General features: G+C 41.2%; 51 protein-coding genes, 3 tRNA genes and 1 pseudogene (2 of these 55 cut by a window edge). 53 read left to right on the top strand and 2 right to left on the bottom strand.

The features are described 5' to 3' along the window. The 15 genes from parC to ACUW6H_RS03260 all read left to right on the top strand — a co-directional run. Nucleotides 1-553, top strand: the 3' end of a protein-coding gene (parC, locus tag ACUW6H_RS03330) for a DNA topoisomerase IV subunit A (protein WP_454361111.1). It extends 1928 nt beyond the left edge of the window; only the last 553 of its 2481 coding nucleotides appear in the window; its start codon lies off the left edge, out of view; it ends in the stop codon at nucleotides 551-553. Nucleotides 554-666: 113 nt separating this feature from the next. Beyond that, a complete protein-coding gene (locus ACUW6H_RS03325; RefSeq protein WP_454361284.1) occupies nucleotides 667-1704 on the top strand; it encodes a branched-chain amino acid aminotransferase in 1038 nt (345 codons plus the stop codon). A 112-nt stretch (nucleotides 1705-1816) separates the two neighbouring features. After that, nucleotides 1817-2047, top strand: a complete 231-nt coding sequence (locus ACUW6H_RS03320) for a DUF2969 domain-containing protein (protein ID WP_000037107.1) — start codon at nucleotides 1817-1819, stop codon at nucleotides 2045-2047. Nucleotides 2048-2096: 49 nt separating this feature from the next. Continuing rightward, nucleotides 2097-2177 (top strand) — tRNA-Tyr (locus tag ACUW6H_RS03315). Between the two features lie 8 nt (nucleotides 2178-2185). Next, nucleotides 2186-2257: transfer RNA gene (locus tag ACUW6H_RS03310), tRNA-Gln, on the top strand. A 162-nt stretch (nucleotides 2258-2419) separates the two neighbouring features. Next, nucleotides 2420-3622, top strand: a complete 1203-nt coding sequence (gene rpsA, locus ACUW6H_RS03305) for a 30S ribosomal protein S1 (protein WP_001001616.1) — start codon at nucleotides 2420-2422, stop codon at nucleotides 3620-3622. 82 nt (nucleotides 3623-3704) lie between these two features. Then, complete coding sequence (locus tag ACUW6H_RS03300) at nucleotides 3705-4202, top strand: GAF domain-containing protein (protein WP_049478146.1); 498 nt, start codon at nucleotides 3705-3707, stop codon at nucleotides 4200-4202. Beyond that, nucleotides 4202-5860 carry a DNA polymerase III subunit gamma/tau gene (gene dnaX / locus ACUW6H_RS03295; protein ID WP_454361108.1) on the top strand — a complete coding sequence of 553 codons (1659 nt, stop codon included), beginning with the start codon at nucleotides 4202-4204 and terminating at the stop codon, nucleotides 5858-5860. The genes ACUW6H_RS03300 and dnaX overlap by 1 nt, the downstream gene beginning before the upstream one ends. A gap of 27 nt (nucleotides 5861-5887) precedes the next feature. Then, on the top strand, nucleotides 5888-6082 hold the full coding sequence (locus ACUW6H_RS03290) for a DUF3272 family protein (RefSeq protein ID WP_001081604.1): 195 nt from the start codon (nucleotides 5888-5890) through the stop codon (nucleotides 6080-6082). A gap of 149 nt (nucleotides 6083-6231) precedes the next feature. Then, nucleotides 6232-7002 carry a Fe-S cluster assembly ATPase SufC gene (gene sufC, locus ACUW6H_RS03285; protein ID WP_000114489.1) on the top strand — a complete coding sequence of 257 codons (771 nt, stop codon included), beginning with the start codon at nucleotides 6232-6234 and terminating at the stop codon, nucleotides 7000-7002. A 27-nt stretch (nucleotides 7003-7029) separates the two neighbouring features. Then, entirely contained in the window at nucleotides 7030-8292 is a 1263-nt protein-coding gene (gene sufD, locus ACUW6H_RS03280; protein WP_454361048.1) for a Fe-S cluster assembly protein SufD, read from the top strand. Between the two features lie 10 nt (nucleotides 8293-8302). Beyond that, the gene (locus tag ACUW6H_RS03275) at nucleotides 8303-9529 is read left to right on the top strand and encodes a cysteine desulfurase (RefSeq protein WP_454361047.1); all 1227 of its coding nucleotides are present in this window, start codon (nucleotides 8303-8305) and stop codon (nucleotides 9527-9529) included. Continuing rightward, on the top strand, nucleotides 9516-9956 hold the full coding sequence (gene sufU / locus ACUW6H_RS03270) for a Fe-S cluster assembly sulfur transfer protein SufU (protein ID WP_454361045.1): 441 nt from the start codon (nucleotides 9516-9518) through the stop codon (nucleotides 9954-9956). The genes ACUW6H_RS03275 and sufU overlap by 14 nt, the downstream gene beginning before the upstream one ends. Before the next feature lie 57 nt (nucleotides 9957-10013). Beyond that, nucleotides 10014-11426, top strand: a complete 1413-nt coding sequence (gene sufB, locus ACUW6H_RS03265) for a Fe-S cluster assembly protein SufB (RefSeq protein ID WP_000797046.1) — start codon at nucleotides 10014-10016, stop codon at nucleotides 11424-11426. 126 nt (nucleotides 11427-11552) lie between these two features. Continuing rightward, nucleotides 11553-12950, top strand: a complete 1398-nt coding sequence (locus ACUW6H_RS03260; protein ID WP_454361042.1) for an APC family permease — start codon at nucleotides 11553-11555, stop codon at nucleotides 12948-12950. Nucleotides 12951-12977: 27 nt separating this feature from the next. Here the strand turns inward: ACUW6H_RS03260 and ACUW6H_RS03255 are convergent, their stop codons facing one another. Then, entirely contained in the window at nucleotides 12978-13826 is an 849-nt protein-coding gene (locus tag ACUW6H_RS03255) for a YitT family protein (RefSeq protein ID WP_096406913.1), read from the bottom strand. A 144-nt stretch (nucleotides 13827-13970) separates the two neighbouring features. Here ACUW6H_RS03255 and ACUW6H_RS03250 point away from each other — a divergent pair, with 144 nt between their 5' ends. Together ACUW6H_RS03250 and ACUW6H_RS03245 are read left to right on the top strand one after the other, a co-directional pair. Continuing rightward, nucleotides 13971-14807, top strand: coding sequence for a DegV family protein (locus tag ACUW6H_RS03250; protein WP_454361040.1), 837 nt, complete (start codon nucleotides 13971-13973; stop codon nucleotides 14805-14807). Between the two features lie 107 nt (nucleotides 14808-14914). Continuing rightward, a complete protein-coding gene (locus tag ACUW6H_RS03245) occupies nucleotides 14915-15190 on the top strand; it encodes an HU family DNA-binding protein (RefSeq protein WP_001284636.1) in 276 nt (91 codons plus the stop codon). Between the two features lie 129 nt (nucleotides 15191-15319). Here the strand turns inward: ACUW6H_RS03245 and ACUW6H_RS03240 are convergent, their stop codons facing one another. Then, nucleotides 15320-16306 carry an L-lactate dehydrogenase gene (locus ACUW6H_RS03240; RefSeq protein ID WP_454361037.1) on the bottom strand — a complete coding sequence of 329 codons (987 nt, stop codon included), beginning with the start codon at nucleotides 16304-16306 and terminating at the stop codon, nucleotides 15320-15322. A gap of 193 nt (nucleotides 16307-16499) precedes the next feature. Here ACUW6H_RS03240 and gyrA point away from each other — a divergent pair, with 193 nt between their 5' ends. The 36 genes and pseudogenes from gyrA to ACUW6H_RS03060 form a co-directional block, all read left to right on the top strand. Continuing rightward, nucleotides 16500-18968, top strand: coding sequence for a DNA gyrase subunit A (gene gyrA, locus ACUW6H_RS03235; RefSeq protein ID WP_454361282.1), 2469 nt, complete (start codon nucleotides 16500-16502; stop codon nucleotides 18966-18968). Then, nucleotides 18968-19723, top strand: a complete 756-nt coding sequence (locus ACUW6H_RS03230; RefSeq protein ID WP_454361035.1) for a class A sortase — start codon at nucleotides 18968-18970, stop codon at nucleotides 19721-19723. Before gyrA ends, ACUW6H_RS03230 begins: the two co-directional genes overlap by 1 nt. 183 nt (nucleotides 19724-19906) lie before the next feature. Then, complete coding sequence (locus ACUW6H_RS03225) at nucleotides 19907-20704, top strand: formate/nitrite transporter family protein (protein WP_049478154.1); 798 nt, start codon at nucleotides 19907-19909, stop codon at nucleotides 20702-20704. Between the two features lie 150 nt (nucleotides 20705-20854). Continuing rightward, complete coding sequence (locus tag ACUW6H_RS03220) at nucleotides 20855-22135, top strand: O-acetylhomoserine aminocarboxypropyltransferase/cysteine synthase family protein (protein WP_454361280.1); 1281 nt, start codon at nucleotides 20855-20857, stop codon at nucleotides 22133-22135. A gap of 94 nt (nucleotides 22136-22229) precedes the next feature. Continuing rightward, nucleotides 22230-23504 carry a DUF2130 domain-containing protein gene (locus tag ACUW6H_RS03215; RefSeq protein ID WP_454361032.1) on the top strand — a complete coding sequence of 425 codons (1275 nt, stop codon included), beginning with the start codon at nucleotides 22230-22232 and terminating at the stop codon, nucleotides 23502-23504. 10 nt (nucleotides 23505-23514) lie between these two features. Then, nucleotides 23515-24393 carry a tRNA pseudouridine(55) synthase TruB gene (truB, locus tag ACUW6H_RS03210; protein WP_454361030.1) on the top strand — a complete coding sequence of 293 codons (879 nt, stop codon included), beginning with the start codon at nucleotides 23515-23517 and terminating at the stop codon, nucleotides 24391-24393. A 111-nt stretch (nucleotides 24394-24504) separates the two neighbouring features. After that, complete coding sequence (udk, locus tag ACUW6H_RS03205; RefSeq protein ID WP_454361028.1) at nucleotides 24505-25143, top strand: uridine kinase; 639 nt, start codon at nucleotides 24505-24507, stop codon at nucleotides 25141-25143. A 128-nt stretch (nucleotides 25144-25271) separates the two neighbouring features. Next, entirely contained in the window at nucleotides 25272-26612 is a 1341-nt protein-coding gene (xseA, locus tag ACUW6H_RS03200) for an exodeoxyribonuclease VII large subunit (RefSeq protein ID WP_454361026.1), read from the top strand. Beyond that, nucleotides 26590-26802, top strand: coding sequence for an exodeoxyribonuclease VII small subunit (locus tag ACUW6H_RS03195; RefSeq protein WP_000043226.1), 213 nt, complete (start codon nucleotides 26590-26592; stop codon nucleotides 26800-26802). The genes xseA and ACUW6H_RS03195 overlap by 23 nt, the downstream gene beginning before the upstream one ends. Beyond that, complete coding sequence (locus ACUW6H_RS03190; RefSeq protein WP_454361022.1) at nucleotides 26799-27674, top strand: polyprenyl synthetase family protein; 876 nt, start codon at nucleotides 26799-26801, stop codon at nucleotides 27672-27674. Before ACUW6H_RS03195 ends, ACUW6H_RS03190 begins: the two co-directional genes overlap by 4 nt. Then, nucleotides 27667-28482 carry a TlyA family RNA methyltransferase gene (locus ACUW6H_RS03185; protein WP_454361019.1) on the top strand — a complete coding sequence of 272 codons (816 nt, stop codon included), beginning with the start codon at nucleotides 27667-27669 and terminating at the stop codon, nucleotides 28480-28482. The genes ACUW6H_RS03190 and ACUW6H_RS03185 overlap by 8 nt, the downstream gene beginning before the upstream one ends. Then, nucleotides 28475-28906 (top strand): arginine repressor, encoded by a 432-nt coding sequence (locus ACUW6H_RS03180; RefSeq protein ID WP_454361017.1) that lies wholly within the window; start codon nucleotides 28475-28477, stop codon nucleotides 28904-28906. Before ACUW6H_RS03185 ends, ACUW6H_RS03180 begins: the two co-directional genes overlap by 8 nt. Before the next feature lie 6 nt (nucleotides 28907-28912). After that, nucleotides 28913-30580, top strand: coding sequence for a DNA repair protein RecN (gene recN / locus ACUW6H_RS03175; protein WP_454361015.1), 1668 nt, complete (start codon nucleotides 28913-28915; stop codon nucleotides 30578-30580). After that, nucleotides 30581-31309, top strand: coding sequence for a metallophosphoesterase family protein (locus ACUW6H_RS03170; protein WP_454361014.1), 729 nt, complete (start codon nucleotides 30581-30583; stop codon nucleotides 31307-31309). It begins immediately after the preceding gene. A gap of 78 nt (nucleotides 31310-31387) precedes the next feature. Beyond that, nucleotides 31388-33211, top strand: coding sequence for a translation elongation factor 4 (gene lepA, locus ACUW6H_RS03165; protein WP_001047195.1), 1824 nt, complete (start codon nucleotides 31388-31390; stop codon nucleotides 33209-33211). A gap of 167 nt (nucleotides 33212-33378) precedes the next feature. After that, nucleotides 33379-34227 carry a DNA-processing protein DprA gene (dprA, locus tag ACUW6H_RS03160; RefSeq protein ID WP_454361011.1) on the top strand — a complete coding sequence of 283 codons (849 nt, stop codon included), beginning with the start codon at nucleotides 33379-33381 and terminating at the stop codon, nucleotides 34225-34227. A gap of 116 nt (nucleotides 34228-34343) precedes the next feature. Beyond that, nucleotides 34344-36431 (top strand): type I DNA topoisomerase, encoded by a 2088-nt coding sequence (topA, locus tag ACUW6H_RS03155; protein WP_096406936.1) that lies wholly within the window; start codon nucleotides 34344-34346, stop codon nucleotides 36429-36431. 106 nt (nucleotides 36432-36537) lie between these two features. Continuing rightward, the gene (locus ACUW6H_RS03150) at nucleotides 36538-36897 is read left to right on the top strand and encodes a YbaN family protein (protein WP_096406939.1); all 360 of its coding nucleotides are present in this window, start codon (nucleotides 36538-36540) and stop codon (nucleotides 36895-36897) included. Nucleotides 36898-36990: 93 nt separating this feature from the next. Then, a complete protein-coding gene (locus tag ACUW6H_RS03145) occupies nucleotides 36991-37623 on the top strand; it encodes a copper homeostasis protein CutC (protein ID WP_454361009.1) in 633 nt (210 codons plus the stop codon). A 43-nt stretch (nucleotides 37624-37666) separates the two neighbouring features. Next, on the top strand, nucleotides 37667-38323 hold the full coding sequence (locus tag ACUW6H_RS03140) for an MmcQ/YjbR family DNA-binding protein (protein WP_454361007.1): 657 nt from the start codon (nucleotides 37667-37669) through the stop codon (nucleotides 38321-38323). A 314-nt stretch (nucleotides 38324-38637) separates the two neighbouring features. After that, on the top strand, nucleotides 38638-40200 hold the full coding sequence (locus tag ACUW6H_RS03135) for a 2-isopropylmalate synthase (protein WP_454361005.1): 1563 nt from the start codon (nucleotides 38638-38640) through the stop codon (nucleotides 40198-40200). An 11-nt stretch (nucleotides 40201-40211) separates the two neighbouring features. Then, nucleotides 40212-41249 carry a 3-isopropylmalate dehydrogenase gene (leuB, locus tag ACUW6H_RS03130; protein ID WP_454361003.1) on the top strand — a complete coding sequence of 346 codons (1038 nt, stop codon included), beginning with the start codon at nucleotides 40212-40214 and terminating at the stop codon, nucleotides 41247-41249. Then, entirely contained in the window at nucleotides 41246-41515 is a 270-nt protein-coding gene (locus ACUW6H_RS03125; RefSeq protein ID WP_454361001.1) for a DUF1294 domain-containing protein, read from the top strand. Before leuB ends, ACUW6H_RS03125 begins: the two co-directional genes overlap by 4 nt. 3 nt (nucleotides 41516-41518) lie before the next feature. After that, complete coding sequence (leuC, locus tag ACUW6H_RS03120) at nucleotides 41519-42901, top strand: 3-isopropylmalate dehydratase large subunit (RefSeq protein WP_454360999.1); 1383 nt, start codon at nucleotides 41519-41521, stop codon at nucleotides 42899-42901. 9 nt (nucleotides 42902-42910) lie between these two features. After that, the gene (gene leuD, locus ACUW6H_RS03115) at nucleotides 42911-43504 is read left to right on the top strand and encodes a 3-isopropylmalate dehydratase small subunit (protein ID WP_096406957.1); all 594 of its coding nucleotides are present in this window, start codon (nucleotides 42911-42913) and stop codon (nucleotides 43502-43504) included. 29 nt (nucleotides 43505-43533) lie between these two features. Next, a complete protein-coding gene (locus tag ACUW6H_RS03110; protein ID WP_084849756.1) occupies nucleotides 43534-44313 on the top strand; it encodes an L-threonylcarbamoyladenylate synthase in 780 nt (259 codons plus the stop codon). Nucleotides 44314-44464: 151 nt separating this feature from the next. Continuing rightward, on the top strand, nucleotides 44465-46375 hold the full coding sequence (locus tag ACUW6H_RS03105) for an McrB family protein (RefSeq protein ID WP_454360996.1): 1911 nt from the start codon (nucleotides 44465-44467) through the stop codon (nucleotides 46373-46375). After that, nucleotides 46362-47678, top strand: a complete 1317-nt coding sequence (locus tag ACUW6H_RS03100) for an McrC family protein (protein WP_454360994.1) — start codon at nucleotides 46362-46364, stop codon at nucleotides 47676-47678. Before ACUW6H_RS03105 ends, ACUW6H_RS03100 begins: the two co-directional genes overlap by 14 nt. Before the next feature lie 169 nt (nucleotides 47679-47847). After that, entirely contained in the window at nucleotides 47848-48834 is a 987-nt protein-coding gene (locus tag ACUW6H_RS03095) for a GMP reductase (protein WP_096406965.1), read from the top strand. Between the two features lie 66 nt (nucleotides 48835-48900). Further along, nucleotides 48901-48972 (top strand) — tRNA-Arg (locus ACUW6H_RS03090). A 173-nt stretch (nucleotides 48973-49145) separates the two neighbouring features. Further along, nucleotides 49146-49844, top strand: a complete 699-nt coding sequence (gene rnc, locus ACUW6H_RS03085; protein ID WP_000661464.1) for a ribonuclease III — start codon at nucleotides 49146-49148, stop codon at nucleotides 49842-49844. After that, complete coding sequence (gene smc, locus ACUW6H_RS03080; RefSeq protein ID WP_454360991.1) at nucleotides 49835-53374, top strand: chromosome segregation protein SMC; 3540 nt, start codon at nucleotides 49835-49837, stop codon at nucleotides 53372-53374. Before rnc ends, smc begins: the two co-directional genes overlap by 10 nt. 142 nt (nucleotides 53375-53516) lie before the next feature. Further along, a complete protein-coding gene (locus ACUW6H_RS03075) occupies nucleotides 53517-54443 on the top strand; it encodes a bifunctional riboflavin kinase/FAD synthetase (protein WP_000633642.1) in 927 nt (308 codons plus the stop codon). Nucleotides 54444-54590: 147 nt separating this feature from the next. Continuing rightward, nucleotides 54591-56084 (top strand): type I restriction-modification system subunit M, encoded by a 1494-nt coding sequence (locus ACUW6H_RS03070; protein ID WP_454360988.1) that lies wholly within the window; start codon nucleotides 54591-54593, stop codon nucleotides 56082-56084. A gap of 12 nt (nucleotides 56085-56096) precedes the next feature. Then, nucleotides 56097-56624 (top strand): annotated as a pseudogene (locus ACUW6H_RS03065) (restriction endonuclease subunit S); the annotation flags it as partial. An 11-nt stretch (nucleotides 56625-56635) separates the two neighbouring features. Continuing rightward, nucleotides 56636-57671: the 5' portion of a restriction endonuclease subunit S gene (locus tag ACUW6H_RS03060; protein WP_454360986.1), read on the top strand. The gene runs 83 nt beyond the window's last position; the window shows 1036 of its 1119 coding nt (coding positions 1-1036); the start codon lies at nucleotides 56636-56638; the stop codon falls past the right edge of the window.

Raw genomic sequence — 57671 nt, 5'->3', positions numbered from 1 at the left:
CCAGATTGTAGCAGTAGCTCCGATTAAACTAGATGATGTTCTCTTGATTAGCCAAAACGGTTATGCCCTTCGTTTCAATATCGAAGAGGTTCCGGTTGTCGGTGCCAAGGCTGCAGGTGTCAAGGCTATGAACCTGAAAGAAGATGATGTCCTCCAATCCGCCTTTATCTGTAACACTTCATCCTTCTACCTCTTGACCCAACGTGGTAGCTTGAAACGTGTCTCTTGTGAGGAAATTCCGGCGACCAGCCGTGCCAAACGAGGCCTACAAGTCTTGCGTGAGTTGAAAAACAAACCGCACCGTGTCTTCTTGGCAGGAGTAGTTGCAGAACAAGGCTTGATTGGTGATCTCTTTAGTACAGAAGTGGAAGAGAACGACCAAACACTGCTTGTCCAATCTAACAAGGGGACAATCTATGAGAGTCGATTGCAAGATTTGAACTTGTCAGAACGCACTAGCAACGGAAGCTTCATCTCAGACACCATTTCAGATGAAGAAGTTTTTGATGCTTACCTGAAAGAAGTCTTGAAAGAGGAAAAAGCAAATCTGTAAAGAATCAGTCCAAGTGACTGATTTCTTTTTATCGAGAAAATTTTCAGAAAATTACAAATACTACTTGAAATTTTACTAGAAAAGTGTAGAATAGAACACATAGCTTGAATAGTATAAAGGAGAAACACATGACAGTTGCAATTGATTGGGAAAATCTTGGCTTTGCTTATATGAAATTACCTTACCGTTATATCGCTCATTACCAAAATGGACAATGGGATCAAGGGGGATTAACTGAGGACTCGACTCTTCATATTTCTGAATCTTCTCCAAGTCTCCACTATGGTCAGCAAGCATTCGAGGGTTTGAAAGCCTATCGTACCAAGGATGGCAGTATTCAACTTTTCCGTCCTGATGAAAATGCAAAGCGTTTGCAACGCACCTGCGACCGTCTTTTGATGCCTCAAGTCCCAACTGAGATGTTTGTAGAAGCTTGTAAAGCGGTTGTTCGTGCCAATGAAGATTATGTACCACCATACGGAACGGGTGGAACCCTCTATCTCCGTCCGCTTTTGATTGGTGTTGGAGACATCATCGGAGTAAAACCTGCAGAGGAGTACATTTTCACTATCTTTGCCATGCCAGTTGGCAACTACTTTAAAGGTGGTTTGGTTCCAACGAATTTCTTGATTCAAGATGAATTTGACCGAGCAGCACCACATGGTACAGGAGCTGCCAAGGTAGGCGGTAACTACGCTGCCAGTCTTCTACCAGGTAAAATGGCAAAATCACGTAATTTTTCAGATGTTATCTACCTAGATCCAGCTACCCACACCAAGATTGAGGAAGTCGGATCAGCCAACTTCTTTGGAATTACAGCGAACAACGAATTTGTTACGCCATTAAGCCCATCTATCTTACCATCTATTACCAAGTACTCATTGCTTTACTTGGCTGAACACCGCTTGGGCTTGACACCGATCGAAGGTGATGTTCCGATTGACAATTTGGATCGTTTTGTAGAGGCAGGTGCTTGTGGAACAGCAGCAGTTATCTCTCCAATTGGGGGCATCCAACATGGCGATGATTTCCATGTTTTCTATAGTGAAACAGAAGTAGGTCCTGTTACACGTAAACTCTACGATGAATTGACTGGTATCCAATTCGGTGATGTGGAAGCACCAGAGGGATGGATTGTCAAAGTGGACTAAATGACACAAAGTAAAGAAGAACTCCATAGCAGTTGTAATGGCTGAAATGGAGTTTTTTCTTGCTAGTTTGAGTATTTTCTTGTACAATAGAAAAAGTGAAAAGAGGTACAGTATGAGTAAAAAAGATAAGAAAATTGAAATTCAATTAACAGATGCTAAAGTGACTGTTGGAAAAGACAGCTATGAAGGATACGTTTTGACGATCGGGAAAAAGGTTATTGGGGAAATTGCCGAATTAGATAGCCAATTTGCCATCATAAAGAATGGAAATGTCGATAGTTTTTATAAAAAACTTGAAAAAGCTGTGGAAATTTTGATTGAAAACTATAATTTGACAAAATAATACTTGTTTTATTGAAAATTTCATGATATAATAGTTCTCGTTAAACATTGGAGAGATAGCGAAGAGGCTAAACGCGGCGGACTGTAAATCCGCTCCTTCGGGTTCGGGGGTTCGAATCCCTCTCTCTCCATTTATCAATGGGGTATAGCCAAGCGGTAAGGCAAGGGACTTTGACTCCCTCATGCGTTGGTTCGAATCCAGCTACCCCAGTTCTTAGGTAATAAATTCAAGATAAAAAGAAAATATCTTAGGGTATTTTATTTTTATAACTGAAAGACGTGAACGATATGAACATGTCTTTGCGGGTGCTTAGGAAAAAAATTATAAGTATGTCAAGTTTAGAAAAAACTTGATTGTTGGAGGATTTTTTAGATGAACGAATTTGAAGATTTGCTAAATAGCGTTAGCCAAGTTGAGCCTGGTGATGTTGTTAGTGCTGAAGTATTGACAGTTGATGCGACTCAAGCTAACGTTGCAATCTCTGGGACTGGTGTTGAAGGTGTCTTGACTCTTCGCGAATTGACAAACGATCGCGATGCAGATATCAATGACTTTGTTAAAGTAGGAGAAGTATTGGATGTTCTTGTACTTCGTCAAGTAGTTGGTAAAGATACTGATACAGTTACATACCTTGTATCTAAAAAACGCCTTGAAGCTCGCAAAGCATGGGACAAACTTGTAGGACGCGAAGAAGAAGTTGTTACTGTTAAAGGAACTCGTGCCGTTAAAGGTGGACTTTCAGTAGAATTTGAAGGCGTACGTGGATTTATCCCAGCTTCAATGTTGGACACTCGTTTCGTACGTAACACTGAGCGTTTCGTAGGTCAAGAATTTGATGCTAAAATCAAAGAAGTTGACGCTAAAGAGAACCGCTTCATCCTTTCACGTCGTGAAGTTGTTGAAGCAGCTACTGCAGCAGCTCGTGCTGAAGTATTCGGTAAATTGGCTGTTGGTGATGTCGTAACTGGTAAAGTTGCTCGTATCACAAGCTTCGGTGCTTTCATCGACCTTGGTGGTGTTGACGGATTGGTTCACTTGACTGAGTTGTCACACGAACGTAACGTTTCACCTAAATCAGTAGTAACTGTTGGTGAAGAAATCGAAGTGAAAATCCTTGATCTTAACGAAGAAGAAGGACGTGTATCACTTTCACTTAAAGCAACAACACCTGGACCATGGGATGGCGTTGAGCAAAAATTGGCTAAAGGTGATGTAGTAGAAGGAACAGTTAAACGTTTGACTGACTTCGGTGCATTTGTTGAAGTATTGCCAGGTATCGATGGACTTGTTCACGTATCACAAATTTCACACAAACGTATCGAAAATCCAAAAGAAGCTCTTACTGTTGGTCAAGAAGTTACTGTTAAAGTCCTTGATGTTAACGCTGACGCAGAACGTGTATCACTTTCTATCAAAGCTCTTGAAGAACGTCCAGCTCAAGAAGAAGGACAAAAAGAAGAGAAACGCGCTGCTCGTCCACGTCGTCCAAAACGTCAAGAAAAACGTGATTTCGAACTTCCAGAAACACAAACAGGATTCTCAATGGCTGACTTGTTCGGTGATATCGAACTTTAATCAAATTGATAATCGCAAAATCCTTTGTTTAAAACAAGGGATTTTTCTTTTGTCTCTTTCCCATTTTTGATATAATAGTTCTATGTTAGATTCAGAAAAACAATCACAATATCAATTGTTAAATGAGGAACTCTCTTATTTACTAGAAGGTGAGACCAATGTTCTTGCCAATCTTTCAAATGCTAGTGCCCTCCTAAAATCTCGCTTTCCCAATACTGTATTTGCAGGTTTTTATCTGTTTGATGGAAGTGAGTTGGTTTTAGGTCCTTTTCAGGGTGGTGTTTCTTGTATTCGCATACCGCTTGGAAAAGGCGTGTGTGGAGAAGCCGCTGAGTTTCAGGAGACTGTTTTAGTTGGCGATGTGAGCACCTATCCAAACTACATTTCTTGTGATAGTATGGCAAAGAGTGAAATCGTAGTTCCCATGCTTAAGAATGGTCGATTGCTGGGTGTATTAGATCTAGACTCTTCTCTGATTGATGATTACAATGCCATTGACCGTGATTACTTGGAACAATTTGTCGCTATTTTGCTTGAGAAGACAGAATGGGACTTTACAATGTTTGAGGAGAAAGCCTAATGTATCAAGCACTTTATCGAAAATATAGAAGCCAGACTTTTTCACAACTGGTAGGCCAAGAGGTTGTGGCAAAAACTCTAAGACAAGCGGTTGAGCAGGAAAAAATTAGTCACGCTTATCTTTTCTCAGGCCCTCGTGGAACTGGGAAAACCAGTGTAGCCAAGATTTTTGCCAAGGCTATGAACTGTCCGAACCAAGTGGACGGAGAACCGTGTAATAACTGCTATATCTGCCAAGCAGTGACAGAAGGTAGCCTAGAAGATGTTATCGAAATGGATGCAGCTTCGAATAACGGAGTCGATGAAATCCGTGAAATTCGTGATAAATCGACCTATGCACCTAGCTTAGCACGTTACAAGGTCTATATTATTGACGAGGTCCATATGCTGTCTACGGGAGCCTTCAATGCGCTTTTGAAGACGCTTGAAGAGCCGACTCAGAATGTCGTCTTTATTTTGGCAACCACTGAATTGCATAAGATTCCAGCAACCATTTTATCCCGTGTTCAACGTTTTGAGTTTAAATCGATTCGAACTCAAGATATCAAGGACCATATCCAAACTATTTTGTCAAAAGAGAATATCAGTTCTGAACCAGAGGCTGTGGAAATCATTGCCAGACGAGCTGAAGGTGGAATGCGGGATGCCTTGTCTATTCTGGATCAAGCCTTGAGTTTGACGCAAGGGAATGCTTTAACGACAGCTATTTCTGAGGAGATTACAGGCACTATTAGTCTTTCGGCTCTAGATGACTATGTGGCCGCTTTGTCCCAGCAGGATGTCTTCAAAGCGCTTGATTCTTTGAATCTTTTGTTTGAAAATGGCAAGAGCATGACTCGTTTTGTGACGGATCTCTTGCAGTATTTGCGAGATCTACTGGTTGTTCAGACAGGTGGTGAAAATACTCATCATAGTCCAGTTTTTATGGACAATCTAGCTCTTTCTCAGAAAAGTCTCTTTGAAATGATCCGTCTAGCGACAGTGAGTTTAGCAGATATGAAGGCTAGCTTGCAACCTAAGATTTACGCTGAGATGATGACCATTCGTTTAGCAGAAATTAAGCCTGAATCTGCGGTTTCGGGAGCTGTTGAAAGTGAAATTTCTGCACTGAGACAGGAAGTCGCTCGTCTCAAACAAGAGCTTGCTAATGTAGGAACAGCTCCTAAACAAGTTGCCCCAGTCCCTAGTCGTCCAGCCACTTCCAAGACAGTTTATCGAGTGGATCGCAACAAAGTTCAGTCTATTCTGCAAGAAGCTGTTGAAAATCCTGATTTGGCACGACAAAACTTGATTCGCCTCCAGAATGCGTGGGGAGAAGTGATTGAAAGTTTAGCTGGACCAGATAAGGCTCTTCTCGTAGGTTCTCAACCAGTTGCGGCCAATGAACACCATGCTATTTTAGCCTTTGAGTCTAATTTCAATGCTGGACAAACCATGAAACGGGATAACCTCAATACCATGTTTGGCAATATTCTTAGCCAAGCTGCTGGATTTTCACCTGAGATTCTGGCTATTTCCCTAGAGGAATGGAAAGAGGTTCGAGCAGCATTTTCAGCTAAAAACAAGTCTCCTCAAGCTGACCAAGAGGTGGAAGAAGAGAGTCTGATTCCAGAAGGATTTGAATTTCTAGCTGATAAAGTCATGGTTGAAGAAGACTAAAAGTGGATTTCATGATACAATAATCTTATGAATAGACAACAATTTATCATAATAGCGTTATTCACGGCAGCTGAGACTTATTTTTTCAATGAATCCTTGATGACTGGTCGCTACGTTATGGCAGCTTTTTGGGCCATTCTACTCTTTCGAAACTTTAGGTTAAGTTACCTGATGGGAAAAATTGTAGACGCTATTGATCAGCACCTAAACCGCAAGGATTAGCCCCAGCTTCTAGACAAAATCAAAGCCTTTTAGGCTTTTTTTTGTTATACTAGTAGAGTATATTTATTGACCTTTTGTCCTATTTTTTAGGGATTGTAAGCAATTTCCTAAAGTATTGAGCAAAATGTTTGAAAAAGAAAGGAACTATCATGTCAGTATTAGAGATCAAAGATCTTCACGTTGAGATTGAAGGAAAAGAAATTTTGAAAGGAGTCAATCTGACTCTGAAAACAGGAGAAATTGCAGCCATTATGGGACCAAATGGTACTGGTAAATCGACTCTTTCTGCTGCTATCATGGGGAACCCCAACTATGAAGTCACAAAAGGTGAGGTCTTGTTTGATGGTGTAAATATCCTTGAGTTGGAAGTGGATGAGCGTGCGCGTATGGGACTTTTCCTGGCTATGCAATACCCATCTGAAATCCCTGGAATTACCAACGCTGAATTTCTTCGTGCAGCTATGAATGCTGGAAAAGAAGATGATGAAAAGATTTCAGTTCGTGAGTTTATCACTAAACTAGACGAAAAAATGGAATTGCTCAACATGAAAGAAGAAATGGCAGAGCGTTATCTTAACGAAGGATTTTCTGGTGGTGAGAAAAAACGTAATGAGATTCTTCAACTCTTGATGTTGGAACCAACTTTTGCCCTTTTGGATGAGATTGACTCAGGTCTTGATATTGATGCCCTTAAAGTCGTATCAAAAGGTGTCAATGCCATGCGTGGTGAGGGCTTTGGTGCGATGATCATTACTCACTACCAACGTCTTTTGAACTACATCACACCAGACGTGGTACACGTGATGATGGAAGGTCGTGTTGTCCTTTCTGGTGGTCCAGAATTGGCAGCCCGATTGGAACGTGAAGGATACGCAAAATTAGCTGAAGAACTTGGCTACGACTACAAGGAAGAATTGTAATTCCCTCGTATCTTTTAGGAGAAGTAAATGACTAAAGAAACTATTAAACTTTTTTCAGAAATGCACGCTGAACCAAGCTGGTTGTCAGACCTCCGTAAAAAAGCTTTTGATAAGATTGAGAGTTTGGAATTACCAGTTATCGAGCGTGTGAAATTCCACCGTTGGAATCTGGGAGATGGAACCATTACAGAAAGCGAACCATCAGCAAATGTTCCTGACTTCACAGCTCTAGACAATCATTTGAAGTTGGTTCAAGTAGGAACTCAAACAGTTTTTGAACAAATTCCAGTTGAGTTGGCAGAACAAGGTGTTGTTTTTACAGACTTTCACTCAGCTTTAGAAGAAATTCCAGAACTTATTGAGGAATTCTTCATGTCATCTGTTAAATATGACGATGATAAATTAGCAGCCTACCACACAGCTTACTTTAATAGTGGTGCTGTTCTCTACATTCCTGATAATGTGGAGATTGCAGAGCCAATCGAAGGGATTTTCTACCAAGACAGTGATAGCGATGTGCCCTTTAACAAGCATATCCTTATCATTGCTGGTAAAAATAGCAAGATTAGTTATCTTGAACGTTTAGAGTCACGTGGCGGAAGTAGTGCCAAGGCAACAGCCAATATCACTGTAGAAGTCATCGCTCGTTCTGGTGCGCAAGTCAAGTTTGCTGCGATTGACCGTCTAGGTGAAAATGTCACGGCCTACATTAGCCGTCGTGGTAAGTTGGGCAACGATGCAAGCATTGACTGGGCGATTGGTGTCATGAACGAAGGAAACGTCGTTGCGGACTTTGATAGCGACTTGATTGGAAATGGTAGCCATGCTGACCTTAAAGTCGTAGCTCTTTCAAGCGGCCGCCAGGTTCAAGGGATTGATACTCGAGTGACTAACTACGGCTGCAACTCAATCGGAAATATCCTTCAACATGGGGTTATTCTTGAAAAAGCAACCTTGACCTTCAACGGTATCGGTCATATCATCAAAGGCGCTAAGGGAGCAGATGCCCAACAAGAGAGTCGTGTTCTCATGCTTTCAGACCAAGCACGTTCAGATGCCAACCCAATTCTTTTGATTGATGAAAATGATGTTACTGCAGGCCACGCGGCTTCTATCGGTCAGGTGGATCCTGAAGACATGTACTACCTCATGAGCCGTGGCTTGGACAAAGCAACAGCAGAACGCTTGGTTGTTCGCGGTTTCCTTGGCTCCGTAATTGTTGAGATTCCAGTCAAGGAAGTTCGTGATGAAATGATAGCAACCATCGAAGAAAAATTGTCAAAACGCTAAGGGGAAGCCTATGTTAGATGTAGAAGCGATTCGCAAGGATTTTCCAATTTTAGACCAGATTGTCAACGATGAACCACTGATCTATCTGGACAATGCTGCGACGACACAAAAGCCACTAGCAGTTCTTGAAACAATCAACCGCTACTATGAGGAGGACAATGCCAATGTTCACCGTGGTGTTCATACCTTGGCAGAACGGGCAACAGCTTCTTATGAGGCAGCTCGTGAAACCATTCGTAAATTTATCAATGCAGGGTCTACAAAGGAAGTTCTCTTTACCAGAGGAACGACGACCAGTCTTAATTGGGTAGCGCGTTATGCTGAGGAAGTCTTGACTGAGGGAGACCAGGTCTTGATTTCTGTCATGGAACACCATTCCAATATCATTCCTTGGCAGGAGGCCTGTCGCAAGACTGGAGCAGAGCTTGTCTATGTTTATATCAAGGATGGAGCTCTGGATATGGAGGATTTGCGAGCCAAATTGACTGACAAGGTCAAGTTTGTTTCCCTAGCTCACGCCTCCAATGTTCTTGGTGTGGTCAATCCTATCAAAGAAATCACACAAATGGCTCACCAAGTTGGAGCTATCATGGTGGTGGATGGTGCTCAATCTACGCCTCATATGAAGATTGATGTTCAGGACTTGGATGTGGACTTCTTTGCCTTTTCAGGTCATAAGATGACTGGTCCAACTGGTATTGGTGTCCTTTACGGTAAAGAAAAGTATCTGGAGCAAATGTCACCAGTTGAATTTGGCGGTGAGATGATTGATTTCGTTTATGAACAATCTGCTAGTTGGAAGGAATTACCTTGGAAATTCGAGGCAGGAACTCCCAATATGGCAGGTGCAATTGGGCTTGCTGCTGCAGTGGATTATCTAGAAACGATTGGTATGGATGCGATTGAATCTCATGAACAGGAATTGATAGCCTACGTCTATCCAAAACTTCAGGCAATTGAAGGACTGACTATTTATGGTTCACACGATTTGGCTCAACGTTCGGGTGTTATTGCCTTTAACCTAGGTGACCTTCATCCTCACGACCTTGCGACAGCTCTGGATTATGAAGGGGTAGCAGTTCGTGCGGGTCACCATTGTGCCCAACCATTGCTCCAGTATTTGGAAGTCCCTGCAACAGCTCGTGCAAGTTTTTATATATACAATACCAAGGCTGATTGCGACAAGCTGGTCGATGCCTTACAAAAGACAAAGGAGTTTTTCAATGGCACTTTCTAAACTAGATAGTCTTTATATGGCAGTGGTAGCGGACCATTCGAAAAATCCCCATCACCAAGGGAAGCTAGAAGATGCTGAACAAATCAGTCTCAACAACCCGACCTGTGGTGATGTCATCAATCTATCTGTCAAGTTTGATGCTGATAATCGTTTGGAAGATATCGCTTTTCTAAACTCTGGTTGTACCATCTCAACTGCCTCTGCTAGTATGATGACGGATGCAGTTTTAGGTAAGACAAAGCAAGAAATCTTAGAGCTTGCAACCATCTTTTCTGAAATGGTTCAAGGTCAAAAGGATGAGCGTCAAGATCAACTTGGAGATGCAGCTTTCTTATCTGGAGTTGCCAAGTTTCCTCAACGAATCAAATGCGCAACCCTAGCTTGGAATGCCCTTAAGAAAACAATTGAAAATCAAGATAACAAATAAGACAAGTTTCTTTTGTCTTATAAATCAATAGAAATGAAGAATGAAAGAAAGGATATTATGGCTGAAGAAAGAGTAGAACCAAAACCAATCGATCTTGGTGAATATAAATTTGGTTTCCATGATGATGTAGAGCCTGTCCTATCGACAGGAAAAGGATTGAATGAAGATGTCATTCGTGAACTATCAGCTGCTAAGGGTGAGCCTGAGTGGATGTTAGAATTTCGATTGAAATCTTACGAAACCTTTAAAAAAATGCCTATGCAAACTTGGGGAGCAGACTTGTCAGAGATTGATTTTGATGACTTGATTTACTACCAAAAACCATCTGATAAACCAGCTCGTTCATGGGATGATGTACCTGAAAAGATTAAGGAAACCTTTGAACGTATCGGGATTCCTGAAGCTGAGCGTGCTTATCTAGCTGGAGCTTCTGCCCAATATGAGTCAGAAGTGGTTTACCATAACATGAAGGAAGAATTTGAGAAGTTAGGAATTATCTTTACAGATACAGATTCTGCTCTCAAGGAATACCCAGACTTGTTTAAACAATACTTCGCTAAGTTAGTACCGCCGACAGATAACAAGTTAGCAGCCCTCAACTCAGCCGTTTGGTCAGGTGGAACTTTTATCTATGTACCAAAAGGAGTTAAGGTAGATATTCCCCTACAAACCTATTTCCGTATCAACAACGAAAATACTGGTCAGTTTGAACGTACCTTGATTATCGTTGATGAGGGAGCAAGCGTCCACTACGTAGAAGGATGTACAGCACCAACATATTCAAGCAACAGCTTGCATGCTGCTATTGTAGAAATCTTTGCTTTGGACGGAGCTTACATGCGTTATACAACCATCCAAAACTGGTCTGACAACGTTTATAACTTGGTAACAAAACGTGCAAAAGCCTTGAAAGATGCGACTGTTGAGTGGATTGATGGAAACTTAGGTGCCAAAACAACTATGAAATATCCATCTGTTTACCTTGATGGAGAAGGTGCGCGTGGTACTATGCTCTCTATCGCCTTTGCCAATGCTGGGCAACACCAAGACACTGGTGCCAAGATGATCCACAATGCTCCACATACGAGCTCGTCTATCGTGTCAAAATCCATCGCTAAAGGTGGAGGAAAGGTGGACTACCGTGGACAAGTAACCTTTAATAAAAACTCGAAGAAATCTGTTTCTCACATCGAGTGTGATACCATTATCATGGATGACTTATCAGCGTCAGATACCATTCCATTTAATGAAATCCACAACTCGCAAGTTGCATTGGAGCACGAAGCCAAGGTATCTAAGATTTCAGAGGAACAACTCTATTACCTCATGAGCCGTGGATTGTCAGAATCTGAGGCAACCGAGATGATTGTCATGGGATTTGTCGAACCTTTCACAAAAGAACTTCCAATGGAATATGCAGTTGAGCTTAACCGCTTGATTAGCTATGAAATGGAAGGGTCTGTTGGGTAAGAATATGCAGAATCTGAACAGGAATCCTTTCTGTTCAGAATTTTTTTCAAAAAAGAACCTAATAAATATTCACAAAAATGCTTTTATGTGGTAAAATAAAACAATTACATTTAGTGGAGATGAAGTGTGAATATTTTTAGAACCAAGGATGTTAGTCTGGGACGAACGGAAATGCGTCGCCATTTGAAATTATGGGATTTGATTTTATTAGGGATTGGTGCCATGGTGGGAACGGGAATTTTTACCATTACAGGAACAGCAGCTGCTACATTGGCTGGTCCATCTCTAGTTGTTTTCATTGTGATTTCTGCCCTATGCGTTTCTTTATCAGCCCTCTTTTTTGCAGAATTTGCCTCTCGTGTGCCTGCAACAGGAGGTGCTTATAGTTATCTCTATGCGATCTTAGGAGAATTTCCAGCCTGGATTGCCGGTTGGTTGACCATCATGGAATTCATGACGGCCATATCGGGTGTTGCATCTGGCTGGGCAGCTTACTTTAAGGGCTTACTCAGTAATTACGGTATCTCCATGCCCCAAGCCTTAAATGGTACTTTTAACCCCGAACAAGGCACCTATATCGACCTTTTACCTATTTTAGTGCTTGCTTTGGTAACAGGACTAGTTTTATTGAATTCCAAGGCAGCCTTGCGCTTTAATTCGCTTCTAGTGGTCTTGAAATTCTCTGCTCTCGCCCTGTTCATCCTAGTTGGGATTTGGCACATCAAACCTGAAAATTGGTCAAATTTTGCCCCCTTTGGCTTTGGTCAGCTTTATGGCGGAAGTACTGGGATTATGGCAGGAGCCTCTTTGATGTTCTTTGGTTTTCTCGGTTTTGAGTCAATTTCCATGGCAGTTGATGAAATTCAAAGTCCGCAAAAGAATGTTCCTCTAGGAATTGTCCTTTCTCTGTCAATCGTCACTATTCTCTATGCTTTGGTAACCTTAGTATTGACTGGGGTTGTTCATTATAGCCAACTCAATGTGGACGATGCAGTAGCCTTCTCATTGCGTAGTATCGGAATTGGCTGGGCAGCTAACTATGTTTCGCTTGTAGCCATTTTAACCTTGATTACTGTGTGTATTTCCATGACCTACGCCCTGTCTCGAATGATTTACAGCTTAGCACGTGACGGTCTTTTACCTCAAAGATTCAAACAACTAAGCAAAAACAGCCGAGTTCCAAAGAATGCGACTATTTTAACAGGGTTTGCTTCAGCCATTGCTGCGGGCATTTTCCCCTTGGCAAGCATTGCAGCCTTTCTGAATATCTGTACACTAGCCTATCTCATCTTACTTGCCTATGGCATTATCAAGCTCAGAAAAGATAAGGGGATGCCAAAAGAAGGAGAGTTCAAAACTCCTTTAGTGCCGCTTTTGCCAATCCTTTCCATTCTTATCTGTCTTTCCTTTATGCTTCAATACACCAAGGAAACATGGATTGCCTTTGGACTTGCTTTGTTGGTTGGACTAGTGATTTACTTTACTTATGGCTATCGTCATTCTACACTTTCCAAACAAAAATAAAAGCCGGGATTTCCCAGCCTTTTTGTTTTATTCTTTTATGTAGGTAAATCCTTCCCCAAGGATTTCATGAGCTTCAGTGATGGTAATAAAGGCTTGAGGGTCTATATGGTGAATCATATCCTTCATTTTAACGATTTCATTTCGACCGACGATACAATAAATGATTTTCAAATCTTTCTTACTGTAGTAGCCTTGACCAGAGATATAGGTCACGCCACGTCCTAGTTCTTCGTTGATTTTATCAGCCAATTGCTCAGGATACTGAGTGATAATCATAAATCCTTTACCAGCATAGCCCCCTTCACCAATCAAGTCAATAACACGAGCGATGATAAAGTCAAACAAGAGAGTATAGGTAACGAGACGAAGATCTTGGAAGATAATTAAAATCAACATTAGGATAAAAAAGTCAATCCCAAAGAGCAATTTACCAATTGAGATATTGGTGTATTTATTGAGGATACGGGCAACAATATCTGAACCACCAGTCGTCCCACCAGCATTAAAAATAACTCCTAAACCGACTCCCAGTAAAACACCAGAAACTAGCGAAACGATAATGAGATCCCCTTGTAGGTCAAACTGTAAAGGAATTTTTTCAAAGACAGCAAGCCAGACAGAAAGGGAGATAGTTCCTAAGAGACTGGTGTAGAGAGTTTTAGGTCCAAATATTTTCCAGGCTAGGATAAATAAAGGAATATTGATCAAGAGGTTCATCAGTGAGACTGGAATTTTAAAGAGGTAGAAGGTAATGAGTGTAATACCTGTCGCACCACCCTCAAATAGATGATAGGGAACTACAAAGTAGGTAAGACCAAAGGCATAAATAGCTGCCCCTAGTATGATAGTGATAATAGGCTGAACTTTTCGGATCATGATTCTCCCTCGCTTTTTCTATAGATAGATTATACCAAATTTTCAAGCGTTTTAATTGGATCTCTTATGATTTTTTAACAAAATTTTGATATAATAAAAGTGATAAATCCCTATCTTATTGAGAAGAATAGAAAGATTGAAATTATGACACAAGTAAAAATTGTAACAGATTCTTCTGTTACCATCGAACCAGAAGTAGTAAAAGAGTTAAATATTACGGTTGTGCCGCTATCCGTTATGATCGATAGTGTGCTTTATTCAGACGCAGATTTGAAAGAAGGGGAGTTTCTTCATCTTATGCAACAAAGTAAGAATCTGCCGAAAACTAGTCAGCCTCCAGTAGGAGTGTTTGCTGAGGTTTTTGAAGAACTAGGTAAAGACGGTAGTCAGATTCTCGCGATTCACATGTCCCATGCCTTGTCAGGAACTGTTGAAGCTGCTCGTCAAGGAGCGAGTCTCTCAACTGCTGATGTGACGGTTATTGATAGTTCTTTTACAGACCAAGCTATGAAGTTTCAAGTAGTTGAAGCAGCTAAACTTGCCCAAGAAGGGAAAGATTTAGAAACCATCCTAGCCCATGTAGAAGACGTTAAGAATCATACGGAACTCTATATCGGTGTTTCAACATTAGAAAATCTAGTTAAGGGCGGACGTATTGGACGTGTGACGGGATTATTAAGCTCTCTTTTGAACATCCGAGTTGTGATGCAGATGAAGAATCATGAACTCCAGCCTATCATTAAGGGACGAGGTGCTAAGACATTCAAAAAATGGCTTGATGAATTGACTGAGACGCTCTCACATCAATCAGTGGCTGAGATTGGAATTTCATATGCAGGTACAAATGAATGGGCAAATGAGATGAAGAACTTGTTGCAAACTTATGTAGAAAAACCAATCTCTGTATTGGAAACAGGTTCTATTATTCAAACACATACGGGAGAAAATGCCTGGGCAATTCTAATTCGTTACAATTCCTAAAAAAATAGAGAAAAATCGTTAGAAATAGTGTTTTTGACTTGACCTATAGCCAATTTTAGGATATGATTATATTTGTTAATTAGAAATTATTTGGAGGATTTATTAACATGGCAAACAAACAAGATTTGATCGCTAAAGTAGCAGAAGCTACAGAATTGACTAAGAAAGATTCAGCAGCAGCAGTTGACGCTGTATTCGCAGCAGTAACTGAATACCTTGCAGCTGGTGAAAAAGTTCAATTGATCGGTTTTGGTAACTTTGAAGTTCGTGAGCGTGCTGCACGTAAAGGTCGCAACCCACAAACTGGTAAAGAAATCAAGATCGCAGCTTCTAAAGTTCCAGCATTCAAAGCTGGTAAAGCTCTTAAAGACGCTGTTAAATAATGACACTTTAAAAAGCCTATTGTATCAAGCTTTCTAGCTTGGTCAATAGGCTTTTTTCTTGTTAGAAATCTATGATCTTAGTATGTATTATAAAAGAAAAAGGTTCCCATGATGAGAACCTTCTTTTCATTAGTTTTTAGAAGCTGCTTGGAATTCAGGGTTTTTCCATGCTTCATTAATAATTGCTTGCAATTCTTTTGCAGATGCTTGCATTTTTTGTGTTTCAGCGTCGTTCAATGGGATGTTAACTGGACGAACGATACCGTGTGCACCAACGATAGCAGGTTGACCGATAAAGACGTTTTCAACACCGTATTGACCTTCTTGGAATACAGAAAGTGGAAGCACCGCATTTTCATCGTCAAGGATAGCACGAGTGATACGAGCAAGGGCAACTGCGATACCGTAGTATGTAGCGCCTTTCTTGTTGATGATTGAGTAGGCAGCATCACGAACTGAGATGAAAAGTTCAACAAGGTCAGCTTCATTCAAGTCACGGTTAGCTTGCAACCAGTGTTCCAATTTAACACCGGCAACGTTAGCGTGAGACCAAACAGCGAATTCTGAGTCACCGTGTTCACCCATGATGTAGGCATGGACTGAACGAGCGTCAACACCGATTGTTTCAGCAAGTGCTTGACGGAAACGAGCTGAGTCAAGAGAAGTACCAGAACCGATAACGCGTTCTTTAGGGAATCCAGAGAATTTCCAAGTTGAGTAAGTCAAAATGTCAACTGGGTTAGCTGCTACAAGGAAGATACCATCGAAACCAGAAGCAACAACTTGCTCAACGATTGATTTGTTGATTGCAAGGTTTTTACCTACAAGGTCAAGACGAGTTTCACCTGGCTTTTGAGGAGCACCAGCAGTGATAACTACAAGGTCAGCGTCAGCACAGTCTTCGTATTTTGCAGCGTAGATTTTTTTAGGTGAAGTGAAGGCAAGGGCATGGCTAAGGTCTTCTGCGTCACCAACCGCTTTTTCAAACAATTGAGGAATTTCAATGATTCCAAGCTCTTGTGCAATTCCTTGGGTAACAAGCGCGAAAGCATAAGATGAACCTACGGCACCGTCACCGACAAGGATCACTTTTTTGTGTTGTTTAGTAGAAGTCATTTTCTAAACATCTCCTTCAATTTTTTTAGGGAATTCCCCAGATATTTTCATTCTATCACTTTTAAAAAGCTTTGTCACGGAAATGCCTTCTTGTTCTTGATGTAAACGTTTTAGTGATTTCCAAAGACTGAAATGATCTACACTTTATGGTATAATATATCTAGTTACTAATTGTGAAATGAGGCATTTATTAATGCAGGATAAAAACTTAGTGAATGTTAATCTGACAAAGGAGATGAAGACCAGCTTTATCGACTACGCCATGAGTGTTATCGTAGCGCGTGCTCTTCCTGATGTTCGAGATGGCTTAAAACCAGTTCACCGTCGTATTCTATACGGAATGAATGAACTAGGTGTTACTCCAGATAAACCCCATAAAAAATCAGCCCGTATTACAGGGGATGTCATGGGTAAATACCACCCTCACGGAGACTCGTCTATTTATGAGGCTATGGTTCGTATGGCTCAGTGGTGGAGCTATCGTTACATGCTCGTTGATGGGCATGGAAACTTTGGTTCTATGGACGGGGACGGTGCTGCCGCACAGCGTTATACTGAGGCACGTATGAGCAAGATTGCTCTGGAAATGCTTCGTGATATCAATAAAAACACGGTTGATTTTGTAGACAACTACGATGCCAATGAACGTGAACCCTTGGTTTTGCCAGCTCGTTTTCCAAACCTTTTGGTCAATGGGGCAACTGGGATTGCCGTAGGGATGGCTACCAACATTCCTCCTCACAACCTAGGTGAAACCATTGATGCCGTGAAGCTAGTCATGGACAATCCAGATGTGACTACTAAGGACTTGATGGAAGTCTTGCCTGGTCCAGACTTTCCAACGGGTGCCCTTGTTATGGGGAAATCAGGTATTCATAAGGCCTACGAAACTGGTAAAGGCTCCATTGTTCTTCGTTCTCGTACTGAAATCGAAGAAACTAAAACTGGCCGTGAACGAATTGTTGTAACGGAATTTCCTTACATGGTCAACAAAACCAAGGTCCATGAACATATTGTTCGTTTGGTTCAGGAAAAACGGATTGAGGGCATTACAGCAGTACGTGATGAATCCAACCGCGAAGGGGTTCGTTTCGTGATCGAAGTGAAACGCGATGCCTCTGCAAATGTTATCCTCAACAATCTCTTCAAGATGACCCAGATGCAAACCAACTTTGGTTTCAATATGCTGGCAATTCAAAATGGCGTACCAAAGATTTTGTCCCTTCGTCAAATTTTGGATGCTTATATCGAACACCAAAAAGAAGTGGTTGTGCGTCGTACACGTTTTGACAAGGAAAAAGCAGAAGCGCGTGCTCACATCTTAGAAGGTCTTCTAATTGCGCTAGATCATATCGACGAAGTGATTCGTATTATCCGTGCAAGTGAAACAGATGCCGAAGCACAAGCTGAGTTGATGAGCAAGTTTAAGCTTTCAGAGCGTCAAAGTCAGGCAATCCTTGATATGCGTCTTCGTCGTTTGACAGGATTGGAACGTGATAAGATTCAGTCTGAGTATGATGAATTGATTGCCTTGATTGCAGATTTGGCAGATATTCTTGCCAAACCAGAACGTGTGGCGCAAATCATCAAAGAGGAATTGGATGAAGTTAAACGCAAGTTTGGTGACAAACGTCGTACCGAGTTGATGGTCGGAGAAGTCTTGACACTTGAGGACGAAGACTTGATTGAGGAGACGGATGTCTTGATTACCCTTTCAAACAAGGGTTACATCAAACGTCTGGACCAAGGTGAGTTCACTGCCCAAAAACGTGGTGGTCGTGGAGTCCAAGGTACTGGCGTTAAGGATGATGACTTTGTGCGTGAGTTGGTTTCAACCAGTACCCATGATCATCTGCTCTTCTTTACTAATAAAGGACGTGTCTACCGCCTTAAAGGTTATGAAATCCCAGAATATGGTCGTACAGCCAAGGGCTTGCCAGTTGTCAATCTTTTGAAGTTGGACGAAGGCGAAAGCATTCAGACCATCATCAATGTTGATTCTGAGCGTAGTGATGATGCTTATCTCTTCTTCACAACTCGTCACGGTGTCGTGAAGAGAACCAGTGTCAAAGAATTTGCAAATATTCGTCAAAATGGACTTAAGGCCTTGAATCTCAAGGATGAGGATGAGTTGATCAATGTCTTGCTGACAGAAGAAGATACCGATATCATCATTGGTACCAAGTTTGGTTATTCTGTTCGCTTTAATCAGTCAGCTGTTCGTGGCATGAGCCGTATCGCGACAGGTGTCCGAGGAGTCAATCTTCGTGAAGGAGATACAGTAGTTGGCGCAAGTGTTATTACTGACCAGGATGAGGTCCTTATCATCACTGAAAAAGGTTATGGTAAGCGTACCCTTGCTACTGAATACCCTACTAAAGGCCGTGGTGGTAAAGGAATGAAGACTGCCAATGTTGCTGAGAAGAATGGTCCTCTTGCAGGCCTCCTCACTGTTAAAGGTGATGAAGACCTAATGATTATCACGGATACAGGGGTCATGATTCGAACAAACGTTGCCAATATTTCACAAACAGGACGCTCAACTATGGGAGTTAAGGTGATGCGTCTAGACCAAGATGCTAAGATTGTGACCTTTACAACGGTTGCTGCGGCAGAAAAAGAAGAAGTTGGGACTGAAATTGAAACAGAAGGTGAAGCATAATGTCTCATAGAAGAACGAAAAATAAAAAGAGTAAGAAGAATAAGCGCAGAAATCTATTTATCAATATTTTAGCGGGTTTCTTAATTCTTCTTTCCCTAGCCTTGATTTTTAATTCAAAGATTCGTGATCTCTTTTTGGTCTGGAATACCAATAAATATCAAGTCAATCAGGTTACTAAAGAAAATATAGATGAAAATCTAAAAACCGAAGGAAATTTTGATTTTGACTCTGTTAAGTCTATTTCATCTGAAGCTGTATTGGCTTCACAATGGGATGCCCAAAAGCTTCCAGTTATTGGTGGTATTGCTATTCCTGAAGTAGAGATTAACCTACCTATTTTCAAAGGGTTGGATAATGTAAACTTGTTCTACGGAGCAGGGACCATGAAACCCAATCAAAAAATGGGAGAAGGCAACTATTCTCTAGCCAGTCACCATATCTTTACTGCTGAAAATGCGAGCCAGATGCTCTTCTCACCTTTGGTCAATGCCAAAGCAGGTATGAAAATTTACCTGACAGATAAGGACAAGGTTTATACCTATGAGATTACTGAAGTTAAACGTGTCACACCTGACCGAGTAGATGAAATCGAAGACCGTGATGGAGTGAAAGAAATCACCTTGGTAACCTGTGTAGACTACAATGAAACCGAACGAATTATTGTGAAAGGTATTTTTAAAGAATCAAAAGCTTATTCGGATACATCTGAAGATATTTTGAAAGCCTTTAATAAACCATATAAACAACGTTATTAAGAATGAATGAACCAGTGAAGTGCTATTTCACTGGTTTTTTATGTCAACAAATAGAATCAAAATAGTTCTTATGAAAAAGGATAAGAAGGCTTAGGATAAATATTTTAGAATTTTACAGAAAACGCTTTCTAGAAAACAAGAATTATGTTATAATTATCACAAATAAAAGTTTAGGAGTTTTTTATGGTCTCTTCAGAATTTATTTCAAAGATTGAATTTGCTTGCAAGAAGAAAGAAAGTCTTTATAGCCAAAGTAAGTTTAAGTATGCGATTCGTTCCATGTTTGCAGGTGCTTTTCTAACATTTAGTACGGCTGCGGGCGCAGTTGGGGCTGACTTGATTAATAAGATCGCACCAGGCAGTGGACGTTTTCTTTTCCCATTTGTTTTTGCTTGGGGATTGGCCTACATTGTTTTCTTGAATGCTGAATTGGTCACTTCAAACATGATGTTCCTAACCGCGGGCAGTTTTTTGAAGAAAATTTCTTGGAGAAAAACAGCTGAGATTCTACTTTACTGTACCTTCTTCAACCTCATTGGTGCTCTTATAGCAGGTTGGGGCTTTGCCCACTCAGCAGCCTATGCAAATCTAACACATGATAGCTTCATTTCAGGAGTTGTAGAGATGAAGTTAGGTCGTTCCAATGAGCTAGTCTTGCTTGAGGGTATTTTAGCCAATATCTTTGTAAACATTGCCATTCTTTCATTCGTTTTGGTGAAAGACGGTGGAGCCAAACTATGGCTTGTTTTGTCAGCAATTTACATGTTTGTATTCTTAACAAACGAACACATTGCTGCGAACTTTGCTTCTTTTGCGATTGTTAAGTTCAGTGTAGCAGCAGATTCCATTGCTAACTTTGACATACCTAATATTCTTCGTCACTGGGGTGTAACCTTTGTCGGAAACTTTATCGGAGGAGGTCTCTTGATGGGCTTACCATACGCCTTCCTCAATAAAAACGAAGATACTTATGTCGATTAAAGAAATGAGCACGAGTTAATCGTGCTTTTTTGTTTGATGTGTATGACTAGTCATAGTTGTTCCTTATATCAAAATATAGAAAAACTGTATTGGAAAAGGCTAACCCAAGATGATACAATATACCTAATGAAGCTATTTGGAGGTCGTCTTATGACTCGTGATTTTAAATTTGAAACCCTACAATTACATGCTGGACAAGTAGTTGATCCAGCGACCAAGTCTCGTGCAGTACCGATTTATCAAACAACATCCTTCGTTTTTGATGACACGCAGGAAGGTGCAGATCTGTTTGCATTGAGAAAACCAGGCAATATCTATACTCGTATCACAAATCCCACAACAGCAGCCTTTGAGGAAAGAATCGCTGCCCTTGAAGGTGGTGTTGGAGCACTAGCGACAGCATCAGGTATGGCTGCTGTAACCTACACTATTTTGGCGCTTGCTCACGCAGGTGACCATGTGGTGGCTGCGTCAACTATTTACGGTGGGACCTTCAACCTCTTGAAAGAAACCCTTCCTCGTTATGGGATTACAACAACCTTTGTGGATGTGGATAATTTGGAGGAAGTTGAAGCAGCTATCGGTGACAATACCAAACTTGTCTTGATTGAAACCTTGGGGAATCCCTTGATTAACATTCCTGACTTGGAAAAATTGGCTGAGATTGCGCATAAACACCAGATTCCTCTCGTTTCAGACAACACTTTTGCCACACCATATTTGATTAACGTTTTCTCTCACGGTGTAGATATTGCCATTCACTCAGCAACTAAGTTTATTGGTGGGCATGGTACGACTATTGGCGGTGTCATCGTGGACAGTGGTCGTTTTGATTGGGAAGCGTCAGGGAAATTCCCTCAATTTGTTGAGGAAGATCCGAGCTACCATAACTTGAGCTATACTCGCGATGTTGGGGCAGCAGCCTTTATTATCGCTGTTCGTGTTCAATTGCTTCGTGATACAGGTGCTGCCTTGTCACCATTTAATGCCTTTCTCTTGCTCCAAGGGCTTGAAACTCTCTCTCTTCGTGTGGAACGCCATGTGCAAAATGCAGAGAAAATTGTTGATTTCCTTGTTAACCATCCTAAGGTAGAAAAAGTAAACTATCCAAAACTAGCAGACAGTCCTTACCATGCCTTGGCTGAGAAATATTTGCCAAAAGGTGTTGGTTCAATCTTTACCTTCCATGTCAAAGGTGGAGAAGCAGAAGCTCGCAGGGTGATTGATAATTTGGAAATCTTCTCTGACCTTGCAAACGTAGCAGATGCCAAATCCCTTGTGGTCCATCCAGCGACAACCACTCACGGTCAGTTGTCAGAAAAAGATCTAGAAGCGGCAGGTGTCACACCAAACCAAATCCGCTTGTCGATCGGTCTTGAAAATGTAGAGGATTTGATTGAAGATTTGCGCTTAGCCTTGGAAAAAATTTAAAGTAAAAGATATCAACAGTGGGTTTCGACTCACTGTTTTTGATTTTCCCTCAAGCATGATATAATGGTTACAGAAGTCTAGAAAGAGGAAAGTTATGAACGAAATCAAATGCCCCAACTGTGGGGAAGTCTTTACAGTAAATGAGAGTCAGTATGCTGAACTTTTATCCCAAGTGAGAACGGCTGAGTTTGATAAGGAATTGCACGATCGAATGAAGCAGGAGCTGGCCTTAGCTGAGCAGAAGGCTATGAATGAGCAACAGTCTAAACTAGCTCAAAAAGACCAAGAAATTGCGCAATTGCAGAGTCAAATCCAAAACTTTGATACAGAGAAAGAGTTGGCCAAGAAAGAAGTTGAACAGACAAGCCATGAGGCTTTATTAGCTAAGGACAAGGAAGTGCAGGCCTTGGAAAACCAACTGGCTACCTTGCGTTTGGAGCATGAAAATCAACTGCAAAAGACCCTTTCTGACCTAGAAAAAGAACGGGATCAAGTTAAAAATCAGCTCCTTTTGCAAGAAAAGGAAAATGAGTTGTCTCTGGCCTCAGTCAAGCAAAATTACGAAGCCCAGCTCAAGGCTGCTAGTGAACAAGTCGAATTTTACAAGAATTTCAAAGCCCAACAATCCACAAAAGCTATCGGGGAAAGTCTGGAACAGTATGCGGAGAGTGAGTTCAATAAGGTTCGCAGTTTTGCCTTTCCAAATGCCTACTTTGAGAAGGATAACAAGGTCTCTGCGCGAGGATCTAAGGGGGACTTTATCTTCCGTGATTTTGATGAAAATGGTCTAGAATTCATTTCCATCATGTTTGAAATGAAAAACGAAGCGGATGGGACGGAGAAGAAGCATAAGAATGCAGATTTTTACAAGGAATTGGACAAGGACCGTCGGGAAAAGAACTGCGAGTATGCGGTTTTAGTGACCATGTTAGAAGCAGATAACGATTACTTTAACACGGGTATCGTGGATGTCAGTCATGAGTATGAAAAGATGTATGTCGTCCGACCTCAATTCTTTATCCAGTTGATTGGGCTTTTGAGAAATGCGGCTCTTAATTCTCTCAAATACAAGCAAGAGTTGGCCTTAGTCCGGGAGCAAAATATTGATATTACGCATTTTGAAGAAGACTTGGATGCCTTCAAAGTAGCTTTTGCCAAAAACTACAACTCTGCTTCAACCAACTTTGGTAAAGCAATCGATGAAATCGATAAGGCCATCAAACGGATGGAAGAGGTCAAGAAATTCCTAACCACATCCGAAAACCAACTCCGCCTTGCAAACAACAAGCTAGAAGATGTTTCCGTTAAAAAATTGACCCGCAAAAATCCAACAATGAAAGCAAAGTTTGAAGCGCTGAAGGGGGAATAGAAAGCAACACATGAACGGTATTATCAACTTAAGAAAAGAAGCGGGGATGACCTCGCATGATGCGGTTTTTAAACTGCGTAAGATTTTGGGAACTAAGAAAATCGGTCATGGTGGGACCTTGGATCCGGATGTGGTGGGTGTTTTGCCTATTGCGGTGGGCAAGGCAACCCGCATGGTCGAGTTTATGCAGGATGAGGGCAAGGTCTACGAGGGGGAGATTACTATCGGCTATTCAACGACGACCGAGGATGCCAGTGGGGAAGTGGTCGCAGAGACACCTGTTTTGTCGCCATTGGATGAAAAGCTTGTCGATGAAGCGATTGCGAGTCTGACTGGGCCTATTACTCAGATTCCCCCTATGTATTCGGCTGTCAAGGTTAATGGTCGCAAGCTTTATGAGTATGCGCGTGCTGGTCAGGAAGTAGAGCGCCCAGAACGTCAGGTAACAATCTATAGTTTTGAAAGAACGAGCCCCATTTTTTATGATGGGTATCTTGCACGCTTTACTTTTCGTGTAAAATGCAGTAAGGGAACCTATATCCGTACCTTGTCTGTTGACTTGGGAGAGAAGCTGGGCTATGCAGCTCATATGTCCCATTTGACACGGACGAGTGCAGCCGGTTTAGAACTGGAAGATGCTCTTACCTTGGACGAAATTGCTGCAAAAGTGGAGGCTGGCCAACTGGACTTTCTCCATCCTCTAGAGATTGGAACAGGGGATCTTGTTAAAGTTTCTCTAACTCCAGTACAGGCTACAGAAGTCCGCTTTGGTCGTTTTATAGAGCTAGATCAGTCGGATAAGGAGATAGCTGCCTTTGAAGATGATAAATTGCTAGCCATTCTAGAAAAACGGGGCAATCTCTACAAGCCAAGGAAAGTTCTATGCTAGTCAAACTGGGGTGTAAGTATTAGATTGTTACCCATAGTCTATCAAAATCAGACTATAAATTTGGCTAAAAATGTGATAGAATAGACGACGGATAAAAAAAAGGAGGATAGCATGCAAAATAGACCAATCATTATCGGAGTGACAGGTGGTTCTGGTGGTGGTAAGACTAGTGTTTCAAAAGCCATTTTATCTCATTTTCTTGATGAGAAGATTGCCATGATTGAGCATGATTCATACTACAAGGACCAATCTCATTTGACCTTTGAAGAGCGTGTCAAAACCAACTACGACCATCCTTTTGCCTTTGATACAGATTTGATGATTGAGCAAATTAAGGAGTTGTTGGCAGGGCGTCCGGTGGACATTCCGACTTATGACTATACAGAGCATACACGAAGCAGCAAGACCTATCGTCAAGAACCTCAAGATGTCTTTATCGTTGAGGGGATTTTGGTCTTGGAGGACAAGCGTCTGCGTGATTTGATGGATATCAAGATTTTTGTGGATACAGATGATGATGTGCGCATTATTCGTCGGATCAAGCGGGATATGGAAGAGCGTGGTCGTAGTTTGGATAGCGTTATTGACCAATATCTGGGTGTTGTCAAACCCATGTATCACCAGTTCATCGAGCCGACTAAGCGTTATGCCGATATCGTCATTCCTGAGGGAGTCAGCAATACCGTTGCTATCGACCTTTTGACGACCAAGATTTCTAAGATTTTGGAAGAAGCTCGTAACAGCAAATAATCAGATGAGGAGGCTTGGCCTCCTTTTTCTATTTTTCCTTTCGTTTCGGTAGGAAAAAGGTGATTTTTAAGCATATTTTTGGTATAATAATACCCATGGAAAAGCAAGAAAATGAATAGTAGGTGGAGATGGAAAAGTATTTATCGGTAACAACTTTGACCAAGTATCTGAAAATGAAATTCGATAAAGACCCTTACTTGGAACGGGTCTATTTAACTGGTCAAGTTTCCAACTTTCGTAAAAGACCTACTCACCAATATTTCTCCCTAAAAGATGACCACGCAGTCATTCAAGCGACCATCTGGTCAGGGATCTATCAGAAATTAGGTTTCGACCTTGAAGAAGGGATGAAAATCAATGTGATTGGGCGAGTTCAGGTTTATGAACCGAGCGGGAGCTATTCTATCATCATTGAGAAGGCTGAACCTGATGGAGTTGGTGCGCTTGCGATTCAGTTTGAACAACTCAAGAAAAAACTAACGGAAGAAGGTCTCTTTCAAGAACGGTTCAAGCAGCCTCTGCCCCAGTTTGCTAAGAGAATTGGTGTAGTAACCAGTCGCAGTGGTGCAGTCATCCAGGATATTATCACAACCGTGAGCAGACGTTTTCCTGGTGTCGATATCCTTCTCTATCCGACCAAGGTGCAAGGAGATGGAGCTGCGGAGGAAATTGCTCGAAATATTGCGCGTGCCAATCAACGTGACGATTTGGACTTGCTGATTATTGGACGTGGTGGTGGTTCCATCGAGGATCTCTGGGCCTTTAACGAAGAGATTGTGGTACGGGCTATTTTTGAATCTCGCTTGCCAATCATTTCTAGTGTGGGACATGAGACGGATGTGACCTTGGCAGATTTTGTAGCGGATCGCAGAGCGGCGACGCCAACCGCTGCTGCAGAACTGGCAACGCCTGTCACTAAGTTGGATCTCTTGACTCATTTGCAGAATCAAGAAAAACGATTGGCAACAGCGGTTCAGAATGTCCTGTCAAGGAAAAAAGAAGCTCTGAAAAAATGCAGTCAGTCTGTTATCTTTAGACAGCCAGAGCGTTTGTATGACGGTTATTTGCAACGGTTGGATCAGCTGCAACTGCGCTTAAAACAAAGTTTGCGAACACGGATTTCTGATAGCAAACAGATAGTTCAAGCAAGGACGCATCAACTAGTCCAATTATCACCTGTTACCAAAATCCAACGCTATCAGGACAGGTTAGGTCAGTTGGACAAGCTCTTACGCAGCCAAATGGCGCTGGTTTATGATGCCAAGGTTGCGGAGGTCAAGCGACTTTCAGAAGCCTTGCTGATGTTGGATACCAGTCGAATAGTGGCGCGTGGTTATGCTATTGTCAAAAAAGAAGAGTCCGTTGTGGATTCGGTTGAGAAGTTGAAGAAAAAAGACCACGTGACGCTTTTGATGCGAGATGGTCAGGTAGAATTAGAGGTTAAAGATGTCAAAACAAAAGAAATTTGAGGAAAATCTAGCAGAACTAGAGACCATTGTCCAAAGTTTGGAAAATGGTGAAATTGCTCTAGAAGATGCGATTGCTGCCTTTCAAAAGGGCATGGTCTTGTCAAAAGAGCTCCAAGCGACCTTGGACAAGGCTGAAAAGACCTTGGTCAAGGTCATGCAAGAAGACGGAACAGAAAGTGATTTTGAATGAAGAAGCAAGGAAAATTAGCTCTTGTTGAGTCGGCTTTGGAAGATTTTTATGGAGACCAACAGTTTGCCTCTAGTTTACGAGAGTCTGTTCTCTACTCTATTCATGCTGGCGGCAAGCGTATTCGTCCTTTTCTCTTGTTAGAAGTTCTGGAATCCCTTCAAGTAGTTATCCAACCAGCACATGCTCAAGTGGCAGCGGCCTTGGAAATGATTCACACAGGAAGCTTGATTCACGATGACCTTCCAGCTATGGATGACGACGATTATCGTCGGGGATGCTTGACCAATCATAAAAAATTTGGCGAAGCAATGGCAATTTTAGCAGGAGATGCTTTGTTCTTAGATCCCTTTGCCTTGATAGCGCAGGCAGATTTGCCAAGCCAGATCAAGGTGGACTTGATTGCTAACTTATCCCTTGCGTCAGGTAGTCTGGGCATGGTGGCAGGGCAGGTTCTGGACATGGATGGTGAACGTCAGCACTTGTCCTTGGAAGAACTTCAGACCATTCATGCTAATAAAACAGGTAAGTTACTTGCCTATCCTTTCCAAGCAGCAGCTATCATAGCAGAATTAGCACCAGAGTTACAAGCAAAACTGAAAACTGTGGGTGAATTGATTGGCCTTGCCTTTCAAGTCAGGGATGATGTGTTAGATGTGACCGCTAGTTTTGAGGAAATCGGCAAGACACCACAAAAGGATTTGCAGGCAGAAAAGTCAACCTATCCAGCCTTGTTGGGCTTGAAGGAGGCTGTTGCCTTTTGTAACCAAACCCTGGATCAAGCCAATGCGAAATTAGAAGAAATTGCTGAGCAGGTTAGTTTTGAAACAGAGCCGATTGTGAAAGTAGTAGAAAGTTTGAGAATCAATGGCTAAGGAAAGAGTGGATGTACTAGCTTATAAACAGGGCTTGTTTGAAACGAGAGAACAAGCCAAGCGGGGTGTCATGGCTGGTCTTGTAGTTGCTGTCCTCAATGGAGAGCGCTTTGACAAGCCAGGAGAGAAAATCCCAGATGATACTGAGCTAAAACTCAAAGGTGAAAAACTCAAGTATGTCAGCCGTGGTGGCTTGAAACTGGAAAAGGCCTTGCAGGTCTTTGATTTGTCAGTGGATGGGGCGACCACGATTGATATTGGGGCTTCTACTGGTGGCTTTACCGATGTCATGTTGCAAAATGGTGCTGAGCTTGTTTACGCGGTGGATGTTGGGACTAATCAGTTAGCCTGGAAATTGCGCCAAGATCCTCGGGTTGTCAGCATGGAGCAGTTTAATTTCCGCTATGCAGAAAAGACTGACTTTGAGAAGGAACCAAGTTTTGCCAGTATTGATGTGAGTTTCATTTCCCTTAGTCTGATCTTACCAGCCCTACATCGAGTTTTGGCAGATCAAGGGCAGGTGGTAGCACTTGTCAAACCTCAGTTTGAGGCAGGCCGGGAGCAAATCGGGAAAAATGGAATTATTCGTGATGCCAAGGTTCACCAACATGTCCTTGAATCAGTCACTGATATGGCGGTTGAGCAAGGCTTTTCTGTGCTTGGATTAGACTATTCACCAATCCAAGGTGGACATGGAAACATCGAATTTTTAGCGTATTTGAAAAAAGAAGATGGAGCAAGTAACCAAGTTGCCCCTGAAATAGAAAAAGTTGTAGAGAGAGCACATAGAGAATTTAAAGATGAATAAAAAAGAAAGACTTGAAAAGATTAGAAGATTTGTTACGGATTACCAAATCGGAACACAGGAAGAAATCGTTGAGCACTTAAAGGAAGCAGGTATCTCTGCCACTCAAGCTACTGTGTCAAGAGACATCAAAGAGCTTGGTATTGTTAAAATTCCTTTGAAAAACAACACTTATATCTATGAATTGCCAAAATCGATTGTGAAGAGTTTGCAGTTGGCTGAGAATAACATCGAAGGTTCTCAAGTAATGGGTAACATGCTTAACCTCAGTGTTATTCCTGGAAACACAGTATTTGTGAAAGGTCAGCTGGTTGCAGCATTTTCTGATAAGATTTTTAGCTGTATCGCGGATGATAATTCAATCTTGATTGTGGCAAAAACAGAGGAAGCAGCTAAGGAAATATCTGAACAAGTTAAAAAATGGTAGGTCGATATGTTACTTGAAATTTCGATTAAAAATTTTGCCATTATAGAGGCGATTTCGCTAAATTTTGAAAAAGGGATGACAGTCTTAACTGGTGAAACAGGTGCTGGTAAATCAATCATTATCGATGCCATGAACATGATGCTAGGAGCTAGAGCGGCTACGGATGTCATTCGTCATGGTGCTCCCAAGGCTGAGATTGAAGGGCTTTTCTCTGTTGAGAATAGTCATTCTTTACAAGAACTTTTTGAGGAGCAAGGCTTGGAATTGGGGGATGAGATTATCATCCGTCGTGAAATTCTTCAAAATGGGCGAAGTGTTAGTCGCGTCAATGGACAGATGGTCAATCTTTCTGTCCTGCGTGCAATCGGCCAGCATCTTGTCGATATTCATGGACAACATGACCAAGAAGAGTTAATGCGTCCGCAACTCCATATCCAAATGTTGGATGAATTTGGTGATGCAGCATTTTTTGAGTTGAAACAAGCCTATCAGACAAGCTTTGACGCCTATCGCAAAATGCGTAAACAAGTTCTTGAAGTCAAGAAAAATCAGCAGGAACACAAGGCTCGTATTGAGATGTTGGAATTTCAAATGGCAGAGATTGAGGCGGCAAATTTACAGGCTGGTGAAGACTTGGCTCTCAACCAAGAACGAGATAAACTCCTCAACCATAAAAATATTGCGGATACGCTAACCAATGCCTACAGTATGTTGGACAATGAGGAATTCTCAAGTCTTGCTAATGTTCGTTCCGCTATGAATGACATGGAAAGTGTTGAAGAATACGATCCTGAATACCGTGAAATTTCAAGTTCTCTATCAGAAACCTACTATGTTTTAGAAGATATTAGCAAGCGTTTGGAAGATATTATTGAGGACTTGGATTTTGATGGCAATCGCCTCATGCAGGTTGAAAATCGCTTAGACCTTCTGAATACTATTACCCGTAAGTATGGTGGGACTGTTGATGAGGTCTTGCTTTACTTTACTAAAATTACGGATGAGTACAATCTCTTGACAGGAAATAACCTTTCCTCCGAAGACATGGAAGCAGAGCTTAAAAAATTGGAAGTCAATCTTGTTGATTTGGCAGGGCAGCTTGCCTCAGCTCGCCATGACTTGGCCCAGCAGCTAGAAGCAGAGATAAAACAAGAGTTGCAAGATCTTTATATGGAGAAGGCTCAATTTCAAGTTCGCTTTAGCAAGGGCAAATTCAGCCGTGAAGGAAATGAAGCAGTTGAGTTTTACATTTCTACTAACCCAGGTGAGGACTTTAAACCCTTAGTCAAGGTGGCGTCTGGAGGAGAATTGTCTCGTCTGATGTTGGCTATCAAGTCTGCCTTTTCTCGTAAGGAAGGTAAGACCAGTATTGTCTTTGATGAGGTGGATACGGGAGTTTCAGGTCGTGTTGCTCAAGCTATTGCTCAGAAGATTCACAAGATTGGCCAACATGCTCAGGTTTTAGCAATCTCTCACCTTCCTCAAGTGATTGCGATTGCGGATTATCAATTCTTTATTGAAAAGATTAGTGATGAGCACTCAACTGTTTCGACAGTTCGTCTCTTGACTTTAGAAGAGCGAGTAGAGGAAGTTGCTAAGATGTTAGCAGGAGAGAATGTAACAGAAGCAGCTCTTACCCAAGCGAGAGAATTATTGCAAACGAGGGAGAAATAAATGATAGACTATTATGTAATTGGAGATGTTCACGGGAAAGCAGGTATGCTAGAAGAACTGCTCAAAACCTGGGATGGTCAAACTCAGTTGCTTTTTCTGGGGGATTTGATTGACCGAGGTGAAGATAGTCGCCGTGTTCTAGAAATGGTTAAGGACTTGGTGGACAATCAAGGGGCTATCTGTCTATCAGGAAACCACGAGTATATGTTTCTGACTTGGTTGGACAATCCTGAAGAAAGCTATGACCACTATCGTCGAAATGGTGGTGATACAACTATTAACTCTATCCTAGGTCGTCCCTTGGATGCACCTGTGGATGCAGTTGAAGACGCTAAACGCGTCGAGACGGAAGCAGCAGATTTAGTCGAATTTATTCGTCAAATGCCTTTTGTCGTTGAGACAGATAAGTATATCTTTGTTCATGCGGGTGTTGACTTGACTTTGGATGATTGGCATGAAACTACAGATTATAAAAAAGTCTGGCTCAGAAAACCATTCCACGAAGCGGCCAATCATACTGGGAAAACCATTGTCTTTGGGCATACACCAGTCTATGGTCTACTAGATCAGAAACCAGGTACTGCTGACCTTTGGGTGACAGAAGATGGCAAGATTGGGATGGATGGAGGAGCCGTTTACGGAGGTGTCCTTCATGGTATTGTCTTTACTGACCAAGGCATGACCGAACACTATTTTATTGAAAATGACGGCTTTATCGCCGAAGATTAGTACTCCTTACAGGGTATGGTCTTGTCAAAATGTTAAAAACAATTTATAATAAATAGATACCCTGAAAGGAAGAGAATCATGAATTTAGAAGAATTAAAAAAACGACAGGAGAAGATTCGGAACTTTTCTATCATCGCCCATATTGACCACGGGAAGTCAACGCTGGCAGACCGCATTTTGGAAAAGACGGAGACGGTTTCTAGTCGTGAAATGCAAGCCCAGCTTCTGGATAGTATGGATCTTGAGCGTGAACGTGGGATTACCATCAAACTTAATGCCATCGAGCTCAATTATACTGCTAAAGATGGGGAGACCTATATCTTCCACTTGATTGACACGCCTGGACATGTGGACTTTACCTATGAAGTGTCGCGTTCTCTAGCTGCCTGTGAAGGGGCGATTTTGGTGGTCGATGCAGCCCAAGGGATTGAGGCGCAGACCCTTGCCAATGTTTATCTAGCCTTGGATAATGATTTGGAAATTCTTCCTGTTATTAACAAGATTGACCTACCAGCGGCCGATCCTGAGCGAGTTCGTACAGAGATTGAGGATGTCATCGGACTAGATGCCAGCGAAGCAGTTTTAGCTTCTGCCAAAGCTGGTATTGGTATTGAAGAAATTCTCGAGCAAATCGTAGAGAAAGTTCCCGCACCAACTGGTGATGTTTCAGCTCCACTCAAAGCCTTGATTTTCGACTCAGTTTATGATGCTTATCGTGGGGTTATCCTCCAAGTTCGTGTCATGGACGGAGTTGTTAAACCTGGCGATAAGATTCAGCTCATGAGCAATGGAAAGACCTTTGATGTGACGGAGGTCGGAATTTTCACTCCGAAAGCAGTAGGACGTGATTTCCTAGCCACAGGTGACGTTGGTTATATTGCGGCTTCTATCAAGACGGTTCAAGATACTCGTGTCGGTGATACAGTGACCCTAGCAAGCAATCCTGCCACAGAGCCACTTGATGGTTACAAGCAGATGAACCCTATGGTCTTTGCGGGTCTTTACCCAATTGAGTCAAACAAGTACAATGACCTTCGTGAAGCACTTGAGAAACTGCAGCTCAACGATGCTAGCTTGCAGTTTGAACCAGAAACATCTCAGGCCCTTGGATTTGGTTTCCGTTGTGGATTCCTTGGACTCCTCCATATGGATGTTATCCAAGAGCGTTTAGAGCGCGAGTTTAACATCGACCTCATTATGACAGCTCCTTCTGTTATTTACAAGGTTAACCAAACTGACGGTGAGTCTATGGATGTCTCTAACCCATCAGAATTCCCAGACCCAACTAAGATTGCGACCATTGAAGAACCTTATGTCAAGGCGCAAATCATGGTTCCACAGGAGTTTGTCGGAGCAGTTATGGAATTGGCTCAACGTAAACGTGGGGACTTTGTAACCATGGATTATATTGATGACAATCGTGTTAATGTCATCTATCAAATTCCACTTGCTGAAATTGTCTTTGACTTTTTTGATAAGCTCAAGTCTTCGACGCGTGGTTATGCAAGCTTTGACTACGAATTGTCAGAGTACCGTCCATCGAAGTTGGTCAAAATGGATATCCTTCTCAATGGAGATAAGGTGGATGCTCTTAGCTTTATCGTCCACAAGGACTTTGCCTACGAACGTGGGAAACTCATCGTTGATAAGCTCAAGAAAATCATCCCTCGTCAACAGTTTGAGGTGCCAATTCAGGCAGCTATTGGACACAAGATTGTGGCTCGTACGGATATCAAGGCCCTTCGTAAAAACGTACTTGCCAAGTGTTATGGTGGTGACGTTTCGCGCAAACGCAAACTTCTTGAAAAACAAAAAGCTGGTAAGAAACGTATGAAAGCTATAGGCTCAGTAGAAGTTCCACAAGAAGCTTTCCTTAGCGTCTTAAGCATGGACGAAGAATAGAAATAGAAAACTAAACTCTTGAAGATTTTTCAAGGGTTTTTTCTATTTTTGATAAACGTAAGCTATCAAATACGAAAGCTGAATAAATGAAAAAAAGAAGATCCTTGGTCTTCTTTTTATGATTTTTACGAATAGATAGATGAGTAGCAAAAGAAATGGAGTTGTATATGAAAATCACAAACTATGAGATTTACAAATTAAGAAAAGCAGGCTTGACCAATCAACAGATTTTAACTGTTCTTGAATATGACGAGACTGTAGAGCAGGAACTTTTGTTAGGAGATATTGCTGAAATCTCTGGTTGCCGCAATCCTGCTGTCTTTATGGAACGCTATTTCCAGATAGAAGATGTGCAGTTGGAGAAGGAGTTTCAAAAATTTCCATCCTTCTCGATTCTAGACGACTGTTATCCTTGGGATCTGAGTGAGATTTATGACCCTCCAGCTCTTTTGTTTTACAAAGGGAATCTGGATTTACTGAAGTTTCCAAAGGTTGCTCTTGTAGGGAGTCGTTCTTGTTCGAGCCAAGGTGCTAAGTCGATCCAGAAAATTATCCAAGGTTTAGAAAACGAGTTAATCGTGGTTAGTGGCTTAGCAAAAGGAATCGATACCGCTGCCCATATGGCTGCGCTCCAGAATGGAGGACGAACGATTGCTATCATTGGAACAGGCTTGGATGTTTTTTATCCACGTGCTAATAAACGCTTGCAGGACTACATTGGAAATCATCATCTAGTGCTAAGTGAGTACGGTCCAGGTGAAGAACCCTTGAAATTTCACTTTCCAGCTCGTAATCGCATCATTGCTGGCCTTTGCCGTGGTGTGATCGTTGCAGAGGCAAGGATGCGCTCTGGGAGTCTCATTACCTGTGAACGCGCGATGGAGGAAGGACGCGATGTCTTTGCTATTCCAGGGAACATTCTTGATGGCCATTCAGATGGTTGCCACCACTTGATCCAAGAAGGAGCAAAACTGGTCACAAGTGGTCAAGATGTGTTGGCAGAGTTTGAATTTTAAGGAGAAATTGTTCATTCAGATAAACTTTTCTTCTATATATAGGACTTAGGTCTTGACAGCTATAGAAAAATGGTTTACACTTTATAAAGTTTATTACTTTGAAAAGGTGTGATAGTGTGGCTACGGCAACAAAGAAGAAAAAATCAACAGTTAAAAAAAATCTAGTCATTGTGGAGTCGCCTGCCAAGGCGAAAACGATTGAGAAGTATCTAGGACGAAATTACAAGGTTTTAGCCAGTGTCGGGCATATCCGTGATTTGAAAAAATCCAGTATGTCTGTTGACATTGAAAATAACTACGAACCGCAGTATATCAATATCCGAGGCAAGGGTCCTCTGATCAATGATTTGAAAAAGGAAGCTAAAAAGGCCAATAAAGTCTTTCTGGCGAGTGACCCGGACCGTGAAGGAGAAGCAATTTCCTGGCATTTGGCTCATATCCTTGATTTGGATGAGAATGATGCCAACCGTGTGGTCTTTAATGAAATCACCAAGGACGCAGTGAAAAATGCTTTTAAAGAACCTCGCAAGATTGATATGGACTTGGTCGATGCCCAACAAGCTCGTCGTGTCTTGGACCGCTTAGTAGGCTATTCGATTTCGCCAATTTTGTGGAAAAAGGTCAAGAAGGGCTTATCAGCAGGGCGCGTGCAGTCTGTTGCCCTTAAGCTTATCATTGACCGTGAAAATGAAATCAATGCCTTCCAACCGGAAGAATACTGGACAATTGATGGTGTCTTTAAGAAGGGAACCAAGCAATTTCAAGCTTCTTTCTATGGTATGAATGGCAAAAAGATGAAATTGACCACCAACGAAGAAGTCAAAGAAGTCTTATCCCATTTGACTAGTAAAGATTTCACAGTAGACCAGGTAGATAAGAAAGAACGCAAACGCAATGCGCCCCTACCTTATACGACCTCAACCATGCAAATGGATGCTGCCAACAAAATCAATTTCCGTACTCGTAAGACCATGATGGTTGCCCAACAGCTTTATGAAGGGATTAATATCGGTACAGGTGTGCAAGGTCTGATTACCTATATGCGTACAGACTCGACTCGTATCAGTCCAGTAGCTCAGAACGAAGCTGCAAGCTACATTAACGACCGTTTTGGTAGCAAGTATTCCAAGAATGGTAGCAAGGTCAAGAATGCCTCAGGTGCTCAGGATGCCCACGAAGCCATTCGTCCATCTAGTGTCTTTAACACACCTGAAAGCATCGCAAAATACTTGGACAAAGACCAGCTTAAGCTCTATACCCTTATCTGGAACCGTTTTGTAGCTAGCCAGATGACGGGAGCTATCTTTGATACCATGGCTGTCAAGCTCTCTCAAAATGGAGTCCGGTTCGCAGCAAATGGTAGCCAAGTTAAGTTTGATGGTTATCTTGCTATCTACAATGACTCTGATAAAAACAAGATGTTGCCAGATATGGCTGTTGGAGATGTGGTCAAGCAGGTCAATAGCAAGCCAGAACAACATTTCACCCAACCGCCTGCTCGCTATTCGGAAGCGACTCTTATCAAGACCTTGGAAGAAAATGGTGTTGGTCGTCCTTCAACTTATGCTCCGACCATTGAAACCATCCAGAAACGCTATTATGTTCGTCTGGCAGCCAAACGCTTTGAACCAACAGAATTAGGAGAAATTGTTAACAAGCTCATCGTTGAATATTTCCCAGACATCGTAAATGTGACCTTTACAGCTGAAATGGAAGGAAAACTGGATGATGTCGAAGTTGGAAAAGAACAGTGGCAACGTGTTATTGACGAATTTTACAAACCATTCTCCAAAGATGTAGCCAAGGCTGAAGCTGAAATGGAAAAAATTCAGATCAAGGATGAGCCAGCTGGATTTGACTGTGAAGTCTGTGGAAGTCCAATGGTGATTAAGCTAGGCCGTTTTGGTAAATTCTATGCTTGTAGCAATTTCCCAGAATGCCGTCACACACAAGCGATTGTTAAGGAGATTGGTGTCGAGTGTCCAAGCTGTCATCAAGGACAAATCATTGAACGCAAAACCAAGCGCAATCGAATCTTCTATGGTTGCAATCGCTACCCAGAATGTGAATTTACTTCTTGGGATAAACCAGTTGGACGTGATTGTCCAAAATGTGGTCACTTCCTTATGGAGAAGAAAGTCCGTGGTGGTGGCAAGCAGGTTGTGTGTAGTAATGGCGACTACGAAGAAGAGAAAATTAAATAAAACGAAGTGTCCTGAAAATAAATTTCAGGCTCTTTTTACTTGAAGCTTGACAAATTTCCTCACTTTGTGGGAAACTAGTAGAAGATTATTTCAATTAGGAGAAGACATGCGTATTATTTACCTCAGTATTGGTTTTATTTTTTTGGCTCTAGCTCTTGTAGGTGTTGTCCTGCCGCTCTTGCCAACAACGCCCTTCCTTTTGCTATCAATTGCTTGCTTTTCCAAGTCTTCAAAGAGATTTGAAGACTGGCTTTATCACACCAAGCTCTATCAGACCTATGTAGCTGACTTTCGGGAAACCAAGTCAATAGCGCGAGAACGCAAGAAAAAAATCATCGTATCCATCTATATCTTGATGGGGATTTCTATTTATTTTGCCCCTCTTTTGCCAGTCAAAATCGGTCTGGGAGCCTTGACTATCTTTATCACCTACTATCTCTTTAAAGTCATCCCTGACAAAGAATAGATAAAAATAGTAGTTATTTGCCTTGATAAAAATAAAAGCATATTTAAAATAATATGATATAATAAATTCAAAGAAAACATCAAGGAGAATCAAATGATTTACGAATTTTGTGCTGAAAATGTGACCTTGCTTGAAAAAGCTATGCAGGCTGGGGCTCGTCGAATCGAACTTTGTGATAATTTAGCAGTTGGTGGGACAACACCAAGCTATGGAGTAACCAAGGCAGCTGTTGAATTGGCCGCTAACTACGATAGCACCATCATGACCATGATTCGTCCACGTGGTGGCGACTTTGTTTATCAGGATCTGGAAATTGCCATCATGCTAGAAGACATTCGTTTGACTGCTCAAGCAGGTAGCCAAGGGGTTGTCTTTGGTGCTTTAACTGCTGATAAGAAGTTGGATAAGGTTAATCTAGAGAAGCTGATTGCCGCATCAAAAGGAATGGAAATTGTCTTCCACATGGCTTTTGATGAATTGAGTGATGAAGACCAGTTGGAAGCCATTGACTGGCTCAGCCAAGCTGGTGTTACCCGTATCCTAACTCGTGCTGGAGTTTCTGGGGACTTACTAGAAAAACGTTTTGCCCACTATCACAGAATTTTGGAACATGCAAAAGGTAAAATTGAAATCTTACCAGGCGGAGGGATTGACTTGGACAACCGTCAAACCTTTATCGACCAACTGGGCGTGACACAACTTCACGGTACTAAGGTTGTCTTTTAAAAAATAGAAAGGAACTGCTAGCTTTGGGTAGCAGTTTTCACTTATGTTTGAAATTTTTAAATCCTATCAGTTGAATCAAGAAAAAGCCAGTGCTTACGGTTTTATAGAAAATGAGGGAGTCTGGAGCGATACTTTCCAGATCTTGGATGGCGACTTTGTCATGACTGTGTCCATCACAACGGATAATGTGAGCTTTCAAGTTTTTGATCAGGAAACGGGTGACCTTTATCCTCAAGTCCATATGGAAAGTATGAGAGGGTCTTTTGTTGGAAGTGTCCGTGAGGCTTGTTTGGAGATTCTCTATCAGATTCGGAAGGCTTGTTTTGACGTGCAGGATTTTATCTGTCCTCAGACTAAGCGCATCATGGCTCAAGTTCAAGAAAAGCATGGCAATCAGTTGGAATATCTGTGGGAGAAATCTCCTGATACAGCGGTATTACGTCATGAAGACAGTCAAAAGTGGTATGCTGTTTTAATGAGAATTCCTTGGGATAGGCTAGATAAGGGGAGAGAAGGGCTAGTGGAAGCAGTCAACCTCAAACATGACCAAGTAGCTGACTTGCTTTCACAAAAGGGTATTTACCCTGCCTTTCATATGAACAAACGCTACTGGATTAGTCTTGCTCTTTATGATAGTTTATCGGATAACGAAGTTCTAGATTTGCTAGAAATCAGTTGGAATTTGACATTGAAAAAGTAAGGAAATTCCCTTGTGTTTTCAAATACTTTCAATTAGCAAAATATTCTTTACTGAAGAAATTTTCAGAAAATATTGGATTTTTTCTTGACAAGAGATTTTTCCTATGCTAAAATACTAAACAAGATATCAAACGAAGGAGAAAGTCAAACATGAAAACAGCTAAGTTTAATCAATTTGCTTTGTTGTTGAGGTACTCGGGCTAGTGCAAAAGCATTAGTCCTGTTTGGCTTACCAAGCGGGAGTAAATCAACATCTCGCTTGGGTTTCCGAGCGAGATGTTTTTTCTATACTGAAATTTTGAAGGGGGAATTCTCATGCGTAGAGTTGAGTTTTTAGATACCAGTCTCCGTGATGGTGAGCAGACACCAGGCGTTAACTTTTCAATCAAGGAAAAGGTCGCCATTGCAAGACAGCTGGAGAAATGGGGGATTTCGGCTATCGAAGCTGGTTTTCCAGCGGCGAGTCCAGATTCATTTAAAGCAGTTCAGGAGATTGCCAAGGTCTTGAAGAAAACAGCGGTGACAGGTTTGGCACGTTCGGTCAAGTCTGATATAGATGCTTGTTATGAGGCGCTCAAGGATGCCAAGTATCCTCAGGTTCACGTCTTTATCGCGACTAGTCCGATTCACCGTAAGTATAAGCTCAATAAGAGCAAGGAAGAGATTTTGGAAGCAATCAGTGAACATGTTTCTTATGCTCGTTCTAAGTTTGAAATTGTCGAATTTTCTCCAGAGGATGCGACCAGAACAGAATTGGATTTCCTCTTGCAAGTTGTTCAGACAGCTGTGGATGCTGGGGCAACTTATATCAATATCCCTGACACGGTTGGATTTACGACGCCAGAGGAATATGGTGCCATCTTCAAATACTTAATTGAGAATGTCAAGACCGATCGTCAGATTATCTATTCTCCTCACTGTCATGATGATCTTGGAATGGCTGTAGCTAATAGCCTTGCTGCTGTTAAGAATGGAGCAGGACGAGTCGAAGGAACCATCAATGGTATCGGGGAGAGAGCTGGCAATGCTGCTTTGGAAGAAATTGCAGTGGCGCTTAATATTCGCCAAGATTACTACCAAGCAGAAACCAGTATTGTCTTAAACGAAACCATCAATACGTCAGAAATGGTTTCTCGCTTCTCAGGTATTCCAGTTCCTAAAAACAAGGCGGTTGTTGGAGGAAATGCCTTCTCTCACGAGTCTGGTATTCACCAAGATGGGGTTCTTAAAAATCCTCTTACCTATGAAATTATTACACCTGAATTGGTTGGTGTCAAGTGTAACAGTCTTCCGCTTGGTAAATTGTCCGGTCGCCACGCTTTTGTAGAAAAACTAAGAGATTTGGCTCTAGACTTTACTGAAGAAGACATCAAACCACTCTTTGCTAAGTTCAAGGCACTAGCGGACAAAAAGCAAGAAATCACAGATGCAGATATTCGTGCTCTGGTAGCTGGAATCATGGTTGAAAACCCAGAAGGATTCCACTTTGATGATTTACAACTTCAAACCCATGCGGATAAAGACATTGAAGCGCTTGTCAGCCTTGCTAATATGGATGGTGAGAAGGTTGAGTTTAGTGCGACCGGACAAGGTTCTGTTGAGGCTATCTTCAACGCTATCGATAAGTTCTTCAACCAATCTGTCCGCTTGGTGTCCTATACCATTGATGCTGTGACAGATGGGATCGATGCCCAGGCTCGTGTCTTGGTCACTGTTGAAAACAGAGATACAGAAACCATCTTTAACGCGGCAGGTCTTGACTTCGATGTATTGAAGGCTTCGGCGATTGCCTACATCAATGCCAATACCTTTGTTCAAAAGGAGAATGCTGGTGAGATGGGGCGTAGTGTTTCCTACCGAGATATGCCTAGTGTGTAAAGGAGAAAACTATGACAAAGAAAATAGTAGCTCTAGCAGGGGACGGAATCGGTCCAGAAATCATGGAAGCTGGTTTGGAAGTTTTGGAGACCCTAGCTGAAAAAACGGGCTTTTACTATGAGATAGATGGGCGACCTTTTGGAGGGGCAGGTATTGATGTTGAGGGGCATCCCTTACCTGATGAGACCCTCAAGGCATGTAGAGGAGCAGATGCTATTCTCCTAGCGGCTATTGGTAGTCCCCAGTATGATGGGGCAGCGATTCGGCCTGAACAAGGACTGCTGGCCCTCCGTAAGGAACTCAATCTTTATGCCAATATTCGCCCTGTAAAAATCTTTGAAAGTCTCAAACATTTGTCACCTCTCAAACCTGAACAAATTGCTGGTGTGGACTTTGTCGTGGTGCGTGAGCTGACAGGAGGGATTTACTTTGGAGATCATATTCTTGAAGATCGAAAAGCGCGTGATATCAACGACTACAGCTATGAGGAAGTGGAGCGGATTCTTCGCAAGGCATTTGAAATCGCAAGCAATCGCAGAAAAATCGTTACTAGTATCGATAAGCAGAATGTTTTGGCAACATCAAAACTTTGGCGGAGAGTAGCTGAGGAAGTCGCAAAGGATTTCCCAGATGTGACCTTGGAACACCAGTTGGTGGACTCAGCTGCCATGCTCATGATTACCAATCCTGCTAAGTTTGATGTCATCGTAACGGAGAATCTTTTCGGAGATATCTTATCTGATGAATCAAGCGTTTTATCAGGCACACTTGGCGTCATGCCATCAGCTAGTCATTCTGAAAAGGGGCCAAGTCTTTATGAGCCTATTCATGGTTCAGCGCCTGATATTGCAGGTCAGGGAATTGCCAATCCTATTTCCATGATTTTATCAGTAGCCATGATGTTGAGAGATAGTTTTGGACGTTTTGAGGATGCAGAGCGTATCGAGCATGCTGTTGAAGCCAGTTTGGCAGCAGGAATTTTAACGAGAGATATAGGAGGAAAGGCTTCTACCAAGGAAATGACGGAAGCCATCATTGAAAGACTATGAAGATAAACGAAGGAATCGCTCTTACTCTCTTGATTTGGAATGTCATAATTTTCATCATATATGGAATCGACAAATTCAAGGCAAGGAGAGGTGCTTGGCGGATCCCAGAGAAAATTCTCTTGACGATAGCACTTGTCTGTGGTGGATTTGGTGCCTGGTTGGCAGGAATCACCTTTCACCATAAAACTAGAAAATGGTATTTTAAAACGGTTTGGTTCCTTGGCATGGTAACCACACTAGTAGCCCTATATTTCATTTGGAGGTAATGGATGGCAGGAAAATCGATTTTTGATAAATTATGGGACCGCCATGTCATCACAGGAGAAGAGGGGCAGCCCCAACTCATGTATGTGGACCAGCACTATATTCATGAAGTGACTAGTCCCCAAGCTTTTCAAGGATTACGAGATGCAGGTCGCAGATTGAGACGGCCAGACTTGACATTTGGAACCTTTGACCACAATGTACCAACTGTCAATATCTACGATATTCGAGATGTGATTTCTAAGGCTCAAATTGATAAGCTTGCTGAAAATGTTGAGGAGTTTGGGATTGAACATGCGGCCCACGGTTCTGAAAAGCAGGGAATCGTTCACATGGTAGGTCCAGAAACAGGACGGACGCAACCAGGAAAATTCATCGTCTGTGGAGACAGTCACACAGCTACCCACGGAGCTTTCGGAGCTATCGCCTTTGGGATTGGGACCAGTGAGGTCGAGCATGTTTTTGCTACCCAGACTCTCTGGCAGGTCAAACCCAAGAAAATGCTGGTAGAATTCACTGGTGTTCCTCAAAAAGGAGTCTATTCCAAGGATTACATTCTCGCCTTGATTGCCAAGTTCGGCGTTGCTTGTGGTGTAGGCTATGTGGTGGAATATCGTGGGCAAGCGATTGATGCTTTGACCATGGAAGAGCGAATGACCATCTGCAATATGTCCATCGAGTTTGGCTCTAAGATGGGCATCATGAATCCAGATCAGACTACCTATGACTATCTCAAGGGACGGGAATGCGTTCCAGAAGATTTCGAAGAGGCGGTTGCTGACTGGAAGACGCTTGTCAGTGATGAGGATGCTGTCTATGATAAGGTTATCCAGATGGATGTCTCTGACTTGGCACCCATGGTGACCTGGGGAACTAATCCTGCTATGGGGGTTGACTTTGATAGTAGCTTCCCAGAAATTAAGGATATGAATGATGAGCGAGCCTACAATTACATGGACTTGGAGCCTGGTCAAAAGCCAGCAGATATTGAACTAGGTTATATCTTTATCGGCTCTTGTACCAATGCTCGTCTCAGTGACTTGCAACTGGCTGCGCGATTTGTCAAAGGGAAGAAGATTGCTCCCAATCTAACAGCAATCGTAGTACCAGGCTCTCGTCCTGTGAAACGAGCTGCTGAGAAGTTGGGCTTGGATAAGGTTTTCTTAGACGCTGGCTTTGAGTGGAGAGACCCAGGTTGCTCTATGTGCCTAGGTATGAATCCCGACAAGGTTCCTGATGGTGTCCACTGTGCCTCAACCAGTAACCGCAACTTTGAGGACAGACAAGGATTTGGTGCTAAAACCCATCTCTGCAGTCCAGCCATGGCAGCTGCAGCGGCTATCGCAGGGCGCTTCGTAGATGTTCGGCAAATGCCAGAGGCCCAGTAAGGAGAGGATATGGAGAAATTTACAGTTTATACGGGAACGACCGTTCCTCTCATGAATGATAACATTGATACTGACCAAATCCTTCCCAAGCAGTTTCTCAAGTTAATTGATAAGAAAGGCTTTGGTAAGTATCTCATGTATGCTTGGCGTTATCTGGACGATAACTACACTGAGGATCCAGACTTTGTCTTTAACCGACCTGAATATCGAAAAGCCAGTATCCTCATCTCAGGGGATAACTTTGGGGCAGGTTCTTCGAGAGAACACGCAGCTTGGGCTCTAGCCGACTATGGTTTTAAGGTTGTGATTGCAGGATCTTTCGGAGACATTCATTACAATAATGAACTCAATAATGGCATGTTGCCCATTGTCCAGCCCAGAGATGTTCGAGAGAAACTAGCCCAACTCAAACCGACTGACCAGGTAACTGTGGACTTGGAACAACAGAAAATCATCTCACCAGTTGGAGAATTCACTTTTGAAATTGATAGCGAATGGAAACACAAACTCTTAAATGGTTTGGATGATATCGGTATTACTTTGCAGTATGAAGATTTGATTGCTGCTTATGAAAAACAACGCCCAGCCTATTGGCAGGAATAGAATAAAAATAGAAAAGGAACTATAGAACTATGACAAAACACATTCAATGGAACGGAACACTTTCTCAAGAAGGCTATGACATTTTAAAAGGTGAGGGCGGATGTATCGTTTGCCCCACAAAAGTTGGTTACATTATCATGACGAGCGATAAGGCAGGTCTTGAACGCAAATTTGAAGCTAAAGAGCGTAACCGTAACAAACCAGGTGTTGTGCTTTGTGGTAGCATGGACGAGCTACGCGCTTTAGCACAACTCAACCCAGAAATTGAAGCCTTCTACCAAAAACATTGGGACGAAGACATTCTCCTTGGTTGTATCCTTCCTTGGAAACCAGAAGCTTTTGAAAAACTCAAAGCATACGGTGATGGCCGTGAAGAACTCATGACTGACGTTCGTGGTACTAGCTGTTTTGTCATCAAGTTTGGTAAAGCTGGTGAACAGTTGGCTGCAAAACTTTGGGAAGAAGGCAAGATGGTCTATGCCTCATCAGCTAACCCATCTGGTAAAGGAAACCGTGGTAAGGTGGAAGGTATCGGTCAACGTATCGAAGGAGCAGTGGACCTTGTCATCGAAGCAGACGACTATGTGGCATCTATCCAACCTGACAAAACGATTGAAACTCGCTACGAGCAAGGTGTGATGGTATCTATGGTTGATAAAGATGGTAAGCTCATCCCAGAACAAGGAGGAGACCGTTCAATCTCACCAGCACCAGTCGTGATCCGTAAAGGACTTGACATTGATAAAATCATGATGCATTTGTCAGATACCTTTAACTCATGGGACTACCGTCAGGGTGAGTATTACTAAGATAAAAAAGAGTCTAGTGTTAAGAGGGAATAAAACCCTCTACTCTAGGCTTTTTCTTTAGAAATTCTTTTCATTTCCCATAGGATATGATATTCTATATATGAAATATATAGTTTTTTATTCGAACATTATTATAAAAGGAGTAAGATTGATGGATAAAAGAAAGGTTAGCTTGGAAGATTTTTATGCTTGGTATCAAGAAAATAAAATAAGATTAAGAGAAGATGCATTTAAATATAGTGTTCACAATGAAAAATTACGTGAAGAATTTCTTAAAGAATGGCCACTTGATAGAATTTTAACCATGTCTATCGATGAATACGTCATTGGGAAAGGTGCTAAAAGTAATTCTTTTTGCTATGCTCTTGAGATAGGAAAGTACCAATCATTATTTATGGGGATTGGTGGAGGAGGTTCTTCAAAATTTGGTATTTATTGGAATGAGGATACCAAAAGCTATAAGAATCAAGCAAATAAAATCATTCCAGAATCAGAACTAGAAGACCGATTTAACAAATTAAAATCGGATTTGTATGAGATCATCCAAGCTGGTAGAATGTTGGATTTCAATAATCCTATCTTTGACATGAAACAGTCAAAGAATGAATTTATTAGGCGTTCTGCAGTGGTAACAAAACTACTTTGTATTTATTCTGAGAATCCTTCTTTTTTAGGAGTAAATATGAATAGTCAAAATGAATTTTGGAATAGGTTGATTCCCCAAAGCAATCAAGGAGGGCCCTATCGTCAGAATCATGAGATTTGTAAACTGTTTTCTAAAACATATCCTGAACTAGAATCTTCAATGTTGGGTAGTATTTTATTTGAATATTCAAAAGATTTTATAGACAGTGATAATAAGCAAGGAGAGAAAGAAATGTCTGAACAAAATAATATTCATCATCCCTTGAGTAATATCTTGTTACAATCCAAAAACCTCATCCTCCGTGGTGCTCCTGGCACAGGAAAAACTTATCTTGCTAAAGAAATTGCGGCAGAGCTAACGGGTGGTAATGAAGATCAAATCGGCTTTGTACAGTTTCACCCATCTTATGATTATACGGATTTTGTAGAGGGTTTGAGACCGGTATCAAATGGCGATGGAGCTATTGAGTTTAGGCTACAGGATGGTATTTTTAAAGATTTTTGTCAGAAAGCAAAAGAAGCCCAATTGATTGGAGGACAAGATAATTTTGATGAAGCTTGGGATTCTTACTTAGAATATATAAATGTTGCTGAAGAAAAAGAATATATAACAAAAACATCTTACTTATCTGTCAATAGTAGACAAAATTTGTCAGTAAATTATGATAGTGGTGTTCCAGGATGGTCACTACCTCGCAAATATGTTTACGAGTTGTATAAAGATAAAAATTATAATAAGCAAGAATACTACAAAAGTGGTGGAAGAACTGTCCTAGAAATATTGAGAAAGAGATTTGGTCTGAAAGAATACCTTTCTCCAACAGAGGTTGACACAGACAAGAAATTCGTTTTCATCATCGATGAGATCAATCGTGGGGAGATTTCTAAAATTTTTGGCGAACTCTTTTTCTCTATCGACCCTGGTTATCGTGGTGAAAAGGGAAGTGTTTCTACCCAATATGCCAATCTACACGAAACTGATGAAAAGTTTTATATCCCTGAAAATGTCTACATCATCGGAACTATGAATGATATTGATCGTTCAGTGGATACCTTTGATTTTGCTATGCGTCGTCGTTTTCGTTTTGTTGAAGTTACTGCTGAAAGTCAAGTTGCTATGTTGGATAAAGAACTGGGTATTCATGCTGAAGAAGCTAAAACTCGACTAAGGAACTTGAATGTTGCTATCGAAAATGTTCAGGAGCTAAACAGTCATTATCATATCGGACCAAGTTATTTCCGTAATTTAAAAGAATTGGATTATGATTATGAATTACTCTGGTCTGATTATCTCAAACCACTTTTGGAAGATTACTTTCGTGGTTCTTATGAAGAAGACGAAATACTGAATACTTTGAAAAAAGCATATGATTTGACAAATCAGCAAGATATTGGTGATGACGATGCAGTTAACTGACAATCAACAGGCCTTAAACAAAGAAGAGTTTATCACAGAATATCCTAAAATTAGTCAAGTTCTTTTAGATAGAACTCTAGATAATCTTTCTCAAGAAGATAGTATCTTTATATTTCCAAACGACCTGAAAAATTCTCCTGATTTGGATAAGGACCAAAAGATTTTGGAAACAGTCAATCAGAAAATTAAAACAGGGAATGTGATTGGATTTCTGGGGTGTGGTCAGGAGAGATTAACCATTTCTTCTCGCTTTTCGAGTAAAAGTGATGACTATTTTTTGCATTATCTATTGCAGAAAGTTCTAAATATCAATCTCACTAGTTTGGATGTTGGTTTATCGCGCGAGGAAAGACTCTATCAGCTTTTAATCTACCTCTTTCCAAAGTATCTGCAAGTCGCTCTCCGAAAAGGTCTTTATAAGGAATACCAAAGATTTTCTCATAACGATAGTCATGTAAAGGGAGTGATTGATGTAAGAAATCATCTCAAGAAAAACCTTCCTTTTATGGGAAATGTTGCCTACACAACGAGAGAATTCACCTATGATAATCCCCTCATGCAGTTGATCCGTCACACTATTGAATACATTAAAAACCAGAAAGGCATTGGTCAAGGAGTATTTGATAATCTCTTAACTAGTCGTGAAAATGTATCTGAAATCGTGCGTGTAACGCCCTCTTATAAACTAGCTAATCGTGCCAAGATTATCAGAATGAATAAAATCAAACCTATTCGACACGCCTATTTCAGAGAGTATAGAAAGTTACAGGAGCTTTGCCTGATGATCCTAAATAGAGAGAAGCATGGGTTAGGATATCAAGAGCAAAAAATCCATGGTATTCTTTTTGATGTTGCTTGGCTTTGGGAAGAATATGTTCATACCTTGTTGCCAAAAGATTTCATCCATCCACGAAATAAGGATAAGACGGACGGAATTTCAGTATTTTCTAATCGTGAAAGAAAAGTATTTCCAGATTTTTATCATAAAGAGTTAAAAATAGTTTTAGATGCTAAATATAAAGAACTGGAGTTCACTGAAAAAGGAATCAACCGTGAGGACTTATTCCAGCTGATTTCCTATTCTTATATTTTAAAAGCTGAGAAAGCTGGTCTTGTTTTTCCGAGCAAGGACAAGGTTATTGATATTGAAATAGGAAAGCTAGCAGGTTATGGAGCTTTGTTGAAGAAGTGGTCTATTCGAATACCTCAGAATGCCTCATCCTATAGTGCATTTTGTGAAATGATGGAAAATTCAGAAGAAAATTTTAAAGCGGTTATTGATGAAGAAGTGGGGAGAAACTAATCTCCTCATTTTTTATCTTAAAATCATAAAAAACGAACATTATTGTTTTATAATTGAAATTATTTGACAAAAACTGTACTTTGGTTTATAATGAATCAAGGAAACGTCGCAAAAGGCGTAGGGATGCGCAAGCATAGGTAGGTCATTACAAGAGAAGCGAGACATCGATATGTTAAATGAATTTCCAATTTTTGATTACGAAGATATTCAGTTGATCCCTAATAAATGTGTCATTAAAAGCCGTGCAGAAGCGGATACAAGTGTCACACTTGGAAATCACACTTTCAAACTACCTGTTGTACCAGCCAACATGCAGACGATTTTGGATGAGAATGTCGCAGAGCAACTGGCTAAAGGCGGATACTTCTACATTATGCACCGTTTTGATGAGGCGGGACGCATTCCTTTTATCAAACGCATGCACGTTCAAGGGCTCATTGCTTCCATTTCTGTTGGTGTCAAGGATTACGAGTATGACTTTGTTAGCCAGCTCAAAGCTGATGCTCCGGAATATATCACGATTGATATTGCTCATGGTCATGCAGATAGTGTGATTTCAATGATTCAGCACATCAAGAAAGAATTGCCAGATACTTTTGTCATTGCTGGAAATGTGGGAACACCAGAAGCTGTACGTGAATTGGAAAATGCAGGTGCGGATGCTACCAAGGTTGGAATTGGTCCTGGTAAGGTTTGTATCACCAAGGTTAAGACTGGTTTTGGTACAGGTGGTTGGCAGTTGGCAGCACTACGCTGGTGTGCTAAGGCAGCTCGTAAACCAATCATCGCTGATGGTGGGATTCGTACTCATGGCGATATTGCCAAGTCTATCCGTTTCGGTGCTAGCATGGTTATGATTGGTTCTCTTTTTGCAGGACATATCGAAAGCCCAGGAAAGACGATTGAAGTCGACGGCGAACAGTTCAAAGAATACTATGGTTCAGCTTCACAATACCAAAAAGGAGCTTATAAAAACGTGGAGGGAAAACGCATCTTACTTCCTGCAAAAGGGTATTTGCAAGATACCCTTACCGAGATGGAGCAGGATCTGCAGAGTGCCATTTCCTACGCAGGTGGACGCAAGGTTGCCGACCTTAAACATGTTGATTATGTGATCGTGAAAAACTCTATCTGGAACGGAGATGCGTCCCACTAATGGACGCATACTCCACCCCAAAAAACTTGTTATTAGAGCAAATTTCTGTTATAATAAGACAAGTTTCCACCCTTAGTGTAATGGATATCACGTAAGATTCCGGTTCTTGAGATGGGGGTTCGATTCCCTCAGGGTGGATGTAAACAGCCTAAAAAAGCCTTATTTAAAGGCTTTTTTCTTTATACTGCCCCTAAAATTGAAAATTGTCTTCTAAAAAATGCTCAATTCCCCTCCAGTCCCGTTTTAAAGTGACTCAGGGTGCTTTTTTTGATATAATAAGAGGGACTGTTATCAGTTAGAAAGAGGTTGGTATGAAAGAATTACAAACTGTACTGAAAGACCGTTTTGCAATCGAATTTGCAGATAAAAAGCTACTAGAAACTGCCTTTACTCATACGAGTTATGCTAATGAGCATCGCCTCTTAAAAATTTCACACAATGAGCGCTTGGAATTTTTAGGAGACGCTGTTCTGCAATTATTGATTTCAGAATATCTGTATAAAAAATATCCTAAGAAACCAGAGGGCGATTTGTCCAAGCTCCGTGCTATGATTGTCCGTGAGGAGAGTTTGGCTGGTTTTGCGCGTGATTGCCAGTTTGATCAGTTTATCAAGCTAGGAAAAGGGGAAGAAAAGTCTGGTGGGCGCAATCGTGACACCATTCTTGGTGATGCTTTTGAAGCCTTTCTGGGTGCTTTGCTTTTAGACAAGGATGTGGCTAGGGTAAAAGAATTTATCTATCAGGTCATGATTCCCAAGGTTGAAGCAGGTGACTTTGAAATGATTAAGGATTACAAGACACACCTGCAAGAGTTGCTCCAGGTCAATGGTGATGTGGATATTCGCTATCAGGTTATCTCTGAGACGGGACCTGCTCATGATAAGGTTTTTGATGTAGAAGTTCTGGTTGAAGGAAAGAGCATCGGAAAAGGTCAAGGTCGTTCTAAAAAATTAGCAGAGCAAGAGGCCGCAAAAAATGCTGTTGAGAAGGGGCTGGATTCATGTATTTAAAGGAAATTGAGATTCAGGGATTCAAGTCCTTTGCTGACAAGACCAAAGTTGTCTTTGACCAAGGTGTGACAGCTGTTGTTGGGCCAAATGGATCAGGAAAATCAAATATCACAGAAAGTCTTCGGTGGGCCTTGGGGGAGTCTAGTGTCAAAAGCCTTCGTGGTGGCAAGATGCCCGATGTTATCTTTGCCGGGACTGAAAGTCGGAAACCGCTCAATTATGCTTCTGTTGTCGTGACCTTGGATAATGAAGATGGTTTTATCAAAGATGCGGGGCAAGAAATCAAGGTAGAGCGCCATATCTATCGTAGTGGTGATAGCGAGTATCGGATTGATGGTAAGAAAGTCCGTCTGCGTGATGTACACGACCTTTTCTTAGATACAGGTCTGGGACGTGATTCCTTCTCTATTATTTCCCAAGGGAAGGTGGAGGAGATTTTCAACTCCAAGCCTGAAGAACGTCGAGCTATTTTTGAAGAAGCAGCTGGAGTTTTAAAGTACAAAACTCGTCGAAAAGAAACAGAGAGCAAACTGCAACAAACTCAGGACAACCTAGACCGTCTAGAGGACATTATCTATGAGTTAGACAATCAAATCAAGCCCCTTGCAAAACAAGCCGAGAATGCTCGTAAGTTTCTAGACTTGGATGGTCAACGTAAGGCGATTTACTTGGATGTACTGGTTGCTCAAATCAAGGAAAACAAGGTTGAACTAGAGCTGACAGAAGAAGAACTAACTCAGGTTCAGGAACTTTTGACTAGCTATTACCAAAAGCGTCAAGAGTTAGAAGAGGAAAATCAAAGTCTTAAAAAGAAACGCCAAGATCTTCAGGCTGAAATGGCCAAGGATCAAGGAAGCTTAATGGATTTGACTAGTTTGATCAGTGACTTAGAACGAAAATTAGCCCTTTCAAGACTGGAGTCCGAGCAGGTAGCCCTCAATCAACAAGAAGCACAAGCCCGTTTGACTGCTTTGGAGGATAAGAGAAAGACTCTAAGTAAGGAGAAGGCTGAAAAAGAAGCGAACTTGGCACAGTTAGAGGAAAATCTAGCTGAAAACAACAAGGAACTCAATCGTTTAGAAGCAGAATTGCTGGCTTTTTCAGATGATCCTGACCAGATGATCGAGCTCTTGCGCGAACGCTTTGTCGCTCTTTTACAAGAAGAAGCGGATGTCTCAAACCAACTGACTCGCATCGAGAATGAACTAGAGAACAGCCGTCAGCTATCACAAAAACAAACATATCAACTTGAGAAATTAAAAGAACAACTGGCTACAGCTAAAGAAAAAGCAAGTCAGCAAGAGGCTGAGCTTGAATCTGCCAAGGAGCAGGTTCAGAAATTATTGGCAGACTACCAAGCTAGTGCCAAGGAACAAGAGGAACAGAAAGTTTCTTACCAAGCCCAGCAGAGTCAACTCTTTGACCGTCTGGATAGTCTCAAAAACAAGCAGGCTAGAGCCCAAAGTTTAGAGAACATCCTTAGAAATCATAGCAATTTTTACGCAGGTGTTAAGAGTGTTCTCCAAGAAAAAGACCGCTTAGGTGGGATTATTGGTGCAGTGAGTGAGCATTTGACTTTTGATGTTCATTATCAAACCGCCCTAGAAATTGCGCTTGGAGCTAGCAGTCAGCATATCATCGTAGAAGATGAAAACGCGGCAACCAAGGCGATTGATTTCCTAAAACGTAACAGAGCTGGTCGTGCAACCTTTCTTCCATTGACGACGATCAAGGCTCGTACCATTTCTAGTCAGAATCAAGATGCTATCGCAGCAAGTCCAGGATTTCTGGGAATGGCAGATGAGTTGGTGTCGTTTGATAAGAGACTAGAAGCCATTTTCAAGAATTTGCTAGCTACCACGGCTATCTTTGATACTGTAGAACATGCGCGTGCAGCTGCTCGTCAAGTTCGTTATCAGGTTCGCATGGTGACACTGGATGGGACAGAGTTGCGTACAGGTGGTTCCTACGCGGGTGGTGCCAATCGTCAAAACAATAGTATTTTCATCAAGCCAGAGCTGGAACAATTACAAAAAGAAATTGCTGAAGAAGAAGCTGACTTGCGGTCAGAAGAAGCGAGTTTGAAGACCTTGCAAGATGAGATGGCGGTATTGGCAGAAAGATTAGAAGCTATCAAATCTCAAGGTGAGCAAGCTCGTATTCAGGAGCAAGGTTTGTATCTTGCTTATCAACAAACCAATCAGCAAGTGGAAGAGTTAGAAACTCTTTGGAAACTTCAAGAAGAGGAATTAAATCGCCTTACTGAAGGAGATTGGCAAGCGGATAAGGAAAAATGCCAAGAGCGCCTTGCTACTATCGCCAGTGAAAAGCAAAATCTGGAAGCTGAGATTGAAGAGATTAAGTCTAACAAAAACGCTATTCAAGAACGCTATCAAAACTTGCAGGAACAGATTTCTCAAGCACGCTTGCTTAAGTCAGAACTGCAAGGACAAAAGCGGTACGAAGCGACTGATATTGAACGCTTAGGCAAGGAACTGGATAATCTGGATATCGAGCAAGAGGAGATTCAGCGTCTCCTCCAAGAAAAGGTTGATAATCTTGAGAAGGTTGATACGGATTTGTTAAGTCAGCAGGTGGAAGAGGCCAAAACTCAGAAAACAAACCTCCAACAAGGTTTGATTCGCAAGCAGTTTGAGTTGGATGATATCGAAGGTCAGGTGGATGATATTGCTAGCCATTTGGATCAAGCTCGTCATCAAAATGAAGAGTGGATTCGCAAACAAACACGTGCTGAAGCCAAGAAAGAAAAGGTCAGCGAACGCTTGCGCTATCTACAAGCTCAATTAACAGACCAGTACCAGATCAGCTACACTGAGGCTCTAGAAAAAGCACGTGAGTTGGAAAATCTCAATCTGGCAGAGCAAGAAGTTAAAGATCTTGAGAAGGCTATTCGCTCGCTGGGTCCTGTCAACTTGGATGCTATTGAACAGTACGAAGAAGTCCACAATCGTTTGAATTTCCTAAATAGCCAACGAGATGATATTTTGTCTGCGAAAAACCTGCTCCTTGAGACCATCACAGAGATGAATGATGAGGTTAAGGAACGCTTTAAATCAACCTTTGAGGCGATTCGTGAGTCCTTTAAAGTGACCTTTAGACAGATGTTTGGTGGGGGTCAGGCAGACTTGATATTAACTGAGGGCGATCTTTTAACAGCTGGTGTGGAGATTTCTGTCCAACCACCAGGTAAGAAAATCCAATCTCTCAACCTCATGAGTGGTGGTGAAAAAGCCCTATCGGCCTTGGCCTTGTTGTTCTCTATCATTCGAGTCAAAACTATTCCTTTTGTTATCTTGGATGAGGTAGAGGCGGCACTTGATGAAGCCAATGTTAAACGTTTTGGGGATTATCTCAACCGCTTTGACAAGGATAGTCAGTTTATCGTCGTGACTCACCGAAAGGGGACGATGGCAGCAGCGGATTCTATCTATGGAGTTACCATGCAAGAATCAGGTGTATCTAAGATTGTTTCTGTTAAGTTAAAAGACTTGGAAGAGACAGTAAACTAGTTACCAAACGATAGCATCTCTTAGGAGGTGCTATTTTTAAAATTCATACCTTAAATTGTCTATCAAGGTCAGTTCAGGCGCAAAAAACGACATTTGGGATTTCCTCTTAGCGAAAAGGCTTTCTCTATGATATAATAGTTTCATGATTACAACAGTACCTATTAAGAACGAAAAAGATATTGCAGTACCGGGTAAAACAGTCCTTGTACTAGGTTATTTTGATGGCATCCACAAGGGGCATCAGAAACTTTTTGAAGTAGCCAGCAAGGCTTCAATGAAGGATTATCTGCCAGTTGTCGTGATGACTTTTACAGAGTCACCAAAACTTGCCTTACAACCTTACCAACCTGAGCTCATGCTCCATATCGTCAATCATGAGGAACGGGAGCACAAGATGAAGTGGCACGGAGTAGAGGCTCTTTTCTTACTGGACTTTAGTAGCAAATTTGCTAGTTTAACGGGTCAAGAATTCTTTGATACTTATGTTAGAGCTTTAAAACCAGCCATTATCGTAGCAGGATTTGACTATACCTTTGGCTCTGATAAGAAAACTGCGGATGACCTGAAGGACTATTTTGATGGAGAGATTATCATTGTTCCTCCGGTCGAGGACGAAAAGGGCAAGATTAGTTCCACACGGATTCGTCAAGCTATTCTTGATGGAGATGTCAAGGAAGTCAATCATCTGCTCGGCACTCCGCTCCCATCTCGTGGGATGGTCGTTCATGGAAATGCTCGTGGGCGTACTATCGGTTATCCAACAGCCAATCTGGTCCTAAGAGATCGAACTTATATGCCAGCAGACGGTGTTTACGTAGTTGATGTAGAAGTACAACGTCAGAGATATCGTGGCATGGCAAGTGTTGGGAAAAATGTTACTTTCGATGGAGAAGAGCCGCGTTTTGAAGTCAATATTTTTGATTTTTCAGATGATATTTACGGTGAGACAGTCATGGTCTACTGGCTGGACCGTGTTCGCGATATGGTCAAATTTGACTCCGTAGAGGAACTGGTAGACCAACTCCAGAAAGACGAAGAGATTGCTCGGAACTGGAAGGATGGAGAATAGAAGAGTTAAAAAAGTGAACCATATTTTGCGTTTGCTTTTTTATTTTTGAAAGAAATTTTTATAGAGAGAAACATAATTGAAGCTTGATTGAAAATCTGTTAAAATAGTGATATTCATAACTTTAAAAACCAAAGAAAAGAGACTAGTATGATTACAGGCGAATTAAAAAATAAAATTGATCAGCTGTGGGAAATGCTGTGGACAGAAGGAAATGCAAATCCTCTAACAAATATTGAACAATTGACTTATCTTCTGTTTATGAAGGATTTGGATAGTGTCGAACTTGGACGCGAAAGCGATGCTGAGTTTCTAGGGATTTCTTATGAGGGAATTTTTCCAAAAGACAAACCTGAATACCGTTGGTCGACCTTTAAAAATATAGGAGATGCTCAGGAAGTTTATCGATTAATGACTCAGGAGATTTTTCCATTTATGAAGAATCTTAAGGGAGATACTGACGATACAGCTTTTTCACGTTATATGCGTGAAGCTATCTTTCAAATAAATAAACCTGCTACTCTCCAAAAGGTTATTTCTATATTAGATGAATTTCCAACCAGAGACTCAGGTATAGATTTTGATAGTGACACACAGGGGATTAATGATATTGGCGACATCTATGAATATCTGCTATCAAAATTGTCAACAGCAGGTAAAAATGGACAATTTCGTACGCCTCGTCACATCATCGATATGATGGTTGAGTTGATGCAACCAACTATCAAGGATATTATCTCAGATCCTGCTATGGGGTCTGCGGGTTTCTTAGTATCTGCTAGCCGTTACTTAAAGCGTAAAAAAGATGAATGGGAAACCAATCCAGATAATATCAACCATTTTCATAACAATATGTTTCATGGAAATGATACGGATACAACCATGCTTAGACTTGGTGCAATGAATATGATGCTGCATGGAGTGGAAAATCCACAAATTAGTTATCTTGACTCACTATCTCAAGATAATGAAGAAGCAGATAAGTACACTCTAGTTTTAGCAAATCCTCCATTTAAGGGATCGCTTGACTACGATTCAACTTCAAATGATCTTCTTGCGACTGTAAAAACCAAAAAAACAGAATTACTTTTCCTTGCTCTTTTCTTGCGCACATTGAAACCAGGGGGACGTGCAGCAGTTATTGTACCTGACGGTGTCCTCTTTGGTTCTTCTAAAGCCCATAAAGGAATTCGTCAGGAAATTGTTGAGAATCATAAATTAGATGCTGTAATATCAATGCCAAGTGGCGTTTTCAAACCTTATGCTGGAGTTTCAACTGCCATTCTCATCTTTACAAAAACTGGAAATGGTGGAACGGATAAGGTCTGGTTTTACGATATGAAAGCAGATGGTTTAAGTTTGGATGATAAACGACAACCGATCAGTGATAATGATATTCCAGATATTATTCAACGTTTCCATCAACTTGACAACGATGCAGAACGTAAGAGAACAGACCAGTCTTTCTTTGTTCCAGTCGATGAGATAAAGGATAATGATTATGATTTATCGATCAATAAATACAAAGAAATCGAGTATGAAAAAGTTGAATATGAGCCAACAGAAGTCATCTTAAAGAAAATCAATGATCTAGAAAAAGAAATTCAAGCTGGCTTAGCAGAGTTAGAAGAGTTACTCAAGTAGGGAGATACATGTATGAAAAAAGTGAAGTTGGGGGAAGTGGTAACTCTCAAAAAAGGTAAGAAAGCCACTATACTTAATGAACAAACGATTCTAAGTCAACGTTATATTCAAATAGATGATTTGAGAAATGACAATAATCTAAAATTTACTGAAAGTTTAAATATGACTGAAGCACTTCTAGATGATATTCTGATAGCTTGGGATGGTGCTAACGCAGGAACAATTGGCTATGGACTATCGGGAGCTGTCGGTAGCACTATTATGGTCTTAAAAAAGAATGAGCAATACAAAGACGAGATTATATCAGATTATTTGGGAGTTTTTTTGGAGAGTAAATCGCAGTATTTACGGTATCATTCAACAGGTGCAACAATTCCACATTTAAATAAAAATATATTACTTGATCTAAAATTAGAATTATTACATATCGAAGAACAAGAGAACATTATCCGTATTCTTAATATAATTAAAAGACTTATTACTAAAAGAAAATGTCAATTAGAAGAGCTAAACTTGCTCGTCAAATCCCGATATTTCGAGGAGGTTGTTGCATGAAGAAAGTGAAGTTGGGAGAATTAGTTTCTATTCAAACTGGTAAATTGGATGCCAATGCTGCAGTTGTCGGAGGTAAGTATCCATTTTTTACAACAGCAAAAGAAATTTCGTGGATTAACGATTATGTTTATGACGACGAAGTCGTTTTAGTTGCAGGAAACGGGGATTTAAATGTTAAGTATTATAAAGGAAAATTTAATGCTTATCAGAGAACTTATATTTTAAGTAATAATTCTAATGTAAGAATGAAATATCTATACTACTTTCTTGATAAGTATATAGAAGTTTTGCGCCACCAGTCAATTGGAGGAGTAATAAAGTATATTAAGCTCAATAATTTGTCAAATGCTCAAGTTCCAATGATGAGTATTCCTGAACAAGAAAAGATTATTCAGAATTTAGAGAAAATAGATTATCTAATTTCAAAAAAAAGTCAGCAATACACGGAATTATCAAACCTTGTAAAATCCCGATTTAACGAGATGTTTGGGGATCCTATTTTGAACGATATGGGATGGGAAGTTACTAAGTTAGGGGAATTAACAAATAAAATTTCTAGTGGAAATACCCCTAAAGGTGGATCGCAAGTATATGTTGATAAGGGTATTATGTTTTTTCGTAGTCAAAATGTTTGGAAAAATAAGATATTATTAGATGATATTGCTTATATTGATGATCAGACAAATAGAAATATGAAAGATACTATTTTAGAACATGGAGATTTGTTGATTACCAAAACAGGTAGAGTAAATACTGAGAATAGTAGTTTGGGTCGGACAGCTCAATATCTAGGTCAAAGTGGAAAAGCTAATATAAATGGGCATGTTTATTTAGTTCGAATTAATTCAGATATATGTAAGAGATTTATTTTGGAAATACTGATAAGTAATGCTTACCGTGATTATATTAGACGTATTTGTGTTGGAGGGATTGATAAACGTCAACTAAATAAAAATCATATTGAAGATTTTCCTATAATCCTCCCCCCTCTTTCCCTCCAAAACGAATTCGCAGACTTTGTAGCTCAAGTCG

This window comes from Streptococcus sp. 151470009-6, from assembly GCF_053628175.1.
Note: the sequence above shows the minus strand (reverse complement) of the source record. Positions and strands in the feature narration are given on the sequence as shown.

Coding starts and splice junctions, on each gene's coding strand:
- dnaX (WP_454361108.1), top strand. CDS start 4,202: ATGTATCAAGCACTTTATCGAAAATATAGAAGCCAGACTTTTTCACAA.
- recN (WP_454361015.1), top strand. CDS start 28,913: ATGTTACTTGAAATTTCGATTAAAAATTTTGCCATTATAGAGGCGATT.
- ACUW6H_RS03170 (WP_454361014.1), top strand. CDS start 30,581: ATGATAGACTATTATGTAATTGGAGATGTTCACGGGAAAGCAGGTATG.
- ACUW6H_RS03125 (WP_454361001.1), top strand. CDS start 41,246: ATGAAGATAAACGAAGGAATCGCTCTTACTCTCTTGATTTGGAATGTC.
- ACUW6H_RS03300 (WP_049478146.1), top strand. CDS start 3,705: ATGTTAGATTCAGAAAAACAATCACAATATCAATTGTTAAATGAGGAA.
- ACUW6H_RS03245 (WP_001284636.1), top strand. CDS start 14,915: ATGGCAAACAAACAAGATTTGATCGCTAAAGTAGCAGAAGCTACAGAA.
- ACUW6H_RS03185 (WP_454361019.1), top strand. CDS start 27,667: ATGGCTAAGGAAAGAGTGGATGTACTAGCTTATAAACAGGGCTTGTTT.
- sufD (WP_454361048.1), top strand. CDS start 7,030: ATGACTAAAGAAACTATTAAACTTTTTTCAGAAATGCACGCTGAACCA.
- ACUW6H_RS03255 (WP_096406913.1), bottom strand. CDS start 13,826: ATGATCCGAAAAGTTCAGCCTATTATCACTATCATACTAGGGGCAGCT.
- sufB (WP_000797046.1), top strand. CDS start 10,014: ATGGCTGAAGAAAGAGTAGAACCAAAACCAATCGATCTTGGTGAATAT.
- ACUW6H_RS03095 (WP_096406965.1), top strand. CDS start 47,848: ATGTTAAATGAATTTCCAATTTTTGATTACGAAGATATTCAGTTGATC.
- smc (WP_454360991.1), top strand. CDS start 49,835: ATGTATTTAAAGGAAATTGAGATTCAGGGATTCAAGTCCTTTGCTGAC.
- sufU (WP_454361045.1), top strand. CDS start 9,516: ATGGCACTTTCTAAACTAGATAGTCTTTATATGGCAGTGGTAGCGGAC.
- ACUW6H_RS03320 (WP_000037107.1), top strand. CDS start 1,817: ATGAGTAAAAAAGATAAGAAAATTGAAATTCAATTAACAGATGCTAAA.
- truB (WP_454361030.1), top strand. CDS start 23,515: ATGAACGGTATTATCAACTTAAGAAAAGAAGCGGGGATGACCTCGCAT.
- dprA (WP_454361011.1), top strand. CDS start 33,379: ATGAAAATCACAAACTATGAGATTTACAAATTAAGAAAAGCAGGCTTG.
- sufC (WP_000114489.1), top strand. CDS start 6,232: ATGTCAGTATTAGAGATCAAAGATCTTCACGTTGAGATTGAAGGAAAA.
- ACUW6H_RS03100 (WP_454360994.1), top strand. CDS start 46,362: ATGCAGTTAACTGACAATCAACAGGCCTTAAACAAAGAAGAGTTTATC.
- ACUW6H_RS03140 (WP_454361007.1), top strand. CDS start 37,667: ATGTTTGAAATTTTTAAATCCTATCAGTTGAATCAAGAAAAAGCCAGT.
- ACUW6H_RS03145 (WP_454361009.1), top strand. CDS start 36,991: ATGATTTACGAATTTTGTGCTGAAAATGTGACCTTGCTTGAAAAAGCT.
- leuB (WP_454361003.1), top strand. CDS start 40,212: ATGACAAAGAAAATAGTAGCTCTAGCAGGGGACGGAATCGGTCCAGAA.
- ACUW6H_RS03215 (WP_454361032.1), top strand. CDS start 22,230: ATGAACGAAATCAAATGCCCCAACTGTGGGGAAGTCTTTACAGTAAAT.
- ACUW6H_RS03150 (WP_096406939.1), top strand. CDS start 36,538: ATGCGTATTATTTACCTCAGTATTGGTTTTATTTTTTTGGCTCTAGCT.
- ACUW6H_RS03220 (WP_454361280.1), top strand. CDS start 20,855: ATGACTCGTGATTTTAAATTTGAAACCCTACAATTACATGCTGGACAA.
- lepA (WP_001047195.1), top strand. CDS start 31,388: ATGAATTTAGAAGAATTAAAAAAACGACAGGAGAAGATTCGGAACTTT.
- ACUW6H_RS03190 (WP_454361022.1), top strand. CDS start 26,799: ATGAAGAAGCAAGGAAAATTAGCTCTTGTTGAGTCGGCTTTGGAAGAT.
- ACUW6H_RS03110 (WP_084849756.1), top strand. CDS start 43,534: ATGACAAAACACATTCAATGGAACGGAACACTTTCTCAAGAAGGCTAT.
- rnc (WP_000661464.1), top strand. CDS start 49,146: ATGAAAGAATTACAAACTGTACTGAAAGACCGTTTTGCAATCGAATTT.
- ACUW6H_RS03230 (WP_454361035.1), top strand. CDS start 18,968: ATGTCTCATAGAAGAACGAAAAATAAAAAGAGTAAGAAGAATAAGCGC.
- leuD (WP_096406957.1), top strand. CDS start 42,911: ATGGAGAAATTTACAGTTTATACGGGAACGACCGTTCCTCTCATGAAT.
- ACUW6H_RS03070 (WP_454360988.1), top strand. CDS start 54,591: ATGATTACAGGCGAATTAAAAAATAAAATTGATCAGCTGTGGGAAATG.
- udk (WP_454361028.1), top strand. CDS start 24,505: ATGCAAAATAGACCAATCATTATCGGAGTGACAGGTGGTTCTGGTGGT.
- ACUW6H_RS03105 (WP_454360996.1), top strand. CDS start 44,465: ATGGATAAAAGAAAGGTTAGCTTGGAAGATTTTTATGCTTGGTATCAA.
- xseA (WP_454361026.1), top strand. CDS start 25,272: ATGGAAAAGTATTTATCGGTAACAACTTTGACCAAGTATCTGAAAATG.
- ACUW6H_RS03290 (WP_001081604.1), top strand. CDS start 5,888: ATGAATAGACAACAATTTATCATAATAGCGTTATTCACGGCAGCTGAG.
- ACUW6H_RS03195 (WP_000043226.1), top strand. CDS start 26,590: ATGTCAAAACAAAAGAAATTTGAGGAAAATCTAGCAGAACTAGAGACC.
- ACUW6H_RS03250 (WP_454361040.1), top strand. CDS start 13,971: ATGACACAAGTAAAAATTGTAACAGATTCTTCTGTTACCATCGAACCA.
- ACUW6H_RS03180 (WP_454361017.1), top strand. CDS start 28,475: ATGAATAAAAAAGAAAGACTTGAAAAGATTAGAAGATTTGTTACGGAT.
- rpsA (WP_001001616.1), top strand. CDS start 2,420: ATGAACGAATTTGAAGATTTGCTAAATAGCGTTAGCCAAGTTGAGCCT.
- ACUW6H_RS03240 (WP_454361037.1), bottom strand. CDS start 16,306: ATGACTTCTACTAAACAACACAAAAAAGTGATCCTTGTCGGTGACGGT.
- ACUW6H_RS03075 (WP_000633642.1), top strand. CDS start 53,517: ATGATTACAACAGTACCTATTAAGAACGAAAAAGATATTGCAGTACCG.
- leuC (WP_454360999.1), top strand. CDS start 41,519: ATGGCAGGAAAATCGATTTTTGATAAATTATGGGACCGCCATGTCATC.
- ACUW6H_RS03225 (WP_049478154.1), top strand. CDS start 19,907: ATGGTCTCTTCAGAATTTATTTCAAAGATTGAATTTGCTTGCAAGAAG.
- gyrA (WP_454361282.1), top strand. CDS start 16,500: ATGCAGGATAAAAACTTAGTGAATGTTAATCTGACAAAGGAGATGAAG.
- ACUW6H_RS03135 (WP_454361005.1), top strand. CDS start 38,638: ATGCGTAGAGTTGAGTTTTTAGATACCAGTCTCCGTGATGGTGAGCAG.
- ACUW6H_RS03275 (WP_454361047.1), top strand. CDS start 8,303: ATGTTAGATGTAGAAGCGATTCGCAAGGATTTTCCAATTTTAGACCAG.